The sequence below is a fragment of the Enterococcus sp. AZ101 genome, from assembly GCF_050499005.1.
Classification (GTDB): Bacteria; Bacillota; Bacilli; order Lactobacillales; family Enterococcaceae; genus Enterococcus_L; species Enterococcus_L ureilyticus.
In genome coordinates this window covers 57,672-115,342 of the sequence record NZ_JBMHEZ010000002.1, presented here as the reverse complement: position 1 = coordinate 115,342, position 57,671 = coordinate 57,672, and the positions used below count along the sequence as shown (strand labels likewise).

At 36.2% G+C, this 57,671-nt stretch carries 56 protein-coding genes (1 of these 56 only partly in view); 8 read left to right on the top strand and 48 right to left on the bottom strand.

Annotated features, from left to right (window positions below; genetic code table 11):
- Together IGJ50_RS09870 and IGJ50_RS09865 are read right to left on the bottom strand one after the other, a co-directional pair.
- Nucleotides 1–61: the 5' portion of a hypothetical protein gene (locus IGJ50_RS09870; RefSeq protein WP_429950183.1), read on the bottom strand. 632 nt of this gene lie to the left of the window's left edge; 61 of the gene's 693 nt are visible here — the first part of the coding sequence; its start codon is at nt 59–61; its stop codon lies off the left edge, out of view.
- Nucleotides 62–78: 17 nt separating this feature from the next.
- Entirely contained in the window at nt 79–2,067 is a 1,989-nt protein-coding gene (locus IGJ50_RS09865) for a glycosyltransferase family 2 protein (RefSeq protein WP_429950182.1), read from the bottom strand.
- A gap of 312 nt (nt 2,068–2,379) precedes the next feature.
- On the opposite strand from IGJ50_RS09865, the gene IGJ50_RS09860 reads away from it, so the two are divergent.
- The 4 genes from IGJ50_RS09860 to IGJ50_RS09845 are packed head-to-tail and all read left to right on the top strand — an operon-like array spanning nt 2,380 to nt 5,816.
- A complete protein-coding gene (locus tag IGJ50_RS09860) occupies nt 2,380–3,573 on the top strand; it encodes a betaine/proline/choline family ABC transporter ATP-binding protein (RefSeq protein WP_429950180.1) in 1,194 nt (397 codons plus the stop codon).
- Nucleotides 3,574–3,577: 4 nt separating this feature from the next.
- Nucleotides 3,578–4,213: an ABC transporter permease gene (locus IGJ50_RS09855; RefSeq protein WP_069638933.1), complete on the top strand. Its 636-nt coding sequence runs from the start codon at nt 3,578–3,580 to the stop codon at nt 4,211–4,213.
- Between the two features lie 2 nt (nt 4,214–4,215).
- Nucleotides 4,216–5,148, top strand: coding sequence for an osmoprotectant ABC transporter substrate-binding protein (locus tag IGJ50_RS09850; RefSeq protein WP_429950178.1), 933 nt, complete (start codon nt 4,216–4,218; stop codon nt 5,146–5,148).
- The gene (locus tag IGJ50_RS09845; RefSeq protein ID WP_069638931.1) at nt 5,148–5,816 is read left to right on the top strand and encodes an ABC transporter permease; all 669 of its coding nucleotides are present in this window, start codon (nt 5,148–5,150) and stop codon (nt 5,814–5,816) included. Before IGJ50_RS09850 ends, IGJ50_RS09845 begins: the two co-directional genes overlap by 1 nt.
- Nucleotides 5,817–5,951: 135 nt before the next feature.
- Here the strand turns inward: IGJ50_RS09845 and IGJ50_RS09840 are convergent, their stop codons facing one another.
- The 7 genes from IGJ50_RS09840 to IGJ50_RS09810 form a co-directional block, all read right to left on the bottom strand.
- Complete coding sequence (locus tag IGJ50_RS09840; protein ID WP_429950175.1) at nt 5,952–7,775, bottom strand: APC family permease; 1,824 nt, start codon at nt 7,773–7,775, stop codon at nt 5,952–5,954.
- A gap of 254 nt (nt 7,776–8,029) precedes the next feature.
- Nucleotides 8,030–9,691: a MutS-related protein gene (locus IGJ50_RS09835; protein ID WP_429950173.1), complete on the bottom strand. Its 1,662-nt coding sequence runs from the start codon at nt 9,689–9,691 to the stop codon at nt 8,030–8,032.
- A gap of 125 nt (nt 9,692–9,816) precedes the next feature.
- The gene (locus tag IGJ50_RS09830) at nt 9,817–10,152 is read right to left on the bottom strand and encodes a hypothetical protein (protein WP_429950171.1); all 336 of its coding nucleotides are present in this window, start codon (nt 10,150–10,152) and stop codon (nt 9,817–9,819) included.
- Between the two features lie 148 nt (nt 10,153–10,300).
- On the bottom strand, nt 10,301–11,464 hold the full coding sequence (locus tag IGJ50_RS09825; RefSeq protein WP_069638927.1) for a cation diffusion facilitator family transporter: 1,164 nt from the start codon (nt 11,462–11,464) through the stop codon (nt 10,301–10,303).
- A 239-nt stretch (nt 11,465–11,703) separates the two neighbouring features.
- Complete coding sequence (locus IGJ50_RS09820) at nt 11,704–14,403, bottom strand: YhgE/Pip family protein (protein ID WP_429950169.1); 2,700 nt, start codon at nt 14,401–14,403, stop codon at nt 11,704–11,706.
- Nucleotides 14,404–14,651: 248 nt separating this feature from the next.
- The gene (locus IGJ50_RS09815) at nt 14,652–14,879 is read right to left on the bottom strand and encodes a hypothetical protein (RefSeq protein WP_069638925.1); all 228 of its coding nucleotides are present in this window, start codon (nt 14,877–14,879) and stop codon (nt 14,652–14,654) included.
- 205 nt (nt 14,880–15,084) lie between these two features.
- Nucleotides 15,085–16,428 (bottom strand): FAD-dependent oxidoreductase, encoded by a 1,344-nt coding sequence (locus IGJ50_RS09810; protein ID WP_069638924.1) that lies wholly within the window; start codon nt 16,426–16,428, stop codon nt 15,085–15,087.
- A gap of 190 nt (nt 16,429–16,618) precedes the next feature.
- On the opposite strand from IGJ50_RS09810, the gene IGJ50_RS09805 reads away from it, so the two are divergent.
- Entirely contained in the window at nt 16,619–18,100 is a 1,482-nt protein-coding gene (locus tag IGJ50_RS09805) for a helix-turn-helix domain-containing protein (protein ID WP_069638923.1), read from the top strand.
- 223 nt (nt 18,101–18,323) lie between these two features.
- Here IGJ50_RS09805 and lepB read toward each other — a convergent pair whose 3' ends face one another.
- The 34 genes from lepB to IGJ50_RS09635 form a co-directional block, all read right to left on the bottom strand.
- The gene (gene lepB / locus IGJ50_RS09800) at nt 18,324–19,160 is read right to left on the bottom strand and encodes a signal peptidase I (protein ID WP_429950167.1); all 837 of its coding nucleotides are present in this window, start codon (nt 19,158–19,160) and stop codon (nt 18,324–18,326) included.
- 173 nt (nt 19,161–19,333) lie between these two features.
- Nucleotides 19,334–19,732: a LysM peptidoglycan-binding domain-containing protein gene (locus IGJ50_RS09795; RefSeq protein ID WP_069638922.1), complete on the bottom strand. Its 399-nt coding sequence runs from the start codon at nt 19,730–19,732 to the stop codon at nt 19,334–19,336.
- A gap of 32 nt (nt 19,733–19,764) precedes the next feature.
- Nucleotides 19,765–21,120: a hypothetical protein gene (locus tag IGJ50_RS09790; protein ID WP_207120247.1), complete on the bottom strand. Its 1,356-nt coding sequence runs from the start codon at nt 21,118–21,120 to the stop codon at nt 19,765–19,767.
- Between the two features lie 34 nt (nt 21,121–21,154).
- Nucleotides 21,155–21,856 (bottom strand): hypothetical protein, encoded by a 702-nt coding sequence (locus IGJ50_RS09785; RefSeq protein ID WP_069638920.1) that lies wholly within the window; start codon nt 21,854–21,856, stop codon nt 21,155–21,157.
- Between the two features lie 416 nt (nt 21,857–22,272).
- Nucleotides 22,273–22,653 carry a type II toxin-antitoxin system PemK/MazF family toxin gene (locus IGJ50_RS09780; protein ID WP_069638919.1) on the bottom strand — a complete coding sequence of 127 codons (381 nt, stop codon included), beginning with the start codon at nt 22,651–22,653 and terminating at the stop codon, nt 22,273–22,275.
- 15 nt (nt 22,654–22,668) lie between these two features.
- Complete coding sequence (gene alr / locus IGJ50_RS09775) at nt 22,669–23,787, bottom strand: alanine racemase (protein ID WP_207120248.1); 1,119 nt, start codon at nt 23,785–23,787, stop codon at nt 22,669–22,671.
- 134 nt (nt 23,788–23,921) lie between these two features.
- Complete coding sequence (gene acpS, locus IGJ50_RS09770; protein ID WP_069638917.1) at nt 23,922–24,275, bottom strand: holo-ACP synthase; 354 nt, start codon at nt 24,273–24,275, stop codon at nt 23,922–23,924.
- A 290-nt stretch (nt 24,276–24,565) separates the two neighbouring features.
- Nucleotides 24,566–26,110: a degradosome RNA helicase CshA gene (gene cshA, locus IGJ50_RS09765; protein ID WP_207120249.1), complete on the bottom strand. Its 1,545-nt coding sequence runs from the start codon at nt 26,108–26,110 to the stop codon at nt 24,566–24,568.
- 333 nt (nt 26,111–26,443) lie between these two features.
- The gene (locus IGJ50_RS09760) at nt 26,444–27,811 is read right to left on the bottom strand and encodes a UDP-N-acetylmuramoyl-tripeptide--D-alanyl-D-alanine ligase (RefSeq protein ID WP_429950163.1); all 1,368 of its coding nucleotides are present in this window, start codon (nt 27,809–27,811) and stop codon (nt 26,444–26,446) included.
- A 97-nt stretch (nt 27,812–27,908) separates the two neighbouring features.
- Nucleotides 27,909–28,985, bottom strand: a complete 1,077-nt coding sequence (locus IGJ50_RS09755; protein WP_429950161.1) for a D-alanine--D-alanine ligase — start codon at nt 28,983–28,985, stop codon at nt 27,909–27,911.
- A 291-nt stretch (nt 28,986–29,276) separates the two neighbouring features.
- The gene (locus IGJ50_RS09750) at nt 29,277–29,723 is read right to left on the bottom strand and encodes a YaiI/YqxD family protein (protein ID WP_069638973.1); all 447 of its coding nucleotides are present in this window, start codon (nt 29,721–29,723) and stop codon (nt 29,277–29,279) included.
- 30 nt (nt 29,724–29,753) lie between these two features.
- The gene (locus IGJ50_RS09745; RefSeq protein ID WP_207120252.1) at nt 29,754–30,764 is read right to left on the bottom strand and encodes a hypothetical protein; all 1,011 of its coding nucleotides are present in this window, start codon (nt 30,762–30,764) and stop codon (nt 29,754–29,756) included.
- 196 nt (nt 30,765–30,960) lie between these two features.
- Nucleotides 30,961–31,971: a sugar kinase gene (locus tag IGJ50_RS09740; protein ID WP_207120253.1), complete on the bottom strand. Its 1,011-nt coding sequence runs from the start codon at nt 31,969–31,971 to the stop codon at nt 30,961–30,963.
- Between the two features lie 116 nt (nt 31,972–32,087).
- Complete coding sequence (dagF, locus tag IGJ50_RS09735; protein ID WP_207120254.1) at nt 32,088–32,831, bottom strand: 2-dehydro-3-deoxy-phosphogluconate aldolase; 744 nt, start codon at nt 32,829–32,831, stop codon at nt 32,088–32,090.
- Nucleotides 32,832–32,863: 32 nt separating this feature from the next.
- Nucleotides 32,864–33,958, bottom strand: a complete 1,095-nt coding sequence (locus tag IGJ50_RS09730; protein ID WP_429950158.1) for a DgaE family pyridoxal phosphate-dependent ammonia lyase — start codon at nt 33,956–33,958, stop codon at nt 32,864–32,866.
- The gene (locus tag IGJ50_RS09725; RefSeq protein WP_429950156.1) at nt 33,948–35,057 is read right to left on the bottom strand and encodes an amidohydrolase/deacetylase family metallohydrolase; all 1,110 of its coding nucleotides are present in this window, start codon (nt 35,055–35,057) and stop codon (nt 33,948–33,950) included. Before IGJ50_RS09725 ends, IGJ50_RS09730 begins: the two co-directional genes overlap by 11 nt.
- 8 nt (nt 35,058–35,065) lie before the next feature.
- Nucleotides 35,066–36,154 (bottom strand): DUF871 domain-containing protein, encoded by a 1,089-nt coding sequence (locus IGJ50_RS09720; RefSeq protein WP_429950154.1) that lies wholly within the window; start codon nt 36,152–36,154, stop codon nt 35,066–35,068.
- A gap of 205 nt (nt 36,155–36,359) precedes the next feature.
- A complete protein-coding gene (locus IGJ50_RS09715; RefSeq protein WP_429950152.1) occupies nt 36,360–37,022 on the bottom strand; it encodes a DUF4310 family protein in 663 nt (220 codons plus the stop codon).
- 24 nt (nt 37,023–37,046) lie between these two features.
- The gene (locus tag IGJ50_RS09710) at nt 37,047–37,829 is read right to left on the bottom strand and encodes a DUF4311 domain-containing protein (RefSeq protein ID WP_429950150.1); all 783 of its coding nucleotides are present in this window, start codon (nt 37,827–37,829) and stop codon (nt 37,047–37,049) included.
- Nucleotides 37,830–38,204: a DUF4312 family protein gene (locus tag IGJ50_RS09705; protein ID WP_069638905.1), complete on the bottom strand. Its 375-nt coding sequence runs from the start codon at nt 38,202–38,204 to the stop codon at nt 37,830–37,832. It abuts the gene before it with no gap.
- A gap of 123 nt (nt 38,205–38,327) precedes the next feature.
- A complete protein-coding gene (locus IGJ50_RS09700) occupies nt 38,328–38,681 on the bottom strand; it encodes a glycine-rich SFCGS family protein (protein ID WP_069638904.1) in 354 nt (117 codons plus the stop codon).
- 81 nt (nt 38,682–38,762) lie between these two features.
- Nucleotides 38,763–39,101 (bottom strand): PRD domain-containing protein, encoded by a 339-nt coding sequence (locus IGJ50_RS09695; RefSeq protein WP_429950148.1) that lies wholly within the window; start codon nt 39,099–39,101, stop codon nt 38,763–38,765.
- Between the two features lie 5 nt (nt 39,102–39,106).
- On the bottom strand, nt 39,107–40,975 hold the full coding sequence (locus tag IGJ50_RS09690) for a BglG family transcription antiterminator (protein WP_429950146.1): 1,869 nt from the start codon (nt 40,973–40,975) through the stop codon (nt 39,107–39,109).
- Nucleotides 40,976–41,553: 578 nt separating this feature from the next.
- Nucleotides 41,554–42,525, bottom strand: coding sequence for a Gfo/Idh/MocA family protein (locus IGJ50_RS09685; protein ID WP_429950144.1), 972 nt, complete (start codon nt 42,523–42,525; stop codon nt 41,554–41,556).
- Nucleotides 42,526–42,839: 314 nt separating this feature from the next.
- On the bottom strand, nt 42,840–43,181 hold the full coding sequence (locus IGJ50_RS09680; RefSeq protein WP_069638900.1) for a type II toxin-antitoxin system PemK/MazF family toxin: 342 nt from the start codon (nt 43,179–43,181) through the stop codon (nt 42,840–42,842).
- A 619-nt stretch (nt 43,182–43,800) separates the two neighbouring features.
- Nucleotides 43,801–45,267: a PASTA domain-containing protein gene (locus IGJ50_RS09675; protein ID WP_429950142.1), complete on the bottom strand. Its 1,467-nt coding sequence runs from the start codon at nt 45,265–45,267 to the stop codon at nt 43,801–43,803.
- Nucleotides 45,260–45,934 (bottom strand): ABC transporter ATP-binding protein, encoded by a 675-nt coding sequence (locus IGJ50_RS09670; protein WP_069638898.1) that lies wholly within the window; start codon nt 45,932–45,934, stop codon nt 45,260–45,262. The genes IGJ50_RS09675 and IGJ50_RS09670 overlap by 8 nt, the downstream gene beginning before the upstream one ends.
- Before the next feature lie 12 nt (nt 45,935–45,946).
- A complete protein-coding gene (locus IGJ50_RS09665) occupies nt 45,947–47,428 on the bottom strand; it encodes an ABC transporter permease (protein ID WP_069638897.1) in 1,482 nt (493 codons plus the stop codon).
- A 60-nt stretch (nt 47,429–47,488) separates the two neighbouring features.
- Nucleotides 47,489–48,166, bottom strand: coding sequence for an ATP-binding cassette domain-containing protein (locus tag IGJ50_RS09660; protein WP_429950139.1), 678 nt, complete (start codon nt 48,164–48,166; stop codon nt 47,489–47,491).
- Entirely contained in the window at nt 48,163–49,509 is a 1,347-nt protein-coding gene (locus tag IGJ50_RS09655; protein ID WP_429950137.1) for an ABC transporter permease, read from the bottom strand. Before IGJ50_RS09655 ends, IGJ50_RS09660 begins: the two co-directional genes overlap by 4 nt.
- A gap of 57 nt (nt 49,510–49,566) precedes the next feature.
- Complete coding sequence (locus tag IGJ50_RS09650) at nt 49,567–50,658, bottom strand: sensor histidine kinase (protein WP_207120265.1); 1,092 nt, start codon at nt 50,656–50,658, stop codon at nt 49,567–49,569.
- Nucleotides 50,649–51,317 carry a response regulator transcription factor gene (locus IGJ50_RS09645; RefSeq protein ID WP_069638893.1) on the bottom strand — a complete coding sequence of 223 codons (669 nt, stop codon included), beginning with the start codon at nt 51,315–51,317 and terminating at the stop codon, nt 50,649–50,651. Before IGJ50_RS09645 ends, IGJ50_RS09650 begins: the two co-directional genes overlap by 10 nt.
- Nucleotides 51,318–51,480: 163 nt before the next feature.
- Nucleotides 51,481–52,110, bottom strand: a complete 630-nt coding sequence (udk, locus tag IGJ50_RS09640; RefSeq protein ID WP_069638892.1) for a uridine kinase — start codon at nt 52,108–52,110, stop codon at nt 51,481–51,483.
- Nucleotides 52,111–52,327: 217 nt separating this feature from the next.
- On the bottom strand, nt 52,328–52,807 hold the full coding sequence (locus IGJ50_RS09635; RefSeq protein WP_429950135.1) for a hypothetical protein: 480 nt from the start codon (nt 52,805–52,807) through the stop codon (nt 52,328–52,330).
- Nucleotides 52,808–52,971: 164 nt separating this feature from the next.
- Here IGJ50_RS09635 and IGJ50_RS09630 point away from each other — a divergent pair, with 164 nt between their 5' ends.
- Nucleotides 52,972–53,421: a GNAT family N-acetyltransferase gene (locus IGJ50_RS09630; protein WP_429950960.1), complete on the top strand. Its 450-nt coding sequence runs from the start codon at nt 52,972–52,974 to the stop codon at nt 53,419–53,421.
- A 122-nt stretch (nt 53,422–53,543) separates the two neighbouring features.
- Here IGJ50_RS09630 and IGJ50_RS09625 read toward each other — a convergent pair whose 3' ends face one another.
- A complete protein-coding gene (locus IGJ50_RS09625) occupies nt 53,544–54,227 on the bottom strand; it encodes a YjjG family noncanonical pyrimidine nucleotidase (protein ID WP_429950133.1) in 684 nt (227 codons plus the stop codon).
- Nucleotides 54,217–54,972, bottom strand: a complete 756-nt coding sequence (locus IGJ50_RS09620; RefSeq protein ID WP_429950131.1) for a 16S rRNA pseudouridine(516) synthase — start codon at nt 54,970–54,972, stop codon at nt 54,217–54,219. The genes IGJ50_RS09625 and IGJ50_RS09620 overlap by 11 nt, the downstream gene beginning before the upstream one ends.
- Nucleotides 54,973–55,489: 517 nt before the next feature.
- Here IGJ50_RS09620 and IGJ50_RS09615 point away from each other — a divergent pair.
- Nucleotides 55,490–56,101 carry a 50S ribosomal protein L25/general stress protein Ctc gene (locus IGJ50_RS09615; protein WP_069638888.1) on the top strand — a complete coding sequence of 204 codons (612 nt, stop codon included), beginning with the start codon at nt 55,490–55,492 and terminating at the stop codon, nt 56,099–56,101.
- Between the two features lie 163 nt (nt 56,102–56,264).
- Nucleotides 56,265–56,585 carry a DUF960 domain-containing protein gene (locus IGJ50_RS09610; protein ID WP_069638887.1) on the top strand — a complete coding sequence of 107 codons (321 nt, stop codon included), beginning with the start codon at nt 56,265–56,267 and terminating at the stop codon, nt 56,583–56,585.
- A gap of 66 nt (nt 56,586–56,651) precedes the next feature.
- Here IGJ50_RS09610 and IGJ50_RS09605 read toward each other — a convergent pair whose 3' ends face one another.
- From IGJ50_RS09605 to IGJ50_RS09595, 3 genes are read right to left on the bottom strand one after another with little or no spacing between them, the layout of a single operon-like run.
- Nucleotides 56,652–56,900 carry a GlsB/YeaQ/YmgE family stress response membrane protein gene (locus IGJ50_RS09605; RefSeq protein ID WP_069638886.1) on the bottom strand — a complete coding sequence of 83 codons (249 nt, stop codon included), beginning with the start codon at nt 56,898–56,900 and terminating at the stop codon, nt 56,652–56,654.
- Between the two features lie 36 nt (nt 56,901–56,936).
- Nucleotides 56,937–57,407: an Asp23/Gls24 family envelope stress response protein gene (locus IGJ50_RS09600; RefSeq protein WP_069638885.1), complete on the bottom strand. Its 471-nt coding sequence runs from the start codon at nt 57,405–57,407 to the stop codon at nt 56,937–56,939.
- Between the two features lie 36 nt (nt 57,408–57,443).
- On the bottom strand, nt 57,444–57,659 hold the full coding sequence (locus IGJ50_RS09595) for a DUF2273 domain-containing protein (protein ID WP_069638884.1): 216 nt from the start codon (nt 57,657–57,659) through the stop codon (nt 57,444–57,446).
- Nucleotides 57,660–57,671 lie beyond the last annotated feature (12 nt).

The window sequence follows — 57,671 nt, the reverse complement described above, 5'->3', positions numbered from 1 at the left end:
TGCATCCAGTAAAAACAACAACGATCAAAATTAGCATACTAATTATTCTCTTTTTTTTCATTCGTCTACTTGGCTCCTTTATGACAATAACTGTTGATTTTTTTGTACATCTCTTCTATTTTTGACTATATACTTGAAAATGGTATAAAACTTAACTCTGATTGACTGAACATCCCCTACTCCATAAGTCGGATCAGAATAAATCAAGCCTAGCCAACGATAATGATTTTTACGTGAAAATTTTTGAATCTTGAAGGTCATTTCAACATTTCCCGCTACATTAATAATACTCGAGCGTATCATTTTGACATGTTTGATTTTTTGGAAAGAGAGGTAGCCTTCGTCTTGATTGAGTAAGGCGCTTAAAAACGGCTCATTTTGATCAACACTGATCGTTACACTTTTTTCACCTAAATAATTGATTCGAACTGGGATCACTTGATTGCCCTTGACTATTTCCCCTTCGTAATCGACAGGAATATTCATCGGCATGCGTGGCCGCTCATATGCTACACTAACTGCGACGCTCAAACTAAAAATATTGTAAAACAGCCAGTAAATATTGATGGAAAGAACATCCCACCATTGTAAGTGGTTGAAATCCAAGTGCAGGATATAATAAATCAAGGCAAAATAGTTTGCACCTAATAATAAAATCTGTACTTTACAGTTACGCCAATCAAAATATCCTTTTTCCCCTTGAATCCCCTTGACTGTTACGTGAAATTTCTTATTCTTTTTAGGGCTAAATAACGTTTCTTTCCAAACGGCCCAAGAAACTTGAGGAGCTGTCACTAGCTCGTAAATATTGCTTATGAAGGAATTGTATTTCTTTCTAGCAACAGATTTATACATCAAACTTCCAGATAAAAAAGCTGGCAGCCAAAAAATCACCAGCTGAGCTAATGTGGTTTTTAGGCTAGAAATGTTAAAAACTAAATAAAGAAAGGGGGAAAGTAAAAAAATCAATTTATAGAGCCCTGCATACCAAAACATCACGCCATCAAGATAAAACCACTTTTGCATAAATGATAGGTTTTTCAATGTATTCAATCTATATTTTTTGATAACTTGCACATTGCCACGTCCCCAACGATCTCGTTGTTTCACATAATCGGCTAACGTTTCTGGGGATAGTCCTGAGGCAAGGGCTTCATTAACAAATACACCCTCCCATCCATTGTTTTGTAGCAGCAATCCTGTAGCCATATCTTCTGTGATGACACCTGTTGTAAAACCTCCGATAGAATCTAGCGCAGCTCTTCTAAATAAAGCATTGCTGCCTACATAAAGTACCGCATTGAATCGATCTTTCCCTTCTTCTAAACTACGCATAAAAAAGTCTTGTTCATTATTGATTTCACCATCTAAATATAAATTATGCTGAAAAATATCTGAATTAAAAAAAGTCTGCGGCGTTTGAATAAAACCAACTAGCTCTTTTGAAAAATGTCCTAATGTCCGCTGTAAAAACTCGCGTTTAGGCACCATATCAGCATCTTGAGTCACGATGATTTCCCCACTTGTTTTTGTCAGCGCATAATTCAAATTCCCCGCTTTTGCATGTTCGTGAGTCGGACGAGCGATAAATTCAACACAATGTTTTTCTGCTAATTTTTTCACCATTGCTCGGTCCCCATCATCGCAAAAATAAATTTTCAATAATTCTTTAGGATAATCGATCGATAGACACCCAACCACCGTTCTTTCTAAAATTTCAATGTTTTCGTTATATGTAGCGATCAAAATATCAACTGTTGGCAATTCTTTTAATTCAGCTAATGATTTTTCAGCTCGCTTATAAGGTTTCCAAAATAAGATGACTAACGTAAAGGCTTGAATAAATCCCATAAATTCAGCCAAATATAATAAACTCCCAGCAATTATCTCAACTATACTTCCATTTGGGATCGTATAAAACAAACGCCAAACTAAATAAATAAATTGAATAATAACAAATCCTGATAAAACAAATTTTCTATAGTGTTCATTTTTCTTAGATACAAAATAAAACAAGAATAAATAACTCAAACTAAATACCATGTATCCTAATCCAACCTTCTCCATTACCTTCTCCTTTTCACTCCCTATTATTCATAAAACAGTAGTAGCTAGTCATCAATATACTAAGGTTTCCAGCTATTGTCAATAGAATAATAGCTGGATTTGAAAATCTTATTACACTTTCCCGCATAATTATCGTTAAAAATCCTCATTTTCTACCTACATTTGTTATTTTTTAATCCTAAAATGGCGAAAAAAACATCTGATTTGTCCAAATCGTTGTTTTGTAGCATACTAGTAGTAGATACATTTGTCAGGAAACACTGAAACTAGTTAAGAAACAAGACCAAGAAAAAAGAATTTGGGGTGAGAAAGTTGATCGAATTTCAACATGTTTCAAAAATTTACAAAGGTGGAAAAATCGCTGTAGATGACATCAATTTGTCTTTTGATAAAGGTGAATTTATCTGCTTTATCGGAACTAGTGGTAGCGGAAAAACAACTTCTATGCGGATGATCAATCGGATGACCGATCCATCAAAAGGAAAAATCATGATCAATGGAGAAGATATCCAAACGATCAATCCAGTGGAGTTACGTCGAAAAATCGGCTATGTTATTCAAAATATCGGTTTAATGCCACACATGACGATCCGAGAAAACATCGTACTTGTACCTAAGTTATTAAAAGTCGACTTAGAAGAACGGAATAAAATTGCAGAAAAAATGATCGATCTAGTTGAACTACCTAGAGAAATGCTTGATCGTTATCCAAATGAACTCTCTGGTGGGCAACAACAAAGAATCGGTGTTGTAAGAGCTCTTGCAGCCAACCAGGATATCATTTTAATGGATGAACCTTTTGGTGCTTTAGATCCGATCACAAGAGATTCTCTACAAGATTTAGTGAAAGACTTACAAGAACGTTTAGGAAAAACTATTGTTTTTGTTACTCATGACATGGATGAAGCGTTAAAATTAGCAAATAGAATCGCCATCATGAGTGAAGGAAAAGTTATTCAGTTTGATACACCTGATAATATTTTACGCCATCCAGTCAACGAATTTGTTGAAGAGTTGATTGGCGAAGACCGCTTGATTCAAGCCAAACCAGATATTACCACTGTTGGTGAAGTGATGCTGAACAACGCGATCACGATCACACCAGAAAAATCATTGTCAGAAGCAATCAAACTCATGAGAGAAAAACGTGTTGATACACTCTTAGTGGTGGATGGCGCAGGCGTGTTAAAAGGATTTATCGATGTTGAAACCCTTGACCGCCGTAGAAATACTGCGACTAGCGTTAGTGATATCATGAATCCAAAAGTATTCTTTGTAAAAAAATCGTCACTATTACGCGATACCTTACAACGAATCTTAAAACGTGGTTTAAAATATGTTCCAGTGGTAGATGATAAACAAAAAGTAGTTGGCATTTTAACTAGAGCCTCACTAGTAGATATCGTTTACGATGTTATCTGGGGTGAAGAAGACACAGAAAATGTGACGACTGCTTCAAGAGAAACAGAACCAACTGATGTCAAACAGCCTCAAACGGAGGTGTAAAAAAATGAATCAGTTTTTATTAGAACGAGGAAATGAGCTTGTCACTAAAATCGGTGAACATATTTTTATTTCCGGGATAGCTCTTCTCTTGGGTATTTTATTTGCAGTACCTATTGGAATTTTATTGACACGAACTAAGAGAACAGCGGCCATTGTTATCGGCTTAACCAGTGCTTTACAAACTGTCCCTTCTTTAGCTTTACTTGCATTGATGATCCCAATTTTTGGTGTTGGAAAAATTCCAGCTATCATTGCTTTGTTTATTTACTCTTTATTACCTATTTTAAGAAATACGTATATTGGAATCAAAGAAGTCAGCTCTGATTATAAAGATGCTGCCAAAGGAATGGGCATGACCAATGTCCAATCGATCTTTATGGTCGAATTACCAATAGCGATGCCGACGATCATGGCAGGGATTCGCCTAGCTGCCGTTTATGTGATTGCATGGGCCACATTAGCTTCTTATATCGGTGCTGGTGGTCTTGGAGACTTCATTTTCAGCGGATTAAATAATTATCAACCCGATTTGATTTTTGCCGGAACGATTCCTGTTACTATTTTGGCTTTGGCCGCAGATCTATTACTAGGGCTATTAGAGAAAAAATTAACGCCTAAAGCATTAAGGGAGGCGGAATAATCATGAAACGAAAATTAAAATTATTGTTCATCACTTTTTGTAGTGCTTTACTATTATCTGGCTGCTCCTTACCTGGACTTGCTTCTAACGCCGATGACTCTACGATTTCTATTACTGGCGGAATCACATCAGAAGCACAGATATTAGCAAGCCTAGTCGCTGGTATGATCGAGCATTACACGGATGAAAAAACCACGATCATCAATAATTTAGCAACGACTACAATCAATCACCAAGCAATGATGAATGGTGACGCACAAATTTCAGCTGCCCGTTACACAGGGACTGATTTGACTACAACACTTAATCTAGAACCAATCAAAGAACCTAAAAAAGCTTTTGAGGTAGTCCAATCAGAGTTTCAAAAAAGATTCCAGCAAAAATGGTTTAATTCCTACGGATTTGCCAATACCTACGCTTTTATGGTTACACAAGAAACGGCCGAGAAATATAATTTAAAAACAATCAGTGACCTTAAAAAAGTTGGCGACCAGCTAACTGCTGGTGTTGATACATCTTGGATCGACCGTAAAGGGGACGGTTATAAAGGGTTTACTGAAACCTATGGCTTTGATTTTAAACGAGTGTTTCCAATGCAGATTGGTTTAGTTTACGACGCAGTGGCTGCGAATAAAATGGATGTCGTTTTAGGCTATTCAACAGATGGCCGAATCGGCAGTTATGATTTGGTTATTTTAGAAGATGATCTCCATTTCTTCCCGCCTTATGATGCCTGTGCAGTCGCAACAGATGAAATCTTGAAAAAACATCCTGAATTAAGTGATGTCCTTAGTAAATTATCAGGAAAAATTTCAACCGAAACGATGCAAAAGCTTAACTATCAAGCAGACAATGATCTAATGGAACCTGAAACCGTTGCGGATAATTTCTTAAAAGAACACCATTTCTTTGAGTCTGAAGGAGGTGGAAAATAATGCAGAATTTACAAGATATGAATTTACTGCAGCAGTTTTTCTATTACTTTGAGCAAAATGGCAGTTATGTTTTGAGTCAATTCGTTCGGCATTTCTTAATTTCCATCTACGGTGTATTATTTGCCGCTATCGTTGGTATACCTATCGGGATTTTCATTGCCCGTAGAAGAAAAATGGCTGGTTGGGTCGTCAGTATTGCAAACTTGATTCAGACGGTTCCTTCTCTCGCGATGCTTTCAATCTTGATGTTAGGTCTTGGTCTGGGTGTCAACACAGTTATCGTCACGGTCTTTCTCTATTCGCTTTTACCGATCATCAAAAATACCTATACTGGGATGATCCAAGTCGACCGAAATATATTAGATGTGGGCAAAGGAATGGGCATGACAAAATGGCAAAGGCTTTACATGGTAGAATTGCCGCTTTCTGTCTCTGTGATCATGGCAGGAATTAGAAATGCTCTTGTCGTAGCAATCGGGATCACCGCAATTGGTGCTTTTGTCGGTGCCGGTGGGTTAGGAGATATCATCATTCGCGGTACTAATGCAACTGATGGGACAGCGATTATTCTTGTTGGTGCCTTACCAACGGCCTTAATGGCGATCATTACAGACTGGGTGTTAGGCATGATCGAACGCCGCTTAGATCCAGCTAGTAAACATTCATAGAAAAGTGGAACAAAACGCTTATCTATTTTCTTCAAAGGCTGTTTTGTGCCGCTAGATCTAGTAAAGCGGTATGAGCCTTTTTAGCTTTAACAAAAAAAGCAAGTAAGAATCTCTTCTGATTCTTACTTGCTTTTTTTATTTCTTCAAACGATAACTATATGTTGCAACGACAATATTCTCGCGCCAAGATAAGCGCAGGCGCAAACGTAAGCTCGTCTGATTATGCAAAATATTTTGCCAACGACGATTAGGGACGAATTGAGGAATCAGGACCGTCGTTGTATAATGCCGCTTAGCTGAATTTTTACTAACCAAATCGACATAACGAAGAATTGGATTTGTGATCGAACGATACGAAGAATGGACGACAGAAAAACGAATATCAGGAAATTGTTTTTTGAACTCCGTCTCGATTTCTTTTTCCTTTTCCACATTCTCATCAAGCGATACATGCATCGCAACGACATAATCACCGATTGAACGGGCATAATTTACCGCCCCCACATTGGCTTGCGTCGCATTTCCAACTAACACAATCACTGTGTTGCCGAAAAATTCTTGTTGTTCCACAGTTTCCTCTAAGCGCAGCTGTTCGGCTACATTTTTGTAATGAGCATGAATACTATAAAAAATAAAAATCAGTACTGGCATAATAATAAAAAATGGCCAAATATCTCCCAAACGATACATGAATAAAATAACGATAATTCCATAAGAAATGAATGCTCCAATCATATTTGCAATTGATTTTGACAACCATTTTTTTGTCTCTTTACGCCATTTTACTACCATCCCAGTCTGAGATAAGGCAAACGGTATAAACACACCGATTGAATATAATGGAATCAATCGTTCTGTTGAGCCTTGAAAAATTAATAGCAAAACCACTGAACCTGCAGCTAAAGTCAAGATACCATTTGAATACCCCAAACGATCCCCACGATCCATATACATATGCGGCATAAATTTATCTTTCGCTAAATTAAAGGCCAACACTGGAAACGCTGAAAAGCCAGTATTAGCTGCAACAGCTAAAATCAAAGCTGTTGCAAACTGCAAGAGATAATAAAGAATATTTTGACCAAATACTGCTTTACCGATTTGAGCTAAGACAGTCACTTCCGTCTGTGGAACAATCCCATACCAATAGTTGATAAACGTGATTCCTACAAAGAAAAAGCCTAAAATCCCAGCCATCAAAGTTAACGTACCAGCCGCATTTTTTGCTCGCGGCTTTTTAAAAAAAGGAACAGCATTACTAATTGCTTCAACCCCAGTCAATGATGAGGAGCCAGAAGAGAAGGCCCTCAAAATCAACGCAATTGTAATCCCAGGAACCACCGCCCCCGGCACCGCTGTTGCATGAATCGGCACTACACCTGTGATAATTTTAAATAGCCCGGTAGCAATCAATAAAGTAATAATCGCAATAAAGCTATAGACCGGCAGCATCAAAAAGCCAGCTGATTCCCTTAAGCCTCGTAAATTCATCAACATGATCAATAAAACAATGATGATGGAAATCACAACTTGGTGCCCGTATAGAGCTGGTACTGCTGAAATGATCGCCTCAGCGCCTGCCGACACCGAAACTGCTACAGTCAACATGTAGTCGACCAATAAAGAACCGCCTGCTATTAGTCCAGCATTTTTCCCTAAATTTTCACTGCTGACGACATAAGCTCCGCCACCCTGAGGATATGCATGAATGATTTGCCGATAAGATAGTGTTAATGAAATAAGTAAAATAATGACAAAAGCGGCAATGGGCAGTGAATACCAGATAGCCGCAGCAGATAACGTAACTAACACGACAACGATTTGTTCAGTACCATAAGCAATAGAGGATAATGCATCTGATGACAATAAAGCCAATGCGGCAAAACGACTCAACTTATGTTCATCATTTTCAGTCGATTTTAACGGCTTACCGATAAATAATCGCTTTAAATAATCCACTTGATCAACCTCTCCTTTTCCTATTTTTTTCCGAAACAATCACATATGCTACGCTTCTAAAGTAAGATTGTCAATTATTTCCCTGCTAAATAATTGAAATGTTTAGGCTCTTCTTTCCATCGTTTAAACAAATTCTTAGAGCACTGTTTTTTTCATTTTAACAAGCTTATCTTTTCAAGGAAACGATTCTGCCTTTGCGCTGTCGTCACAAGAAAAAGACATGAACATCCAAAACGATTTTCATGTCTTGATTGCTATTCTACTGTTTGCCAAGTACGATATTCATCAAAATAATCTGCTTCTTTTTTTGCCTGTGCCACGATCCGTTGCGGATAATTCAACACCTGCAAAAGCTGAATGGCATTTCTCGTAGTTGATGGTCCTTGTCTTAGACGGTAATCAAATGATACACCTTGTTCTTTTGTCACCTGCTCTTGAAAATGGACATTATCACAAGATTCTTTTAAGATTTCTGTCAGTTCAATGTCATGGGTAGCAACAAAAGCCAACGACGGATAATCTGCTAACCAATGAACCATACTAGATGATGCGGCGATTCGTTCGATCGTATTCGTACCCTTTAGTATTTCATCAATAAAACATAAACACGGAACTCTTGTTTCAGCTAAATCAAGGACTCGTTTAACTGATTTGATTTCTGCAACAAAATAGCTATCGCCTTCAAAAATGTCATCTTCAACTGCCATTGATGTCAAAATATGTGCAAACGGCAATTGAAACTTGGTCGCTAACGCGGTGTGGATCGTCGCAGAAAGAATACAGCTGATCGCTACACTTTTAACATAGGTAGACTTGCCAGAAGCATTCGAACCAGTTACTAGGGTATTTTTTGTCCAGTTCACTTCATTTGGCACAGGAGAGGCTAATAATGGATGATAAACTTCTTCCCCCTTTACTTGAATGCCTTTTGAAAATACAGGTTGGCTTGTATCTGGCATGACTTTACGAAAATTCAAAACTGCTGCTGCAACTTCCAATTCTCCAAGTAAACGCCACATTTCTTTTGCTTGAGTTTCATAATTGGTTAATTTTTCCAGAACAAAGTTATATGAAATAAAGGGCAGCATGAAGATCATCGCAAAATAATCAAACATCATTTCAGCCTCACTGTTAGACTTCATTCGAAAGGAAATACCAAATTTAGTCATTGATGCCAACGGCTTAAGGTTGTTTGCCAACTCTTCTTGAAAAGGTGTTTTCACTTTAGCTAATTTCTTTGCACATACAACCGTTTGGACTAAATACCCCATACAGATCAGCTCACGTTGTAATTTTTCCTTTTTTATTTGGTAATAAATCACATTGAATAAAATCGAGCCTAACAATAGGACAATTGATACGGTATTCGGAAATAACAGTATTAAAGCGACGGCGGCAATCGGTAGACTCCCACAAAACAAGTAGAGTTTTGTATTTGGCAGCACTTGGTTTCTAGTTTCACTTAAATAGCTTTCAACATTATTCTTATCTTGTTTCCCTAAACAGGCAAACTGAAATTGAATCGCTTCTCTAATCTGAGGATTTTGCTCATAATACTCAATCAATGTTTCCAAACGGTCATGACTATCTTCTGAGAAGTTAAAATTGCGTAAACGCTGATACAGTGCTTCTGAGCCTACACTTGAATAGGTTGCATTGATTCTTTCAAACAGAGTAAATCCGTCTAGGTCATACCAAGTGATCTCATCGACTTCACTATCATACTTTCGATATTTTTTAGCTGTATACCACGCATCCCTCAAGCTTTCCTCTTTATCAAAAAAACGTGTATTAGGAAATGTTCCCCACTTACTTTTGACCATTGCTCGTAATTTTAAGCGATTATAAATTTCCATTACACTGATAATCAATATAATCAGCCCCACAAAACCAAGTACGATCCATTGAGCATTCATTCAATAACCTCCTTTTTAAGGCTAGTATATGTTTTTATCGATTCATATACAAGGACAAATGGATAGCAACTAAAAGAAGTTGAACCGGAAACTCTAAGAGTTATAGTTCAACTTCTTCTATTTACTTATAATTCGTGGTACTCTCGATTCATACTGGTATATTCATCCAAATGCCATTCTGTCTCTTGATTTGCTTCGTTTGGTTCTATTTTCGGATACTCCATTTTCATCGGTTTAATATACTGAGTTGAGCTCAGCATATGAGAAATCGTCTCATCCTGCATTTTTATAATATGTTTCAAACGAATCTTCTCTAATTTCAAATCCGTGATTTCTTCTTGCTGTACTTCTTTTTTTCCTAATAAACTCCGTAAAAATTGTTTATCTCTGACAATCACTAATGTTAAAACAACAATCACAACAACAAAAAAATAGAGAACGATTAATAAGTTACGATCCATCCTTTTTATTCCTCCTAACATTTCATCCCTATGTTACCATGTTAGAGAACAATATTTTCTCATTTTTTTAGCTAAAACAATCATTTTTATGTATATTTTTGAGAAAAACAACTATATAGCTATTATTTTTTTATCATTAAAGAGAAATTTAAAGTAAATAATTGTGATCAAATGTTACTTCAACTAAATAATCCCCAATATTTCGATATACTTGTTCTTGAATGCGAATCTTTAGTTCCTGGTCTGTTGCTTTAAAATGGTTTGGAACAACCAAATCAAATAAAATACGAGGCTGACTGCCATGATCTACTAAGCGTATATCGTGGGCTTTTAATTCACTATTGATCCCTTTGATGATTCTTTTCAGCTCTTGGTGAATAAACTGTTGTCTTTGATCATGTAAGTTCACAGGATCGATGTGACAAACAAGATCAACCCCCAACGCTTCTTTAAATTTCTTTTCGATATCATCCGTCTTTTCATGGGCTTGAGTCAGATTCCAGCGGTCATCGATTTCAATATGAACAGAGGCAAATGTTTTATTGGGTCCATATTGATGGATCAGTAAATCATGATACCCTACGATTTCTGGTACTAAGGATAGATATCGTTTCATTTCATCTATCGCTGCTTGATCAGGTCTAAGCCCCATCAACTCGTTGACAAACTCTCGAATCAATTGTAAACCACTAAAAATAATGTAACACGCTATCAATAGCCCTACAAAGCCATCAATTTTCAAGCCAGTCAAGCCCTCTACTGTCGCTGAAACGAGTACAGCCATCGTCGTAAATACGTCATTTAAACTATCTTTAGCCGTTGCAACTAATGTATTAGAATCAATTTTTTTGGCTACTCGTTGATAAAAAATACTTTGCCAAACTTTGATGAGAATCGACAATACTAACACAATCAGAATTACTGGTGTTACTTTGATACTTTGAGGATCTCGGATTCGTTCAATCGATGTCATAAAAAATTGAAACCCAACAAAGGTAATCAATAACGAAACTAACATACCGCTGATATATTCAAAACGTTCATGACCGTATGGATGTTCTTTATCTGCTGGTTTCCCTGAAATATAAAAACCGACGAGCGTTAGCACAGAAGAAACCGTATCCGACAAATTATTCATTGCATCAGCCATAATCGACACACTGCCAGAAATTAGTCCAATCAACAATTTTCCAACAAAAAGCAGCAAGTTAGATAGTAACCCTACGATCCCCGCAAAAATCCCAAAAGCTGTTCGAGTATCTGAATTTTTTGGTTGGCTTTTTTCAAAGCGCTCTATTAAAAATTTTATCATCGTGATCCCTACCTCATTTTTAGCATATCTTAAGACTATAAAATGATTTCAGCCATTTGTATAGTTAAATGCTGTTTTTTTTAGTGAGTTTTTATTGTTTAGAATCCCCCTAATTGATCAATTGGATGTCTTTGTTTTTTTATTAGGGACACCTTGAAAGATAACAAATAAGGAAAAAAACTTGAATCACTCCCATTATAGGCTTGATTCAAGCTTTCACCAGCATTTATTTCTTATTTTTAATGGAAAATATGACTTTCATGCGAAACGTTCTCTAACTTCTTCGTTTTTTCTTCAACATAAGGATATAAGAGAATGCCCAACACACAAAACACAATTGAAATTCCTAGTAAAATGAGAATCGCCTTCCAAGCATTCGGCCAATAAATACCTCCTGCTGATTCCCTTAATAGATTTACCGCATGGGTAAATGGTAAAAATGGATTAATAAACTGGAAGAATTTGCCAGAAACTTGAATTGGATAGTTTCCGCCACCTCCCGAGATTGAAAGCACCAGGATAATGATCGCAGCCCCTTTTCCGACATTGCCAAATAGTGCCACTAGTACATAGACCATCATCATAAACGCAAAGGCGATCAACAAAGCAAATAATACACTATATACTGGTTGTCTAACATCTACTCCTAACAAGAAATAATTTCCTAACGTCACAATCAACGCTTGCGCTAGTCCCATTACTAAAAAGGTTAACATCCTCGCAGAAAATTGTTCCCGTTTTGAATAGTTGCCGCGGTCTTTTTCATCTAAATAAAAATCAGTTGTTGCCACACTTGAAAATAACACGGCACCAACCCATAAACAAAGAGCTGTGTAAAATGGTGTACTAGCTGAGCCATTATTAGCAATTGGGTAAATTTTATTTTCTTTCACTTCAACTGGTTTAGCAAAGAAGTCACTTTCAGCGTTAGCATCCAGTTTAAGCAACTTTATCACTTGTCCAAGGTCAACATCCTTCTCCCCATTTCGGATCGCTTCTGCGGCTTTATGGAGACCTGTCTTGATATTTGGCCAGTCATTTTGAACTAAGTCATTTGCTTTGTTCAAGGCAGACTCTAAATCCGGCATTTTGTCATTGACTGTTTTTAAAGTACCAGTGATATTTTCTTTGATCCCTGGGTAATCATTTTGAATAAAATCAGCAGCTAAGCCAAGTTTTTCTTCAATGACAGGCAATTCATTGTTGTAAAGTTCTGCACCTTTGTTAATGCCATTTACGATCGTGTCCATATGACCATTCAGTAAAACATTGGCATCATGCACTTCTTGTTTGATTGCAGGTAATTCTGCTTGGTATTTTTCTAAGATGCTGATTGCATTAGAAACAGTTGCTTGTGTTGAATTTAATAATGTAGCAAAATCGATTTGTTTAGCTTTGTCGAGCAAGCCTTGAGCGCTGGAAATCGTAGTGATGAGCTTTGTTAAAATGTTATTTACATCTGTTGCAACTGCATCTACATTGATACTGCCAGCAATCCCAGCGATATTGTTGGCCATGTTTTCAATTTCTCCTAATACAGCTTTCAACTGATCCACTGAAATCCCATCAGCATCAATACTATCCACTCGATTTTTTAGCCCTGCAATCAACGTACTAAGATTATTTAAATTATCAATGATTGGTTGAAGTTCTTGATTACCAGAAGAATTTTGAATACTTGTCAGCATTTCAGCCAATTGATCAATTGCTGCTTGCTGCTTCCCTAAGCTGTCGCTAAATTGTTGCAACATTTGCTTCAGCGTTTCACGTTCTTCTGGTGTCAATTCATTGTCAGTCAATAATTGCTCGATTTGACCAGCAATTGCGGATACATTTGATCCAATTGTTTGAACTGACTCTAGCGTTACTTTGATACTGCTTGTAATGCTTGGTAACGCCTCTTGTAATTTTACTGCTCCTTCACTGGTTGCAGTCGCTAATTGATCTGCTTGCTCTCCAAGTTTTTCAATATCTGGCAAAGCCGTTTGAACTTGTTGGATAATGGTCAAACCTTGTTTAGCTTCTTCGATTCCTTCCGTCATTGTTTGTTCAACTGAAGCAAAATCTTCGTCAATCATCGCTAATTGTTTCCCAGCATTTTGAATTTCTGGGATTTTCTCCTGTAAGGTCAAAATAACTTTAGCTTGTTCTTTGATTGTTGGCATCTTGTCGTTTAAATCAACTAGCTTTGTTCCTAAAGCATCAACTTGAGGCAAATACTCCGCAAATTCATTGGCTTTCGCTAGCTTTGTTTTCAACTCAGGCATTTTCCCATGAAGCGCAACAACTTCTTGCATATATTTATCGATTTGACCAATATTTTCATCTGTCGAAAGGATCATATCCTTCACTTTCGTTATACTAACCAGATTAGAATCTAAATTATAGCCAATATCATTAAATACATGAACCAAAGTACCACTTGCTGTTTTAGTGAACTCATCTGTGATTTGCGCTTGTAATGAGGTTGCACCTTTTTCAGCGATTTTTGGTGCGATCGCATTGATCTTTTCATTGATTGAATAGTCAATTTTAGGCTTTTTAATATCCCCTGTAGTAAAGCTTAATAGGTCTTTTGAGAAATCTTTTGGCAGATAGATACCGGCATAATACTTTCCTGATTTTACCCCTTTGTCTAATTCTTGTTTTGAATCAACAAAACGCCAACCTAATTGTTTATTTTTATGAAGATTTTTTAATACTTCTTTTCCAATATCGACTTCTTTATCCTTGAATGTCACAGCTTGGTCGTCACTGTAGACTGCAATCGGCAATTCTCCTGTATTTGCATAAGGATCCCACAAGGCTTTGATATTGAACCATGCATAAAGTGATGGAATAATCATCAGTGCAATAATCAAAAATGTAGCGATCGGGTTTTTAAAAATACGTTGCCAATCTAATTTAAATAACTTTAATGTGTTCTTTATATGTTTCATCCTGCTCACCCACTCTTTTTAATGACTGATTTACTTTAGCATAATTTTTTTATCAATAACAAATGAAAAAAACTATTTTTGTCCATTTCTACGACAGGTTTCTTGAATTGTCGTAGAGAATTCAAGTCTATTGTTATTTATGAACCATTCATATCCATTTTCTTCACGTTCAATGGGACATTTCTTATTTTATGACACCTAAAAAAGACAAACTCATCCAAATGAATCAGCTTGCCTTTATTTTTTTGCTATAGTTTTGCTGAGAACTCTGATACTACTTTTTTCACTTCATTTACTGAATCAGGCTCTAGATAAGAAAGTGCTCTGGGAACCACACCCATAAGATACATCTTATCGAGCTTATCCGTTGATTTTCTTTCCAGCAATTCTGCTAGTAAATGTTTCATGTCTTCTTGATGATCTGCTTTTGTACGATCTAAGATGAAGTCATAAAAATTTTTTTCTGCTGCTTTCATCGGCTATGCCCCTCCTATATTTTTATTTTATTATACGCTTAAATAACAATTAGTAGTAGCAATTCGCTTTTATTACAAAAAACAATAATTATACAAAAAAACAGCATAAACATGTTTGTCTTGCTGCTCTTGCTATTAGAAAAAGTTTAATAACTATTAAAGGGCCAAAGAAATGCTTCACCCCTCTTATACAAAGACAAGATTTTTATACCCTATACTTCTCAATCAAAAATTCATATGCAGCACGGCTAATAATTCCCATTGGTTGGTTGATTCCAGGGTTAAAATAAAAGTCCATAGTGACTAACTCTTCTAGTGTGGTTTCTTTGTCAATTGCTAAAGATAACGTGTTGATCGATTGCGTAATATCCTTTTCAGACATCAATTGTCCGCCAATCAAGTTATGCGTACCTTTTTCGAAAACCAGTTTGATATGCACCTCTTCCTGCAATTTAAGATAAGGCAACTGACTTGGTAATGTTAAAAAGATACTTTCAACTTCGATTCCTTCAAACTTTGCTTCTACTTCGGTTAACCCTGTAGTAGCAATATAGTTGTTGAAAATTTTAGTGGCCGTTGTCTTTTGCGTCATATTGTACTTCATCGGATGCCCTAAAACGTTCATAGCAGCAACGGTCGCACTTCGAACAACATTATTCACTAAAGGGATGAACGACTTACGATAGCTATTGCGGACAGGATAAGAAATCACATCTCCTAAAGCGAAAATATTTGGATCACTTGTCTGCATATGTTCATTGACTCGAATTGTTCCATTAGCATTTAAGTCTAAAAATTCTTTCACTAATGTCGTATCAGGACGAGCATTTACGGCCACAATAACATAATCGTTTCTGATTTCTTCATTCGTGGTTTGGGTGATAAAACTCTCTTCTTCTATATCTGAAAAACCAATAACACTTTCGTTTAAATGAAGTTTTACACCTGAATCAACGATTTTTTGTTCAATGAGTGATGACAGTTCCTTATCCAAATAACGGAAAAGAACAGATCCTGCACTTTCTATCAGGTGGATTTCTTTGCCTTTTTCTTTCAAAGCATCACACAATTCCACTCCGATATATCCGCCACCAATAATCGAGATTGATCTTGCCTGTTCCAATTTTCTCAATACTTCCACTGAACTGGAGTAACTTTTGAAAACGGTCACTTTATCTTTACTTGGTAGTGTCAGATTAGTTGAAAATTGGTTTGAACCTGTTGCGAGAATTAGCTTGTCATAACTTACTTTACAAGTTTTTTTAGCATCATCCTCATAGATAATAGTGCTTTTTTCCGGCTGTATCGTAGTAACCATTGTATTAAGTAAAACAACTATGCCTTTTTTACTCAATTCTTCTGCTGTAAGATATCTCACATTATCCAGCTCATCAACCATTTGATTCATTCTCAATATGATCCCGCTTGAAACGAAGCTAAGCTCACTTCTTTTTTCAATTAGAACAACCTCAGTTTGAGGATCTAATTTCTTTAACGTTAATGCCGCTTGAAGTCCACCGTGTGAGGCTCCGATAATTACTACTTTCACTAAGGTTCTTCTCCCTTCAATCAAATAAGTCATTTTTATAACTATATAAATATAATTTAAAAGTAACAATCTAGTTCATTATATATAAAAAAATGATTTTTTTAAATAATTATAGAGACTAATTTCTTTTTATAAGTTGCGTATTGCCATTTTCTCATGAATCAAGTATCCTTTAAGTGAGGTGTCTATTATGCTAAAACGAGATTTTTTAGAAAAGCCCTTCGATTATATGAATGATATCTTATTATTTTTATACAACAATCAAGGCAAGGCGACAAAAAATGAGCTAGTTAGTGAATTTCAAATTAGCTTACCGACTTTAAATGAATATTTGTCTTTCCTGCAAAGTTTTCTTGAAGAGAATCAAGTAAATGAGCAAGTTGAACTAACGTTAAAAGGTGAAAATATTACTTTAAAAAAGCAACCGACTTTTCCCTTGAAGAACGTTGTTGTACTTTTTCTCGAAAAGTCGATAAAATTTCAAATGGTGAACCAGTTATTCTCTAAAGGTGAACTGACTTGCGACTATTTTCAATTGAATTATGCGATCAGCTCTGCGACTTATTATCGAAAGATCACCGAATTAAACGATCTTTTAAAAGAATTTCGCCTACAAATCAAACGTGGAAAGTTGATCGGAGAAGAAAAACAGATTCGCTATTTCTTTTTTAGTTTCTTTTGGTTTCTATTTGAGGATAAAACCAGTTTAGAAAAAGAAACCGCTAATCAATATCTTGGCTTTGTAGATATCTTAAGGGAGTCTCTCAATGTAGTCTTTGATCCTACTGAAGTCTTGCAAATAAAATTGTGGATGAAAATATCATTTAGACGACTGGCTACTGAATATAATCCTGTTATCAGTCCTAACTATGATTATCCTGATCGACCGCTCTTTGAAGAAATTAATTTGTCCTTACATACATATATGAAAAAGATCGACCGTCCATATACTATTTATGAAGCATACATGTTTTATGACTTCTTTTGTTCCATGCATAATTTTTCGCCTAATTCATCTTTTGCCTTTAGGTTGGCAGAAAAGCAGCGCAGAGAAAGCTCTTATTTAAACTATATGAATAAAGTAATATTAAAATATTTAAAACAGCAAGGCTACTTGTCCAATTACGCTTCATCTGCACGCTTACTGTATATTGAAAATTTATTGTTTCAGCTACATTCTCAGCTTTATTATTTTGATGGATTTATCTTGCCCTTTGATAGTTGGACCATCAAATCGATCGTCAATGCTCACCGTCATCCATTTTCTGGTAATGAAGTTTTTGAACTGATGGACATTGCGACCAAAAAATTTGATCAAGATGGTGAAAAAGGAAGCTATAAAAATAAATTCACTGAAATCCACTACACTATCATCCTAAATCATATTGCTGAATTAAATGAAGAAAAAATTGCGATCGGTGTCTATCATTCACTGAATCCTTTTATTGGTGAATTAGTTATTCAGCATTTGACCAATGTTTTAGGTCACAAATACCCAATCAAAGCTGAAGCTTTTAAAGAAGACAGTCATTATGACATACTTCTTTCTAACATATACAATGAAGTGATTTCTGAAAAACAAGAATTAGTTTATATATTCTCAGATATTGGTAATAGTTATGACATGACTGAAATCGAAAAACAGATTATTCAGTTAATCGATACAAGATAGTGCCAAACTTGTTGGTTACATCACTAATTGAAATTATAACAGAGAACGCTCTCTTTATGTTCTCTGTTTTCTTTGTATACATTAAATTTAGTGAGAATAACCATAATTATAGATTAACATAGATTCCGCTATAATTTGTTTTTATTTTTTAAAATATAATAAAAAATAATGATCAGTGAATCGATTTATAAAAAATAAAAAAACGATAAATTTATCGTTTTTTTTATTTTATCCATCCAATATTATTAAACGGTGCAAACCGGAAGGATACAACACCCTCAATAGCTTGACCATCAACTAAACCAAATGCTCTACTATCACTGGAATTATTTCGATTATCCCCCAATACAAAATAATGACCTTTAGGGATTTTTTTCAGCTGTGACATTTGAGCTAGACTGTCTTCTGATATATTCACTTTGATTGTCCCATCTGGTAATTCATTTGCATCAGATAATTCAGATGCTTTTGGTAAAGAGTCTGCTTGATGATTGATAAATAAATCATTACCCTCTGTCCATACTAAATCCCCAGGCATCCCTATGATTCGTTTCACATATTGAAACTCGCTTTTTACAGGTGGGCTAAATGTTATGACCTCATATCTTTTAGGCTCTTTTGTCCGACGAACAATCACTCGATCCCCATCTAATAAAGTAGGTTTCATTGAATCCCCATCAACCATGTGAGGGGAAGTATTCAGAATAAAGAAAAATACAAAAACTGCAAATAATACGATAGGTAGCATGAATTTGATGATTTCAGTGATATTCTCTTTTCTTTTTTTCTTTTTTCTTTTCTCAAATTCTTCTTTCGTTAATTTTTTCTTTTTGCGCTTTTTATTGGTTGAAGCAGCTTTTTGAATTCGTTCTTCTTTAGGTCTCGATTTAACTCTCGGCTCTTCTCTTATTATTTCAGCTCGTTCTCTAGGTTTTGGACGCTTCTTTTTAGTGCCAGCGTGCGGGCGCTTTCGATTCTTATTTTTTGACTTTCTATTTTTATTAAACTTACGGTTTAATTGTCTTTTTAGTCGTTCAAAACGTATTCTTAGTTCATCCATGATACACCTCAATCATACCAATTAATACTCTTAATTAAGGATAACAGAGTGTTGCTGTTTTTTCCATATATAAAACCCCGCTAATTAAGAGAAATACTGCAATAGGTCTCCCTATGTAAAAAAATAAGTGGAGCAAAACTCTAAAAGTTTTGCTCCACCCCCTAAACTCATAATCAATCGAATACTAATTCCTGTCCCTCAACAATAACACTACTACTAAGCTGATTTTTATTCATTAATGTTTGAATTGATAACCCTGAATCTTGAGCAATTTCCCATAATGTCTGACCAGCCTTTATCACATAAACTTCTTTAGGCACTTCGTTATTCTTATCTTCAGAAGCAACATCACTGCTTAAATTGCTTTCTTGTTGTGTTTGAGCTGCCTGTGGTATTGAAGCAGATGTAGGGGCTTCGCTATCATCTGTTGTTACAGGTGCAGATACTGTACCCCCACCACCAGCTGATGCGCCTAAAATCAATGAATCAGACATAAAGTAAACAACAGTACTAAACAATATTGCAGAAGAAATCAACAGTATGCGGTATTTTTTATTGATTTGTTTTTTCATATTGTTCTTCCCTTCATTCGTTTTCTAATGGTTTAGTTTCCAGTTTTATCTAAACGCGATAATTTGCTTAAACGTTCTTCCAATTCACGGTAAATCGTCATTACTTCATTTTTAGATTCTTCTACTTCATTTGAAATATTTTTCGCACGGTTTCCTATGTTCAACATTTCAAGTTCTGCTGAGTTGATCATGTGTTTTGATTCAACTTGCGCTTCACTAATAATACGATTTGCTTCCTTCTTAGCAGAAACCATTACTTCACCGATCTCTTGTTGTGATTTCAACGCTTCTTCTTGTAAGGATTGGTTTTTCAACAACAAGTCATTGATTTGTTGTTTTGCTTGTAATAATTCAGCTAGCTGATTCCCTGTTGCTTCTCCTGTAGTAGACAAGCTACGCATTGTTTCTAATTCAGCATTTAAGTTTTCTAGCTCTTCTTCTTTTTCTTTGTAGCTATTTCTTAATCCTGCTAATTCAGATTCGAAAACATTTTTTTGAATAGAATATTTATCATTTAGACCTTGGATGCGACCAAGACTTGCTTCTAGTTCACTCTTATCTTTAAGAACTGTTTCTAATTCTTTTTTCAATTCTTCAACACGACTGTTATCAACAGACACATCACTATTTGTTGATAAAGTGGTCTCTTTGTCTTTTAATTCTTGGTTTTCTTGTTGTAAGCGGTGCATTTGTTCTTGAAGATCAGCAAGTTTTTGTGTTAACTCTTGATTTTCTTTATTAGTAGTTTGAAGTTTTTCATTCAATGATTCTAATTCCATCTTCACCGTCTCCAATGCTTCTTGTTTTTCTCCGATTGTTCCTCGGGCAGCTAACTCTGTTTGTAATTGTTGGATTTCTTTTTCTTTTTCAGAAATTTGGATTTCTAAGGCTTTATCTTTTTCAACAAGTGCAGTTTCTAAGTAGGCAATTTGTTCTTGTCCACTAGTATTTTCTTTTTTCAGTACTTCGATTTCCGCTTTCAAACGATTGATTTCTTCAGCAGAATCGTCTGACTCAAGCCCATCTTCTAATTCAAAGATCTCAGATTCTTTTTGGTTGAGCTGTGTTGCTAGTTCATCATTCTTTTCTTTCATCTGTTCAAGTTCATTTTGGTTACTCTCAACTTTGATCACTAATTGTTTATTTTGTTGAGATAAACGAAAGTTCTCTTCTTTGTTTTTCTCAAATTCAGATTCTTGTAATCTATATTCTTCGATCAATTCTCTTAAACGAGTGATCTCTTGTTCTTGTTCAGCTAATAAATTACTATTGTTCGTAGTTGTTACAGTAGCTGGTCGTTGTGGTTCTTCCGAATTAAAATCTACATCCTGCGTTAATTCTTCCTCGGAAACTTCGTTAATTTTCTTAATTAACCGCCTCTTTGCCATGTGTTTACACCCCGTCTTTTATTTCTATCTTCCATTATTTATCTAGTTTTACTTTTTCTAAGTTACTGTCTTTCGCCTCTCTTGTGAAAACGAACGACTGTTTAGAGAGTTTGTTGGTTTTATCTCGATATGTAAAGTTAAAATCGATCATTGTGATTTCTTTTACTGGCTGTAACTCTTTGATAAATGCCTCAATGTTTTTTTCAGCAGTCTGGAAATCATTAAAGCTTAAAGCCGTAGGAAAAACTGATACTGTCAACGTTCCCGTTTTTTGACTGATCATGATCGCGACATTCGCTTCTCCAAAAAAGGGCTGCCAATCTCTTATCAGTAGAAGTTCGTAGTTGTCTAGCGCTTGGGCATCTCGACTTTCTACAATTTTCTTCCAAGGAAATTCAGCTAACTTTAGCGTGTTTTCTTTATAGCTCTCAATTTCAGCACCAGAAGCTGTTCCTCTGGCGTCCTTGATCTCTTCTATCTTGAATTCTAACTCTTTATTATCTTTTCTTAAAGTATCTTGATTATACAGTATCCCAAAAAGGATTAAACAAAAAATAATTGCTGCAATCATCAAAAATAATAATGATCGATTATTCTCTTGATACTTATAAAAATTGATCTTGCGTTTCATTTTTGGACTATCAGAATCTAAGCTCTCCAGTTGGAATCGAACATACAACTGATAACTGAAAAAAAGAAACAGTATTACTACTAATACAAACATGAAAATCGTCATCAAATATAAACTCCTTTATCCCTTAATAAAAAAACACTAAATATATCTACTTTTTTGAAAGTTATTCACTTTCTACCCAATTATACATAGTTTATTGTAACATTACGTTGCGCTATTGCCAACTTTTTTTTATAAACGCAACTAAAAGTCAATAAAAACAGCAGGGTACGTGATAAATTTTAGTGTTTTTTTACTAATTCAGTGAACGAATGTTGTTTCTATAGGTCTAATTTTCAGTTTTATTCTATTGATAAGAGTGGTTTTATTATTAAGTGTTAAATAATTAATAATAACAAGATCTAAGTAATTAACACAGTGTTCCTGTTTCCATTTCGTATTACGTCGTCTCAAACAATTATCCTAATAGGAATACAACTGGATATGTCTTATGTTTTCCAGCCAAATGTCCGATACTTTTAACGATATGTACCAAGATTCTCTTCTTCTAGTTCTGCTTCCAAAATTCCTACGCTGACACCTAACGCACGATCGACCGCTTCCATGATATCTATTCCCAAATGACAAACCTTTTCTTTCAAACGGATCTTATCAATGGTGCGGATTTGTTCTAGTAAAATGACTGAATCTCGTTCGATTCCAGTTTCTTCAGAATTGATGCCGATATGTGTAGGTAATTTGGGTTTAGCCATTTTTGCTGTGATTGCGGCTACAATAATGGTTGGACTAAAATGATTTCCTAAATTATTTTGTATGACGAGTACTGGTCGCACTCCCCCTTGTTCTGATCCTACAACAGGGGATAAGTCTGCAAAATATATGTCACCCCTTTTGACCATTTGAAGCCTCCTATTCTATTTATACTCCCTTGGCATACGTTCAGAAAATGTACATGCCACTTCATAGTGGATTGTTTCTAGTTTGTCTGCCACCATTTGCAATGTGATATTTGCTCCATGGTCGTGTCCTATCAATGTGACAGTTGTCCCTACATTCGTTTTTCTCGGCAAGCGAATCATACATTGATCCATGCAGATTCTGCCAACAATTTCACATTTTTCACCATTAACTAATACTGAAAACCCTTGTAGATGACGGAGCCAGCCGTCTGCATACCCGATTGGGACAGTACCGATCCATTCATTTTTTGTAGTCGTATACGTATTTCCATAACCAATTCCTTCATTCACTGCTAGTTCTTTCACTTGAATCAACTTTGACACTAAACTCAAGGCTGGTTTTAATGGATAAATTTCGGGTAATGCATGTCCCGATGGATTCAGTCCATACATTGCTATACCAAATCGAATCATATTTCCCGCATTATTAGGATGCCAAAGTGCAGTTGCACTATTACTTACATGTACATATTGGGGTAACTCTGAAAGAACAGATAAAATTTCTTGGAAACGCTCTGATTGTTTTTTAAAGTAACTCGTATTTTTTTCATCTGCTGTAGAAAAGTGCGTGAACAAGCCTTCCCAAGCGATTACTTGCGTTGACTGAATTAATTCAACTGTTTGTTTTACAACAATTGGTGTAGTAAAACCAATACGCCCCATACCTGTATCGACTTTTATATGTATTTTTAATGGTGCTTGTGTTTTTATCTGATTCAATTGATCAATTGCTTGTACTAACCATTCTTGGGTTGCTACCGTGACGGATAGATCATATTTTAGCAACAGGTCTATGTAAGAAACATCTACAACACTTAAAATCAGTATTGGCTCTGTAATGCCAGCTTCTCTTAGTTCGATGGCCTCATCTAGGATTGCGACACAAAAGCCCGTAGCACCTCCTTCAATCGCTGCTTGAGCCGTTTGTACAGCTCCGTGTCCATATCCGTTTGCTTTGACTACAGCAAATAGCTCTGTACCTTGCGGCATTCGTTTGACTTCATTTGAAACATTTTCTTTGATCGCTTGTGTATCGATCACTAACTTTGTGGGACGATGCCATCCTACAGCCATATATGTCCTTCTTTCTTTTACGGTCGGATCAGAAACAGCCGAATCATTTGCTTATACAGTTCCTCGTGGGAATACAGCCCATGATCGTTGATCAATCGCTTTTATCTCGACCGGTATTCAAATTTAGTAGCTAATCAACCAACTTCCAAGATGATTTGAGCAACCGCAGAGGTTTCTGTGTGGGAAATAGATACAAATACATTTCCTTTATGAGGTGATTTTGTGACTTTCGGCGCTCCACTTTGTTCTTTTAAGATTTCAATATCGTGTAATCCGACACTTCCAATCCCTGTCCCCCAGGCTTTTGAGAAAGCTTCTTTACAAGCAAAACGGCCTGCTAAAAACTCGACCTGACGTTTGTGAGGTAATCTTTGAAAAAGTTCATATTCATTACTCGTCAGAACTCGCTGAACAAAAGAAGATTTATTTTCGATGATTTTTTCGATTCTTGAAAGCTCAACCATATCTATACCAATTCCTTTTATCATTCTTTCAAGCCCTCTTTTTTTATTTTATAAATTACTCTTATTCTATCAAATTTTAGCAATTTTTCCACATAATAATTGAAAAAATTAATAAAAAGCTTTATGTGTTGATAACACTCGGTTTTAAGGAGCGAAAAAAGGGGTAGAAATACAGTTTATCTCTTCTTTATTGCATCCTTTTACTAAAAAGGAAAAAGAGTGGAACAAAGTCTAAGCTTTGTTCCACTCTTTTAAAATCCAATAAGTCATACATTGGAAATAGTTATTTCTTATTTCCAACTGTTATTGATTTATTAATTTGAGTTATCTCTAATAACAAAGCTACGTTTTTTGTCGTTATGACGTTTGGCCGAACGATTATCTTTGCTCTTATTGTAGCCGCCGCCATTTCCACTGCTGCTACCACCTGTGCTTTTGTTATTTTTATTGCCACGATAGCCACCGCCACCATTTTTATTACGGTTACGGCTGTTACCGCCACCACCACGATTATTTTTGTTGAAGCCTTTTTTCGTAGATGGTAATGGACGTTCTGGTGTAATTTTTACTGGTACAGCATCTGATGGGTCTTTAGAAATAGTTTTTAGTAGTAATGCTGCTAAATCTTCAGCAGAATATTTTTCCAAAAGATTTTTAGCAGATGGCAAGTAATTTTCTAGACCATTTTCAGCTAATTTTTCTTCGACTGTTTCAATTGCTGCACCCAATTGTCCTTTAAATGCTTCTTGTTCATTTGGTGGACGTAGTGGGGTCATACGTTTTTTCGTTAATTCCTCAATGACATGTAGGTAACCCATTTCATTTGGTGTAACGAATGTCACTGACATTCCGCCTTTTCCGGCACGACCAGTACGGCCGATACGGTGAACATAGCTTTCTGGATCTTGCGGGATATCGTAGTTGTAAACGTGTGTGACACCAGAAATGTCTAATCCACGAGCTGCAACGTCTGTTGCTACTAAGATGTCCAAATTACCACTCTTAAATGAACGTAATACGCTCATACGTTTTTGTTGTGACAAGTCTCCATGAATACCTTCTGCTTTGTAGCCACGTGCTTCTAATCCACGTGCTAATTCATCTACACGACGTTTTGTACGACCAAAGACAATTGTTAGCTCTGGTGTTTGAACATCTAGTAAGCGTGTCATTACATCGAATTTTTCGAAGTCTTTTGAACGCACATAATATTGATCGATCAAATCAGCAGTCATTTCTTTTGCTTTGATTTTTACGTGTTCTGGTTCTTTCATGAATTTCACGCCGATATTTTTGATTGCTGGCGGCATTGTTGCTGAAAATAGTAATGTTTGACGTTTTGCTGGAATTTTAGAGATGATTTTTTCGATATCCTCTAAGAATCCCATGTTCAACATTTCATCTGCTTCATCCAAAACCAATGTTTCGATCGTATCTAACTTCAAGGTGCGACGATTGATATGATCCAATAAACGACCTGGTGTTCCGACAACCACATGTGGATTTTCTTTTAGTCCGCGAATTTGACGGCCAATATCTGCGCCACCATAGACTGCTTGAACACGGATTTTTTTGTCACGACCTAAACGGTACAATTCTTCTTGTGTTTGGATCGCTAATTCACGAGTTGGTGCAATAACGATTCCTTGTACAACACGGTTTGATGTATCGATTTTTTGCAACATCGGTAAGCCAAAAGCAGCTGTTTTACCAGTACCTGTTTGTGCTTGTCCGATAACGTCTTTTCCTTCTAATGCTAGAGGGATCGTTTCCTCTTGGATTGGTGTTGCTTCTTCAAATCCTGAGCGTTCGATTGCTGCCAATAAGTCTGTTTCTAAGCCTAGTTCTTTAAATTTCAAATGATATCCTCCTAATAATGTTTGTTGCAGAAGAAATTTTTTCTTCTAAAATTGGTGTTACAGGTGATTTGACTTTCACTAATTTTGAAAATGTTCACGGAGTCTGTAAACCTTCAACATAGGTCTAGTTTATTTTCTCATTAGTGTTACCGAAAAATCCACCTTATGAAGCTACAGGCACTAGAAAAGCCAAACGAGTTCGTTCAGCTTTTTTAATCTTTATATGATAGAAAAGTATCTTCAATAGGTACTTTCGTTTTATCTACTTCGATCTTTCGGCAATAGGTTATTTTAGCATATATTTATATTTTCAGCAAGTTTTATGAAAGCTTGCTAACTTTCTAGAAGGGAATTAACGACCTCACTTAAACCCATTCCGTTGCTGGCTTTTAAAACAACCGTATCTTTTGGTTCTAAAATTGATTTTAATGTGCTTGTTAATTGATCCTTTTCTTCTTTGTGGAAATAGTGGATTTTGTTTTCTTGATACTTTTTCACTAATTCTTCGTACAGGACCTTCATTTGCTCACCATAGAGGACAACTTCTGTTATTTCAGCCGGATTTAGATGTTCCTCCACAGATGCATGCATTGCAGCTGAGTCTGGCCCTAATTCAAGCATATCTCCTAGAACCGCTATTCGTTTTCCCTTTGTTGGCATTTGACTAAAGCTATCTAAGACCAAATTCATAGCAGTTGGATTCGCATTGTAAACATCACTTAGAATTTCGATTCCCGTCTTGCTTTTTAGCCACTGTGTTCGGTTTTTAGTTAACTGAAACTTGGCTAAGCCCGCTTGGATTTTTTCTTCTGATAGCTGAAACCATTGACCAATGCTAATCGCAATCAAAGCGTTCCCCACATTATACTTTCCAGGAACAGGAATGGTATATAAAATAGGTGAGCCATTGATTTTAAAAGAAGTATATTCTTTTTGCGCTTCAATGATCTCTGCTTGACAATCAGCTTTCCCAAACCCAAATGTTTTAATTGTTTGCGTTAATCCTTTTGTCAGAGGAGATAGCAGTGGTTCCTCTGCCGGAATAATCAATAATCCCTTAGCAGCCAGCCCAGACGTAATTTCCATTTTTGCTTTGGCAATCCCTTCTCTCGATCCAAGATTTTCAATGTGCGCCTCACCGATCATGGTAATCGCAGCTACATCAGGTTGAGCTAATCTTGATAAAAAATCGATCTCATCAGCATGATCCATCCCCATTTCTAAAATCAATTGCTCCGTTTTATCAGGCATCTGTAAAATAGTGTACGGCAAGCCGATATCATTATTATAATTTCCTTGGGTTTTATAAGTTTGAAATTGTTGCGCTAAGACCGCTTCTGTCATATCTTTCGTTGTTGTTTTGCCATTGCTTCCTGTGATGGCAACGACTGTCGGCGCCATTTTTTTTAAATAATAAATAGCTAAATCTTGCATTGCTCTTAGAGTATCTGCTACCTGTAAAACTGGCAATTGATCTGGGGCAGATTCTGAAGTACTCCAAAATGATGCACCTGCACCTTTATCTATAGCATTCTTTATAAATGAATGCCCATCATTTTCACCTTTTAGCGGAACAAAAAGATTGCCTTTGGTAATTAATCTGCTATCAAATTCCAGACCTGTCAAATCAAAATCGTTCCACTTCTTCCAGTCATTTGTGGCGTTGACTGCTTTTGCCGCTTCCCAGAAAGTTAATTGCATCGTTTTCTCTCCTTTTTAATCAGAAATGATTTGTCTAGTTCACTATAAAAGGGCTGAAACAAAACTCACTGCGTTTTGCTTCCTCCCTTTTTGTGGTTTATCTTTCGTAAAAACTTTGTCTTTGTTTGAAGCGATTTAATGCTAACTGAATTAATTCTTCGATCAAATCACTATACTTTAAGCCCATATTTTCCCATAGTAATGGGTACATACTAAATTCTGTGAAACCAGGCATCGTGTTCAGTTCATTTAAGAATAACTCATTTTTACTAGTCAAAAAGAAATCGCAGCGACTTAGTCCACTGCCGTCTAAAATAGTGTACGCTTTTTTTGCAAATTCTCGCGCTTTTTGATGAACTTCATCAGGCACTTCAGCTGGAATTTTCATCGTGATTTGATTATCGATATATTTTGAATTGTAATCATAGAATTCAACATCTTTGACGATTTCACCCGGTAATGTTGTCCGAACATCCTCATTACCTAAAATTGCCACTTCGATTTCGCGTGCTTCGATTCCTTGTTCTACAATTGCTCTTGAATCGTAACGATACGCTTCTTCCAATGCATTTTGCAACTCTTCACGATTTTCAGCTTTACTGATCCCCACACTTGAGCCCATGTTAGCAGGTTTAACAAATACCGGATAAATCAATGAACCCTCACATTGTTCAAAGACTTTTCTAGGATTTTCTTTCCAGTCACTTCTCAATACAGGTACAAATGGCACTTGCGGGATGCCAGCTGTTTGCAATAAATACTTGGTCATGATTTTATCCATCGCATTGGCACTTGCAAGCACACCAGCTCCAACATAAGGTAATCCTAATGTTTCTAGGAACCCTTGGATCGTCCCGTCTTCCCCATTAGGTCCATGTAATACAGGAAAAACAATCGTATCTTCTTCTTTGATTTCACAAGGCATGATTACGCGACCTGTGAACTCACCCCACTTATCTGTCTCACCATCTTCTGACCAAGTTAGCTTGAGGATCTCTTTACTTGTAGGTTTTTCTGATAAAAGAGGTCCTTTAACCCACTGCCCATCTTTACTAATAAAAACTAACTGAACTTGATAGTAATTATAATAAATCGCATTTAAAACGGAATAGGCAGACAATATCGAGACATCATGCTCCTCACTTCTTCCACCATATAACAAAGTTATCTTCAAATGCTTTTCCTCCTAATTTTTAAAGCTAAACGAAAGGTTTAGTTCCTAAGCCACTCACGCTGATCTCTTGTTTCTAATTGCTAGGAGAACTTATCGTCAAGCTAAATCATTTTCTTGTATTTATGGTTCTATCTAAAAAAAGATTTCAAAATTGCTCTTTCATATTTTAGCATAAAACCATTCCTCGGAATAGAAACAAATAGCGAATTCAATCAAAAAGTTTTTTGCTTGTCATACAAATAAAAGGCGCTCTTATTCCCATATAGAGCTAGAATGAAAATGAAACTGTTCTTACTTCTTCTGTTCAATCAGCTCAACAAGCGTCTTTTTGAATTTATCGCGATCGGCTTGTGTAAAAGCTTTTGGTCCTTTCGTATGTCCGCCACTTTTACGAACTTTCGCACTAAAATACCGTTGTTCCAGCAATCCATCAATATTTCCGCCTGTATACTCATACCCTAACTGATGTAACACGCGCACACCCTTTGGCAACACCAATGAAGCCAAGCCATAATCTTGCGTCACCAAAATATCACCTTGTCTAATCAATTGAACAATTTTATAATCTGCTGCATCTGCGCCTTTATCAACATAAACAAAAGAAACATTCTCAGGATATTCTTTCAGAGAGTAATGGTCAATACTTGTCACAATCACAACTGCGATCGAATAACTTAATGCTATTTCGATCGTAGTTTCTTTCACTGGTGAACCATCACCATCAATAAAAATTTTCATAGTCGCACCTTTCAATGATTATCGCTCATTTTAATTTAAATACCACGCAGGATGGCGTTTTAAAAAGAATGATACTTCCGAAAAAACCGCTTCTCTCACGATTTTATATAGCTCGGGATTTCTGATTTTCTTTTTAATTGCCCCAGTGTATCTTGGTCGTTTGACTTTGATTGAAAGAACCATATCAAAACGTTCAGAAAAATTATCTACTGTGAGGTATTTCAAACGATTCGTTTCTTCCAAAAATTGATTAATTCCATCCACCGTTCCTTGAATAAATCCATCCAGATGCGTACCGCCATCAGCTGGTAGGTGTCCATTAACAAAGCTATCTTTAATACTCGTAGAGCCATTTTTTGAAATAACTGCTTGAATTGTGACACCTTCACTGATCGTATTAATGATCAACGGCTGCCCGCTACGCGTGATGCTATCATCTTTTTGAAAAATATAGTCAACAAGTCCTTGCTTGTAATGAAAATAATTTTTTTGTTTTTTTCCATCAGTCAACGAAATCGTCAATCCGCTGTGTAGCATCGCCAATTCCTGACAACGATTCAGTAAAACAAAATAAGATAACGGTGCGTGACCAAATAAACTTGCATCAGGCGTGAATGCCAATTCGATTCTTTGCCCTTCATCTTCTGAAGGAATCAACGCTTTTTTATTTAACAGTCCATGTTGATAAATTTGGATCGTTCGTTTTCCTGATTTTTCTACACCAAAGCCCAATTGCTCCGATAGTGCATTAACAACAGAAAGAAAAAGATACGGTGGTGTATACTGTTCTTTTGGAATTTCATCTAGAAGTAAGCCTTTTTTACTGAAAAAAGAAAAAATAAATTGTTGATCTGATAGTTCGATTGAAAGCTCTGCCTGCTTTAGATCAACTGCTAATTGCAGTAAATGATCCAGCACTTGTAAGACCATACTTTCTAAGCCAGTGGGACCAATTCCACCAATGTACATACCTGGTCGTTTGCGAATACTATCTTTCAAAACATTATCGTCTAGTGCTTTCCAAATATTTTCATCGGTCATGTCGATCTCCTCCTGTAAACAGACTGTTCTATATAAATGCAACGAATAATAATAGCCACTGACCCTTAGCATACCAATTTATCTTAACTACGTAAATGGTTTCGCTAAATTCATTGTTTATCCTCATTATAATGAAAAAAAGACTAGAACGAAAGTAGTATAAACGCATTTACACTAATTCATTCTACTCTTTTTCTTATCTAATCAAATCAACAGTGGGTTGTTCCATTAAATGTTTTACCTGTTTCCGTGTCGTTAACGGTACGTCCCCTTGGATCGTATGGGCTAAGACTCCATTAGCCGTAGCAAATTCTACTGTTTCCACTAATGACCACGATTCACTATAACCCAATAAAATTCCTGCGGCATAACCATCTCCTGCACCGATTCGATCTAAATTGATAATTTGACGTGGAGCGGCTTGAACATAGTTTTCCGCATCAAATAGGAAGCCAGTCAAATATCGTCTGTCACCTTCACCTTGGCGAATGGTTCCAGCAAAATGTTCAATCTGATATTTTGCCATAAACTGGCGGACAACTCTTTCAAATTGTTCAGAGACATCCAATGTTTGATCTAACTCCATGCCCAGTAAATCTGTTAAATCACGTTGGCTACCAAAAACCACATCACAATAAGGTAGCATCTTTTCATATTGTTCTTGCATAAGCGAAACACCATGGGCTTCGTTCAAACTAGGACGAAAATTAAAATCAAAACAAACTTTTTTCCCTTTCTTATGCGCCTTTTCAGCTAATACAAGGGCTGCTTCTCGCGTTTTCTCCGTCAAACTTAACGAGATCCCACAAATATGAATTAAATCTATTTCCTCCAAAAAAGCGTCAAGATCATAATCAGAAGCACCACTGATCCCAAACGAACTATTTCGACGATTTTGATACGTCACCTGCGTTGGTCTTGGACCAAACCCCATTTCTGCAAAATAGGAACCAATATGATCCCCCAAACTGCCGATCCAGCAATCTTGAATACCTAATTGGCGAACACTGGCTTTGGCTGCTTCACCTAACCGATTATCTGGAAGGTTCGTCAGCAGGCTTGTCTGAGTGCCGAAATGAGCAAGATTGCTTAAAATATTGACTCCTGTACCTGTAAAATCTAACCGTAATTCCTTCGTTTGCTCCAACATCAAATATTCTGGTGGTGTCAAACGCATCATTATTTCACCAAAGGCCGCAATTCTCATCTCGATCCCTGCCTACTTCCTAGCTTTACAAGCTAAGACTTCGGAAAAAAGATAAAAATTGCCTGAGGCTCAGTTTTTCTATTTTTTCCGAAGTCCTGAACGAGCATGTTCAGCTTTTATTTTTTCAACGTATTTTTGATCATACCTAGTAACGATTTAACATCTTCTGGTCTTGTGTCTCCTGTTTCTGAGTCAATGATCGAGCTATAAACATGGGGAATGATTTTTTTCACGCCAGCATCTACTGCGATCTGTACGATTTCTTCAAAGTTTTCTAAATCGATTCCACCAGTTGGCTCTAGGTAAAAATCATATTTTGCGCAAGCTTCAGCTACAGCTTTGTATTCTTCGATGTGCGCTAAACCTTTCATCGGGAAAAATTTGATTGAGCTACCACCCATATCTTGCAATAAACGAATCGCGGTTTCGATCGTTACTTCACCAACTGGTGCTTGCGAACTTAATGGTCCTGTAGCAATATTGACGATCCCAACTTTACCTGTCGGCGACACCAAGCCGTTGACAACCGTTTCGTTTTGACCTAGTAAAGCACGTGAAGTGCCCACGCCTGTAAAGACTTGGTTAACATGTTGAGGTTGTAGTTCTTTGGACAGTCTTGAGACCATCTGGCTTTGATTCGGGTCCCCTGCACCTAGTCCAACAGATAAAGCATTATTCGTTTCATCAGCATATTTTTTCATCTCTTCGATTGCAGCTTCATCAGTCGCATAGTTTTTTGATAGTACCCCTAAAACAATATGCCCTTCTGCGGCTTCATAACAGTCTTTAGCATTCTCTACGGAATTCGCTAAAACATTTAAACAAATACGGTTTTCTAGATAGTTCGGTGTTAATGGCATAATGTTTCACTCCTAATTTAGTATGATAGTTTTTAATGCATGATCGTTGTTAAACGGGTTACGATTTTATTCATTTCTTCTTCATTTACTGAACGAATATCAAATTCAATAATTCCATTATTTGCTTGGTACTCACGCGTATAGACTGCTGGACTTTCAGCTCTTAATTCTTGAATGACTTCTTTCGCTGATTTTGCACCCTTGACTTTAATACTGGCACGATAAATATCTCGCCCTGCACCATCTTGGACAATTTTAGCTTCAATATTTTGGATTGCGTTCAAAGCTGTAATAAAAGGTGCTAAACGAGCTTGCATCAGGGCCCCTGATTCACTCCCATTGTTCACATAATCTTCCACTGCTTGTGTAAATCCTAAAATATTATCTTTACCAATCTTCATAGCACGCCCAATCCCTTTACCTTGCAGACGGATCCATTCAATGTATTGTTTTTTGCCAATCACTAAACCAGCGCTCGGGCCTTCAATTGCTTTGGCACCGCTATAGATTACCAAATCAGCACCTGCTTCGCTGTATTTAACTAAGTCTTCTTCCGCTGCGGCATCAACAATCAATGGTATGTTGTGAGCTTTTGCTACAATTGCAGCCTCTACCACACTTAACATACTCTTTTGAACTGTGTGGTGACTTTTGATATACAAAAGGGCTGCAGTCTGATCTGTGATCATCATTTCAATATGTTCCGGTGTACACATATTTGCGTAACCAGCTTCAATCACTTGTCCGCCACCTTGTTCCACCATAACTTCAACCGGTGTCCCATAATCTACATTATGGCCCTTTGGCAAAATAACTTCACGTTTTGCGATTTTATCAGTATAAGGATGATAGGCATGATAAACAGATCCTTCACCAATCAAAGCGGCAACACTTTGAGCGATTCCCGCTGATGCACAAGAAACGATTTGGGCATCTTCAACCTTTAATAATTGTGCTAGATACGCACCAGTTTGAATACTTAATTCGCTCATTTCAAAAAAATGTTCTCCACCAAATTTTTGTGCAGCTAAAACAGTTTCAGAAACTTTTGACACACCTAAAATCGTCATTCTACCCGATGCATTGATCACTTCTTTTAAATTGAATTTTTCATAATTAATTGTCATAAACTGTTCCTCCAATAATGGTTTTTACAGGTTTGATCAATTCTGTTGCTTCTCTTTTAAATCCATTCGAATCAGTCAAAGTCTTTTGACCTGTTTCAATCGTAAAAATTGTAATATCAGCATCATAGCCTTCTTTTAAGTGACCTTTCGTCTCAAAATGGAAATTTCCAGCTGGAACTGATGTAACTTTTTCAATAATCTCAGGCCAATCATAGCCTACCACGCGTAATTTTTCCATCGTAGTTGCCAAATCATGAACTGGACCTTTTTCTCGATTGCGGATATAAATATCTGTGCTGATCGAGGTTGCTTTCATGCCTTCTTTTAAAGCCGTTTCAGCAACCTCAAAATTGAAGCTGTCCGTTCCATGACCAATATCAAATACAATCTCTTTATCGTAAGCAGCCCAAGCAAAGTCTTTGATTTGACTAGTTGCTTGGTTTAAGATGCCATTTGGTTTGCCATTGAAACAATGAGTTAAAATATCGCCTTTTGACATATGGGCTAAAATTTCATCTAGCTTTGGCGGAGCTGAACCAATATGTATCATTAATGGTAATCCATTATTGGCTTTTTGAATTTTTTTCGCCATTTCTAACGGCCTGATCCCGTTGTCCCCAATCACCGTTTTACTCATACGAGCTTTGAACCCTACAACAAAATCTGGCAGCTCAGTTAATGCCTTATGAACTAGTTCCTCTTTAACCTTACTCAGATCAGCCAATTCATCTTGTTCAACAATGCCCCATTTTGAGATATTCACTAGGGCATATACATTTGTTTTCGCTTTTTTCACTAAATCATAAAATTCATGGATATTCTCGGCCCCTGTAGTACCAGCATCTATGACGGTTGTTACACCTTTTTTAACACCAATTTCATCTGGAAAATCATAGTAAAGAGTCATTTTTTCAAAACAATGAACATGATCATCAATCCAGCCAGCGGATACATACGCATCACCGTTTAACTCGATCAATTCCTCACCCTTTTCATTGATTTCATCTGCAACTTTCACGATTTCCCCAGCGTTGATTGCTATTTCTATGGGCTGACCAGTAATGGTTTTCCCATTTTTAATGATCAAATCATAACTCATTTTATCCCCTACTTTTCTTTAAATCTAAATTTTGTCCAGGGCTTTACAAAATCCAACAACAACAATTCTTCTTCTGTGATTTGACCTACTTTATTTTTACGGTCATCTGAATGCGGTTGTAGAACAATTTGCAATTCATTTTTGTATTTCCCAAATGCATCATTTCCGATTACAATATCTCCGATTTGAAACTCTTTGGTATTATCATGAGCAGGATTAGCGTCATCGTTATATTTTTTACGAACTTCTGTTGAACGTACGACTTGATCTGTGATATCGCCGCGACGGAAGTGTTGCTCCTTTAATGTGATTATTTTTTCAACATCACTGGCTTCTTTGGTAAACTCAACTGTTAATTCCAATTGATAACGATTTAAACTGCCTAGTAACTCTAATTCTTCATCTGATGCGTAAGCATTCCCAATAATCACATCATCAATCAGACCTGTTGCAAATAAGTGTTTTGTTTGAATATCTACAGGTAAATGCCGATGCATCTCTAACGTAGGTAAGCCATCGTTGACATCCCAAGGGCCAATTTTACCTGCCTGGGAATTGATGAATGCTGCTGTGCGAATCCCATGTTTTTTAAAACGAACGCTACAACGCTCAAAGAAATCATACGGTAATGCTGTTCCTTCCTGAGGATAAAAATTGTGACAACCATAAAGAAATGGAACATTTGCTTCATAGGTCAAAATAGTATCAAGATAAGCAACATCATTACTCATGTTCAATTCAATCGCTAAATCAAATGGATTAAACGTCAATCTAGCTTCTTTATTTCCATCAAATCCAACATCTAACCGAATCCCATCAGCACCCATCTCATAAAAGAATGTTAGATCATCGTATGAAATCTGTAGTTCATCAAAAATAGTTGGTGCAACATCTAAAATCGTCTCATAGCCTAAACTTTTTGCATAAGAAATCAACGACTTGAACTTTTCCTTAACAACTTCTTTCCCTTGCGTTACTTCCAACATACTCACGAAGATTCGCGAAAAGCCACATTCACTAGCCTTTTTCAAATAGGCTTTATCTTTTTCTATCTCACTGTGATCCGGATACACGGATACGCCTAATGCTCGTTTCATTCACTTTTCCCCCGCTCTAGATAGTCGAATTTATGTCTATACTTCCATAAAATGACTGAACTGCAAAAAATAGTGACCGATCCCACTAGGAATAATGGTTGTCCAATTAGAATGCCAACAATCAAATTATTTCCTCTTCACAATAACATGGTAATATTATAATGTAAACGATTTTCAAAAGAAAAAGTGCAATTTTGCCCTTTTTTTAACTAGGTAAATCTACTGGAAATAGTGCACCAAAGATCATCGCTCCTAAAATCGCACCACCAGCAATTGGTTTTTTCCAAACATAGAAAATTACAGCACCAATAATTGAGCCAATGCCTATTGGCGCAGACGCGCCACATGCACTAATAATAATCAATGGCCCTAAGAAACGACCAGAAGCATTCCCTGCCCCCATCATCACATCTGCACCAAACGTTGAATTTGACTGATTAATGGTAAATTTACGAATCATGATAATAATACCACCAATGATTAAGCCAAGTAGCATACCTGTTAATAATGAAAGACTAAAATTTTCAACTGGAGCTGTAATATCCATACTTAACAAAATCGCAGGAACACCAATTCCAACACCCGTTAAAATCGCACCACCAATATCCAATATTCCAACTAGTGACCCCTCCAAAATACGAGCAAACAAGAAACTAGCACCAAAGGCAGCGGCAGCACCATATGAACCGCCATCCATTCCTGCTTTCAACATCGCTACGATGGCTACTTCATTAAAGGCCCCTACACCATGTTCAATATACATATGCGTTCCAGCGAATACACCAGCTGACAATAACCCAACTAAAATAGGAAATGACCAATCAGCAAACCAAAAATTCTTTTTTTCCAACTCTACTATTTCATCCATCCTGCTTCCTCACTTTCCATTTACTTATTTACCGATACTAAAAACATCATGCATATTTTGTAACCAACCTGGAATCTGTAAACGGAAACTTTCGATCATTTGTAAATCGAAGCCACGGAAAAATGCACTAAATACAAATAATAAAATAACAGCTGCCATCATACTTTTTGCTACTTTATTCCAGCCGATTTCATCGACACCTTTTCCAATCAAAATTCCTAAAACAACTCCTGGTACTGCGTTGCCCATGATCATCGTCGCAAGACCGCCGAATATTGTTGCCCAAAGACCAGAACGCTTACCAGCATCGATTGCTGCTAGCCAGAATAAAACAGGCATGACAGTGTTGATCAAAAGATTTGCTGCTGGCACTAAAACAGCTACCGCTGTTACCTGTAGTGATCCTGGAATTGCTGATGCTGTCGTATTCAAGAAAGCAACCACTACCATTCCGACAATTGCACCGGAGATCCCCATTTTTTTAGGGTTATGCATTGTTTCAGCAACATTTTTATTTTTGACTAATAAAGCCGCAGCAGCCCAGTTTGGAATCACACGATGATCTACATCTTGTGTAAATGCACCCGCACCAACAGTTGAAGCCCACGCATTAAAGAAGAAGCCTAATCCAAAAGAAAAATGACTGGCTGCATCTCCTTCACAAGCGTTCATTTCCCCTAAAGTTCTAAAAGCACCTAAACCTTGCGTACTTGGTGCATGAAACATTCTCGCGGCTCCTGCTCCTGCTGCAAACCCGACTAATCCTCCAATCAATAACGATTTGAGTAAAACGACTACAACATCCATTTAATTTGCCTCCTTCTGTATTCTTTTTTTCTGCCCAAAAGGAATAGAAAGACCATTTGGATCAGCAACTTTTTTTTCTACAAATGAAATCGTCTCCATTTCAATCAAGGTAATCTCTACCTCAACATTCAGTAATACACGATAATCCGCTCGCTTTCGAGGTAAAAAGAAAAAGAAAAAACGTTCTGTATAGGTTTCTTGTTCTGCTTTGATAATTTGAATAGCTACAGGTTCGATCCGAACAATCACATCATCTTTTTCCTTCAATACACGATTATGGATTTGGTTCAATGCATTAGCAAAGGCTAGATTCTGTTCTTTGCCTGTACCTTCAACCTGAATAACTTGACGCTTTTTAGCCGTTACGTTTCCCATTGGTTTTCCTCCTCTTGTTTTAAAACTGAATCGTTTCTCTTCACGGTTTTAACAAATGAAAACAATGACTGCACTACTCCTTATTCAGTTCCCCCTCTTTTTCTGTGCGCTATGCTTTAATGATTAGCCATTCTTTTTTATATAGGCTTCAACAATTCGTTTCCCCAATTCTTCTTGATCCATAAAACCAAAACCTAAAACTGTTTTACCATCATTGATTGCCGTTACTCCTTCGTCGATTGAGCGCATTCCATGCCGCTCTTTATAGCCATACTTGGTCGCTGCTGTTAAAGCACCTGCACCACCACTACCACAAAATGAAATGCCTAAATCAGCATTTTCTAGTTGCATGACATCCCCTAAACGCATATCTGCTCCCATTCCTGGAACAACAATAGCTTTACCTCCAGCTGACTCTACCCCTTTTGCAACATTTTGCCCTTTACCTAAACGATCTGCGATTACTACTGTTATCATCTTAATTCCTCCTGATTTTTAAAAGTATAAGCTTGAAAAGCTAGATAATTTAATTTAGTTCTTTTGTTCACTGTCTATTCTCTATTCTTCATTTTGTCTAGCGGCTTCAAAATGAATCGATAATACATACATTTCATCTTGAGGTAAATTGCCAATTAGTTGAACCACTTTATCAGCCATCCTCAGCGCTTCTTTCGATACTTCTTCAAACATTGCTGGATCAACAACAGCCATTTTTTCACCTGCTTTAGACCTTTTAATCATTTCATTTATATGATTGATCAAAATCGTCCATTGTAATTCAGTTGGTTGAATCTTTTGCGCCCTCAATAACCCATTAATTTTTTCTAGTGCCGCTTCTAATTCGACTTTATTAGGACTTTCATCAATTATTATTTGTGCCTCGTCACTTATTTTCATACATACTACTCCTCTCTTATATAATTCAATAAAGCAGTAATTTCTGCTTGATTAACCATTAAATCGTTTTTGGCAAAAATCTGCTCGATTTCTCCCACTAAGACTTGCTGCGCCAACAACGTTTCTTTTACAATGTTTCCTTCGTTTTCATACTGACCATCGAATGTGATTCGATGGACCATCAACATGACATGTAATAAAAACGCTTCTTTGTACTCTTGCGTCAGTTTGTCAGCAAATGCTTTCAATAACTCTTCATAGATCACATATGTTCGAACCAGAATATCGCGACTTTCTGCTTCGATTCCTTGTTTTTCTTTCACCTGCTGACGAGGTATCAGCCGAGGAACTTTACCGCTTTTCGTGTGTATTAAAATTTTGTTGACCTCTTCTTGAATACTATGAAGATCTGCTTCTGTAGGTAGTGGGTTAACTTTAACAAACGGGCGATTCAAGATTTCGATTGGGAAAATACTCAGAACTAAGTCTGGATTCTTTTCTTCTATTACATCTACTGCATTCAAAACTGAAGCAAATCCTGCGATGTCAACATTAGAGACTTCTTCAAGAATTTTTTGTTCAATCAAACTAGTCACACCTAAGCCTGTGGAACATACATAAACGATTCTTACTACATTGACCTCATGCAGATTTTTTTCATATGCCACTAAAAAGTGCAGTGCAATATAGGCGATAAATGAATCATTGATTAATAAGGCAGAACCTACGATATCACTTTGACTGGCAAGCTGGATCGCTGAAAATAACTGTGGATACTTCGCTTTGATGTCATCAACAAACGGATTATATTCATTTATAAATAGATGTTTCTTAGTCAAACGCAGAGATAGATGGGCAAACAGATTCGTAAATAATTGGCGGTCTCGATAAAAAGGAAAATCAATCTCTTGTGATACATCTTTAATTAACTCTTCTGTTAGTCCCACAATATCCTGCTGATTATTCGCAACAAATACATCACTATAAATATAAAAATACTCATCTGCTAAAAGCGGTAGGTCATAATGATCAAAAACTTGTTTCATCAATAAAAAGGGTAATTCCTGTTTTTGCTCCAATACTTTTTGATTGGTCAACATCTTATAGCCACCAACAGTATGATGGAGCTGCATTCTTGCCGCTGCGATGGCGACTCGTAATGTGATCGAAAGAATTTCAGCATAGTTGAATTGATCAAACAAAGATGGATCTAAAAGACGGGTCATTTCTTTCAAGGCAATTTGATAAATTTTTTGAAAAATCGTGTTGACTCCAACATGAACTTCTTGCATTTTCTTCTGCTGACCAGACTGGACAAAATAGCTCATGATTTGATAGATATCATATTCAGTTATTTCTTTTTGCGTGATATACTCCATCAACAAGCGAATTTTGCTTTCATTCCCTGTAATCAAAAATCCCTGACGACTCTGACGTTTTAACGCCAAGTTGTAGAGCTGAATTTGTTCTTCGACTCGATCTAAGTCACTGATGATCGTATTTCTACTGACTTGCAGCTCATCTGCCAACTCTAGTGAGGTCAAACACTTCGATGCTAATAATAGGCGAAAAATCAATTGATTGACTCGCAATTCCTGATCGGGATAGGTTTCGAATCGTTCAACTTCGATAATTTCATTTTTCAAGGTCAAACGTTCTGAATCTGGTATCTCCAACCATATGCCTTTATTACGGCGGGACTGCAGTAAAACATTTTGCTCTTTGAACCAAACACGTACATTATCTAAATCATATTTGATCGTCCGTACACTAACTTTGAATGTTTCAGCTAATTCCTTTGTCGTTACACTTTCTTCTAAATCCAAAAGCAGCAACAAGATTTTTATTTCCCGTTTTGATAAGTGCAGTGACATTTACTCACCAACTCTCTTTCCTTACACTTGAACTATAGCTTGATTTTTATAACACAACAACACAAAAAAGTTGCACTTACAAAAGTGCAACTTTCTTAGTATACTATTCTTCTTCGCTGATTTAAATTCTCTTATCCGTTATTTTATTTTTCGTTCTATCAGTTTTTTTGTTAGGAAACACAAGTTTTATTGTACTTTCTTCTTAGTGCAATTAAAGTTATCTATTATTAAATTTTTTTGCACCAACACAAGATTTTTTTATAACTAGATCTCGCATGAACGTAAGCAAGAGTTACAGGCATTAAACATCGCTAGTCGTTCTGTTTCTCTTCACAGCAAAAAAGAAGACCGAAGTCTTCTTTTCGCCACAGTACTTATAAAAATAAATAGATAAAATCTTCTCCACAAAAATATTTATCCGACACGCCTACATCCGGTAGGTATGATTAAACATATGTGCCTCTGTTGTTTTGTCAATCACTAGCCGTCAAAACGGAACAGCCGAAACTGTCTGATTGAGTCAACTCGTCGCATGAGGATTACTTTAACACAGATAGCTCTTGATTGCAATGGCTTTTTCACTTTTCATCTTCTGTCAACCAAGTAGTATACAATTGATCTACTAAACGAACTGTATCCAGAGTCATTTTTTTAGTCATTACAGGACTTTCTAACAACTGTTTTTGTAAGCATTCATTCACATGCTCCACTTCAAATACAAATTCACTGTCAAACTCGCCAACTAGTTTTTCTTGACTGCCATCTTCATAATAAATAGTCGCATGTTGGCCTTTCCAAAAGTAAGGGATTTCTATACGGCCTTTTTCACCGTAGATCGTCATAACACTCGGGATGTCTATTTTTACTGAAATGAAAATAGTGGCTAACACTTGATTTTGAAACCTTAATCCCACATTTACTTGATCATCCGTCAATCCTTTTTTTCTGGTCACACTGCCATTGTACTCTTCAATTGATTGATCCAATAAAAACTGCATATATTGAATAGGATAACTTCCCGATCCGTGAAGTGCTCCCCCGCCAGCATCTAATGAGTGAAACCAGCTGATATGCTCTACATTAGGATACGTCGTCACTGATTGGAGCCAACGGATGGCACCAATTTTATTATCTTTAATGTTTTTTTTCACTTGTAAACTGATTGGTAAAAAGACTGACTTTTGGGCTTCCATCAAAAAGCACCCATTTTGTTCTGCTAATGCAAACAGTTCCTCTGCCTGAACTATTGAAAGCGTAAAAGGTTTTTCAACCAAAACATGTTTATGATGGCTCAAGGCCATTTTTGCTGCTTCGTAATGCCCTTTGTTATAGGTCGCAACATAAACGATTTCGATTTCATGATCCTGACATAATTCTTCATAGCTACCATACGCTTTGGGAATAGCCAACGCTTCCGCCATTTTCTCCGCTTTATCCAAAGTTCTTGAAGCGATGGCAACAGCCTTTCCAGCTTTACTTTTTTTGATTCCTTCAACAAATCGGGGCACGATTTGTGCGGTACTTAAAATACCATAACGAATTTCCCTCATCCTGATCGACTCCTTTTGTTCCTACTATAGCTGTATATCTTGAAAAAGACAAAAGGATACTTTTATCACAATAGATCTCTACAGAAAAATAGTGACTAGATCCTCTCTACGAGTGACAACCTAATCACTTAGATTCTTGATAAACAGTGTGAAAAGCCGATATTTTCAGTAAGTTCCTAAACGACTTTTCCCACAATCACTTACTCATGTTCCTTAAAAAAGCATATTCGCGAATTACTTGATCTGTTATCGTAATACGTGCAATCCATTGTCTGCGAATATTTATGTATATCTTACCTATGTACTACTCCGGATTAACGAATCCCAATGCTTATTTTCAGTGCTTGGTTAACCTTTAGCATATCATCTTCCTGTAAGTGACATATCTTGTGAAGAATTCGCTCTTTATCTAATGTTCGGATTTGTTCAAGTAATACCAATGATGGCGTCATACGATCTTCATGTGGTATATCCACCTTAACCTGTGTCGGTTGCATTTTTTTATTCACGTTCCTAGTGATTGGCGCCACAATCAATGTTGGACTAAATAAGTTGCCCTTATTATTTTGAATAATCAAGACCGGTCTAATCCCCCCTTGTTCTGAACCAACAACTGGTGAAAGATTTGCATAAAAGATTTCTCCCCTTCTCATCATAATAGTTTATCACCCCTACCTAACAAAAAACTGTTTGTGTAAATTATATCATGCTTTTATAGTAATATTTTTCAATATTTTGTACCAACCCCTTAAAACTTTGATAAACTCTAGTAAAAAGAGACCTTTATGAGAAAAAAGAAGGTTCATTTTAGGCAAAATCAAACCATTTATTCGACATTAACTTAACTGTTATAAAACATTATATTTTCATTTTTTAAAATATAATTTATAAAAAATACAACAAAAACAGGAACTTATGCCGTAAAACACCTACACGATAAACTTCGCTAAAAACGAATTAATAAATTTTTATTATAAAAAAACATTTTCTTATTTCAATATTTCTATCAAAATTAATTTTTTAACAAAGAAATTACTTCAATCGACGTATTCATTTTTTTCTATAAAAGAAAATTTTTATTCTCATCAAATTATTACTTTGAGCTATAATTTTTCTTGCAAACCAAAAAAGAGCATGGATATAACTCGAAGAGTTATATCCATGCTCTTTATAATCCAATAAACAGTGATAAAAATCGGTCCCTTTAGAAATATACTGAAATTTTCAGAGCTAGGAGCATTCCCGTCAAGTGCTCCCTACTTTTGGATGCTTTTTTTACTGAAGTTGTTCTTGCTTCTCATCAGACTCTTTTTCAGGAGACTTAGGCGTATAATTTGAAGCTCCCTCTAAGTTACCTAAGCTAATATCTAAAGTTACCGTATAATCCAACGGTACATAAAGATTATACGCACTCATTCCAACCACGGTCCCTTTGGGTTCAGCTGAATCAACATATTTTATTGTGTACTGAATATTCGCTCCTTTTGATTGGAAGTCATCATAGAATTGCTTTTGAAGATCCCCTTCCAACGTACTTCCCCTGAGATCCTTTAAATATGGCTGCCCAGCAGAATAATATACTTTTAATTTCAACTCATCTTTACTCGTCAGTTGAGTACCCGCCTCAACACTTTGAGAAATCAATTGTCCATATGGTACATTGTTGGTAAAAACACTTTTGGCTTGAACTGTTAAACCTTCTACAGCTGTCGCTGCTTCTTCTTGCGTATACTCAGCAAAATTTGGAACAACATAACCTTTACCTAATGACACGGTCACAGTCATACTGTCTTTTTTAGCCACTTTTTGATCCTTAGCAATGCTTTGAGAAATAATACTTTCTGCTGGAACCTCCGCTGAACTTGCTTCCTCATAAGTTACTTTGATATCATTCGTTTTTGCCCAGCTTTCAACTTCACTCTTCATTTTTTTGGTGAAGTCAGGAACAGAAATATTTTTTTCAAAGGTTTCTTTGCCTTTAGAATAATACATATTTGCTTTATCTTTTCGTTTATAATTGTCCTTATTCACTTCTTTGTTCACAATTTCAAAGCGGATTGCTTTCCCTTTTTCTATCGAATCACTGTATTCATCGATTAAGGATACATTATCTGCTTGATTGTCTTTTATCCATTTTTCTGCTTCTGATTTTTTCATCGTCATAAAATCAGGCAATGCCACTTTTTCTTCTGGATCTGCGCCTAAGCTTGATTTGACAGTCAATTCAGCACCTTTTTTGAGTTTACTGCCTTGTTTTGAATTTTGTGAAATGACTTTGTTTATGTCTATTTCTTTATTGTACGTTTGCTCGACAGTTAATTTCAGTTTGTTTTCGGTTGCCCAAGCTCGTGCTTCAGCCAAATCTTTTCCTGTAAAATCAGGTAGCTTAACGTGAGTCATTTGATAGTAAGCAAAATATACTAAACAAAGTACAAGCACACTTAGTATGCCACTTAATATCATTTTTTGTTTTCTTTTCTTATGATACGTTGGATCTATTTCTGTCCCATCATCTAACTGAGTGCTTCGTGATTGAATCGGAATTTCTTGCTCTGTTTCAATGTCCGTTTTTTTAGATTCAGTCCGATTGTTTGGTCCGATTTTAGTGGTTCTTTCGTTGACTGGCTCTTTTGACGGTTGTACCTCTGATTCCTGTTTTGGTAATTCTGCTTTATCACGAAGTTTTTTTTCTTTCGTATCTTCGTAATTCGATTTATTGAAGTTAGATAAAAAGTCACTCATTGACTATCAACTCACCTTGCTTAAGAAAATAAGTTTTGTCTGATTGCTTCGCTATCTCGTTTGAGTGCGTTACAACAATTACACATTTATTATGTGTTTCAGCTAAGTCTTTGAAAATATCAACGATTTCTTGTTCCATTCCTTCGTCTAAGTTTCCTGTCGGTTCATCTGCAAGGATGATATCCACATTCGTTGCCAGAGCTCTCGCAATTGCTACCCGCTGCTGTTCCCCACCTGATAATTGACCGACTAACCGATCCGCTTTGGTTTTATTGATGCCAATATAATCTAATAAATTATAGGCTACTTCACGATGGTCTTTGGGCATATCATTGTCTGTAATCGACATCGCAACTAAAACATTTTCCAAAGCAGTCAGATACGGGACCAAATTGTAACTTTGAAAAATAATACTGATATCATCTCTACGATACTTTTCCAACCCGATACTTTTGATATTTTGACCTTTATACATGACTTCACCAGATTTGGGTTCATCCAATGCACTGATCAACGAAAGAAAGGTTGTTTTTCCTGAACCAGATTGTCCTAAAATCGTGTAAAATTGTCCTTGTTCAAAATTAATGGACGTATCTTGTAAAATCATCCGCCGTTTGTCGCCATCTTGATAAAAATAGCTCACGTTTTTTGTTTGTAAAATTGTCATATTGGTTTCCTCCTACATCATGATTTTTTTTGGATTCAACCGTAAGACATATGTCAAAGGTAAAATCGCAGATAATAAAACTGTACTTAATCCTGCAATCAAGAAGGTCATGATATAGCTCATTGAAAATTTCACTTCATAAGCACTAGCGACATCTTCTGTAGTCAAGGTTGGCAAACTAGAACCGCCACCGATCATCATTGCGCCACCAGAACTTGCTGCATCACCTGTTTGTGAAAATGCATCGCTAGCAATCAAAGATTCTGAAACCATTTTCCCAAGAACATTTCCTGTAATTAGTGAGACACACATTGCAACTAGACTAATCAGCAACAATTCTATGACGATTTGCTGCATGACTTTCGCTCTTGTTTCCCCTAATGAAAGATAGATACCTAATTCATGTTTACGATCACGTAAAAAGAGAATGACCACTAAAGAAATAATCAATAATGTGGCACCAATCGCCAAAAGAACAACATAACCAGAAATTTGCGACATTTTTTTGAATGTCCCTCCAACTTGATCGTATTGATCGGTCGAAGCTGTTAACTTGTAGCCTTCTGGAATCAATGGCTTGGCTTCTTCTTTAAAAGCTTCGACATCTTCTGGTGTTTTAAGGACATAGACAGGTACGATTTGATTCATATCGTCCACTGTTGCTTCAGTTCCATCCGTATTTTTATACCGATCTGGTAGTAATTCTTTCCCTTTATCAAATTCAGCTTGATTGATATTGATCACAGCGTCATTTGGCATATAGAGCGTATTGAATTGTTCAGTTTCCATAAACTGCTCATTCATTCCTTGTTGCTCTTTTCCATCTGACTTTTTCTTTTCAACACTAATCGGATCAAACAGACCAATAATTTCAACAGGATGGTCTTGGCTCGCTAGTTCTTCTTGTGAACCATCCTGTTTGTAATCCACAACTAAACTATCTAAAACGACTTTGTCCCCAACATTAAACCCATTTTCTTCTGCCACCTTTTTTGACATGATAGCGACATCTTTCCCATTGTTGATTTCCTCTTGCTTAAAGGTCCGCCCTTCCACAAGTTTGACTTTCTTGTCTTTAAAATCTAACGGCTCTAGTAGGTTATTTCCCTTAAGATTTAATACTTTAGGCATTCCGCCAAAGTCAGCTGTATTTTTCATCTCATAAGTTTTGATTTTTTTGACGATTAAGCTGGATTTCACATTATAATCAAATTCCTTCACATAGGTAGACTCACCTAGTTTTTTCATATCCTCTACTTTTAAAGAGGTTGGCGATACTGTTTCCCCTTCATCCATCATTTTTTGATAGTCAAAATCAACACTTACAGTCGCACCTAGATCATGCTTGATTTTCTTTTCTACATTCGCAGTGGATTGCTGAATAGCAATCGATCCTGCTATAACGTTTCCTAATATAAAAATAACGGCAAATAAGATTACTGATTTTCCTTTTCTTCTTGTCACGCTGCATATTGCCCGATTCCAATAGTTCATACATTATTCCTTTCCACTTCAAAACGATCAAGAACCCTTGAGCCACAACATTAATGCGGCTTAGTTTTCTAAAACGTCTTTGATAAATGATAGTTTTCTACCATTCAACCCCCATAATTCATCCACATAGTCAGCGATCTCTTTCGATTCTGAACTGACAATGATGCACTTCTTTTCATTTTTTGCGTATATACGTAAATAACTCATAACCATCGCTAATGATAATTCGCTTAGTGACTTTGTAGGGTCATCCAGTAAAATAATCTGCGGATCATTCACAACTGCTTTGGCTAAATAGACACGCTGCTGATTAGAAACAGACAATTTTTGGATTGGTTGGTTAGCCAGTTTTTTATCTAGTCCAACTTTTTTCAATAGTTCGTAGAAATAACAATCGTCATAACTTTGTTTAGCAGAGGAAATCGCACATAACTTAAGAAATCTTAAAGCACTTACTTGCGATAATACATTGTATTGTTGAAAGATTGTTCCGATTTCCTTTTGACGATACTGATTTCGATCAATTAATCCAAGGTTTTGCTCCTTAAAAAGAATGCTACCAGAATCAACTGTGCTAATCCCTGCAAGTAACGCTAGTAATGTTGTTTTCCCTACTCCGCTTTTTCCTAGAATACCGTAAACCTTCCCCATTGAAAAATTGATTGTGACATCCTCTAGCACAGTCACTTGTTTTTTCTTATGCGTATATACTATATTTTTAAGAGAGAGAATCGTCATTCGTCTAGATTCCTTTCTAACAAAAATTCAATTGTCTCAAATTTGAAAAGCTTATAACTATAGACAGTGATGATCGTAATGAAATATAAGCTAATGATTCCAATCATAGAAATGAACGATACATGATTGAATTTCATAGGAATCGATGTGATTGTTTCATTTGTTCCATTAGAAACAACACTAAATAGCTGATCGACATTTCCCATCACTACTCTTTGATTCATTAATTGCCAATCTGCAATTGGTTGTACGATCCAGCTTGCTGTCAAAAAAGCGAAAGCAAAACTAACCATGGTCACAATTAATAATTCAATTATCCTACTTTTGATAAGTTGTGCCTTAGTTATCCCAATATTACGCAACACACAAATTTCAGCTTGCTTTTTTTTGAACATATGAATTGAAAATAATATCAAACCAAAGTTTCCAAAAATTAAAAAGCCTAATAAAACCGTCCCAGCTAGGGTTACTACTCCATTAACAGGACTTAAAAGCATGTTCATATTGCCTTCGTTGGTGACAACTTGATATTCACTAGGTAATCCCTTTGCTTTTACTTCTTTTAAAAAATTGTCAAAAGCAGCCCTAGTTGTTAATTCATAGGATACACTGTTATCTCCTAGAGAATCAAACTCGTTCATAGTACGTATCGTTTCCCAATTCGTAAAGATATCATTTCCGAGAATCTTCATCACCATAGATGCCTCATTTGATTGCGTTGTTTTTTGGGGTTGATAGATTCCCGCAACAATTAGCTTTTTCCCCTCATTCTTTTCATTGACAGGGACTATGACCTGAATTGAATCACCAATTTTAAGCTTATTTAACTGCGCAAACTCATTACTGATCAAACACTCATCCATTTTTAGATTGGGACTTCCAGAACGAATTTCCATATTACTTTCAGCAAGCTCACTCATCAGATCTTTTGGATCAACACCAAACCATGTAGTAGCTGTTTGATAAGAGTAGAGCGTACTCTCGTCATCTTCTAATTTTTGAAATTGAGCAGGTATAGGCAGGGCGCTTGTGTTTAATTTTGGAAATGAAACGGGCAGACTGCCGACCATTTTTATTCCTTTTACATAGTCAGATGCTCCAAATTTGAGATATTGTTCTTTTGTTAGTTTTTTTTCATGCGTTGAATTACTTAAATCTGGTTCTAGAATCGTCACTAAGGTCATAAACTGTTTACTATAATTTTTAGTGAATAATTTAGCCGAAGTGTACATAGTGTTTGTGATCATGGTGACCAAAATCAAAAGAAATAAAATGATACCGACTAGTATATGACTCCAGATGTGTCTTCTAAGATTTAAGCAAGCATGTTTAAAGACGAACATGATCTAGCTCTCCTCCTTTCTTGGTACTACAATACCAAATCAATTGTTAACTGAATGTTAACTTTCAGCAATTTGCGGAAATGATAAATAAAATGTGGATCCTTGATTCTCTTTACTTTCGACATAGACAAAGCCTTGACATAAATCACAAACATGAGAAACCACTGATAAACCAATCCCGTAACCATCTTGTTTTAGTCCATTGATTCGATAATTATGATTAAAAATATTCGTATGCACTTGTGGTTCGATCCCTTTGCCATGGTCTTTTATTTCAACTATAATGCTGCCTTTTCGGTTATTGACAGAAACTTCAATAGGTTTGTTCTCACCATATTTGATGGCATTGTCTACTAAATTCGATACTGCCCGATAAATCCAACGGTTTTTGCCTAAGATCAAGGTCGATTCAATTTCATTAAAAGAAAACGTGAGATTGGGATAGCTTTTTCGATAGGTATCGCAAACTTCCGCACAAATTAATGAAACATCGACCTGTTCACTCATCGCCTCTTCAGTGCTGTTGGACAAGGTTAAGATATCATCAATACTGTCTGTCAAACGATCTAAAATCTGGAGATTCCCACTTTCATTTTGTTCTAATTCCAAATTAGCTCTTAAAATGGCGATTGCATTCTTCTGTTCATGAGTAAGGTAGCTACTGAGCCGTTTATAATCATCCAGGTTTCCATCAAATTTATCTCTAAGTTGTTTAAAGGCTGTAGCAACCGCTTTATCTTCAACTTTTTCTTCAGAAAATTTTTCTAAAAACTGTAAATCATGAATGATCGACACCATTTGTTTGGTATAGATTCGTCTCAAAACATACCATAAGCTCATGGTTAACACTAACAAAGCTGAGCATACAACTAAAATGATCATTGGCAAATATTTTAATAGACTATTCAAATAAATGTCATCTAACGCTTCGGTACTGACTAACTCCGAGGCTTTTAGTTCAACTGTTGCAGTCGCTGGTGAGATTGGTTCACTAGCATCATTCACGACATAAATAGCTGAACCAATCGACTGACCGATATTTTGTGCACGCCAATTACTTTTTACAGCAAAAAAACCGCCACCGATGATTAAGATGACAAAAAAAGCAAAGGTTAAAACGGTTAAACTGATTTTAAAATTTATTCGCATAATTGATATCCTTTCGCTCGAATCGTTTTAAGTAATTCTTTTCCGGAAGCTTGAGCAAGCTGTTTCTTTAATCGAGCCAAATGGACCCGCAAAACAGAAGAAAATGGATCGAAATTTTCATCATAAACATGTTCAGCTATTTTTTCCGTTGAAACAACTGCTGGATGCTGCTGAGCAATACATAACAAAATATCAAATTCTTTTGGTTTTAAAAACACTTCCGTATCGCCATAGCTGACAAACCGTTTTACTGGATCGATCATCAATTGATCGATCTTGATAAAAGGCGTTGTCCGTCCATGAAAACGTCGAATAACCGCGCGAATACGGGCCACTAATTCTAGCAATTCAAATGGTTTGACTAAATAATCATCCGCACCAAAATCAAGTCCTTTCGCACGCTCTTCGATTTCATCTCTAGCGGTAGTAATAATGATCGGCGTGTCAATGGTTGATTCTCTTAAAAAATTTAAGATCGATAAACCATCTCTATCCGGTAAATTCAAATCTAATAAAATAGCATCATACGCATTCACATAGGCTTTTTCTTCACCAACTAGACCGGAAAAAGCGAGATCAACTGAAAAATTTTCTCGTTCCAATCCTTTTTGTACAGACATTGCCAATTCACGATTATCTTCAATAATTAAAATTCTCATCTGATCGTTCCTCTCAAAATCACTGTCATTGTGAACAATAGTTATCTCACTAAGATACTATAACTATGCTTGATTTGTCCATGTTTCATTTTTTTAATACAAAAAAACAGCCCACATTGCTACTCACAAATAGGGCTGTTGTTCTTTTTATTCTTGACTATTTTTAAAGTTCACGTAAAATACTCGCTACTTTAGTAGTGATCAAATCAATCGCCACATGATTTTCGCCACCTTCTGGAACAATCACATCGGCATAGCGTTTCGTTGGCTCAATAAATTGATGATACATGGGTTTAACCACCGTTAAATATTGTTCAATAACAGAATCTAGCGTTCTGCCACGTTCTTCCATATCTCGCTTGATTCTACGAATGATACGGATATCATCATCTGTATCCACATAAAGCTTGATATCCATCAGCTCTCTTAGGCGGCTATCTTCCAAAATCAAGATACCTTCTAAAATGATAACTTCTTTTGGCTCTTGAATCAAAACATCCGAGCTTCTCGTATGAGCCACATAATCATACACTGGTTTTTCGATTGTCTGATAGTTTATCAGTTGTTGTAAATGAGCAATCAACAAGTCCGTATCAAAAGCGAACGGATGATCATAATTTGTCTTCAAGCGCTCTTCAAAACTCAGGTTGCTTTGATCTTTATAATAAGAATCTTGTTCCAGCATCATGATCGAATGATTTGGAAAGTGATTGAAAATCGCCCGACTAACACTGGTTTTTCCACTGCCGGAACCGCCAGTAACACCAATCACGATTGGTTGAGTATTTTTCATTCAAGGTAACCTCTCTCTTATAAGTCTAAAAGTCTTAATAACCTTTTTCTATTATAATAGAAACTCGAAAGAAAGCTACAATTTTTTCTATTTTTTTAAAATTATGAGTTTCGTTATGGTTTTAGGCAACTCTATAGCCTAATTCTCTGTAGAGATTGCAGACTCTCACGATTGATTGCTTTAATTCATTTCAAAGCAGTCTCAACCACATTCTGATCTATTGACTATTTTTTTTAAGAGCTAAATACTCTTCACGAGCCTCTTTTGACGCTTGTTTCATCGTTGGGTAGGCTTTTTTTATATCATTTGCCGTAATGAAAAAGAAAATAATAGCTATAATCTCAAGCGGAAAAACAATCAACCCCATTAAGCCCAACGCTACATCACCGGTTCCCCCATTTGAAATTTCAGAAATCATTAGAATTCCCATTATAAGACCAATTAGATCTGCAACATACATTAATATCGGGGCAACATACTTTCTTTTAGAGACCAATTCTAACTTACTTGCGCCAATATGTGCAAAAATTATAAAAACAAAAATAATCGTCCCTATGGATCTTACATTTATACCTAAAAAAGGCAATATAAACACAGCAATAATAATGATTGGTATTGAAAAATAATACCCATAAGTTTGATACGGCCTAACCTTATCTTTCATTTCTTGTTTTGCACCCTTTAAATTTTCTCTCACTGTTAATTTCCTCCTTAATTTTGAACCTATTTATTTAATCATATATTTTCAGATTCTGTCAACACACTCTGAAAAGACCTCTTTCCTTTATTGCTCTAAACTGTCATTTTTGATAAACTATTCTTTCATTCATTCACTTCACCTAGAGAGGACAAATCCAGATGATGATTAGAAAAATTCAAGAAATCCAGTCACTTCACTATGACTTATTGCAATCAGCTGATCCAGATCATCGTTTAGTCACGGAGTATGTAAAACGCGGAGTATGTTTTGAGGTTATTTTAAATGAGCAGATTGTAGGTATCTTAGTCTTATTGCCGACACGCCCAGAAACTCTGGAAATCATTAATATCGCCGTCTCTGATCACTACCAGGGGCAAGGAATTGGTGAAACAATGATACATTTTGCACTAGATCATGCCAAACAAAATCACTATAAAACAGTAGAAATCGGAACTGGCAGCACTAGCTTAGGCCAATTGTATCTCTATCAAAAATGTGGATTTCGTATGAGTGGTATTGATCGCGATTTTTTTGTTCGTCACTACAAAGAGGAAATTGTTGAAAACAAGCTAATTTTGAAAGATATGGTTCGTTTAAGCCAAGACGTATAAAACATACTAAGATTAGAGGGTAAACTCATCTGTCGATAAGTTTACCCTCTAATCTTAGTATGGAGTGGAAAGTAACTCCTTCTTATTTCTCAGTGCTACACAATTTTGCCTCTACCTCTTTTTTAATCTAATATATCAAAAATATCATCTAACCGGCTGATTTCATAATTAGGTTGAATTGTTGCTAATGCTGCTTGTTTTGTTGGATTAAGCCAAAGCGTTTGAATTCCAGCTAACTGCCCGCCTTGAATGTCCGAGGCTAACGAATCCCCAATGATCATTGTTTTTTCCCTTTCAAAATTAGGAATTCGTTCGAACACATAATCAAAATATTCTTTCATCGGTTTTTGATAACCAACTTCTTCTGAAACAAAGATATCATTAAAAAATTTCGTCATTTGAGAATCATTTAAGCGTTGATACTGGGTTTTTGCCACCCCATTTGTGACAATATACAACTCGTAATCGAAATTAAGTTTTTCGATGACAGCTTTGCTATTCCCTAACAAGTCATGTCCTTGGCTTAAATGGTAGCGATATTGCTCTCCCATCTTTTTGCCATCGACTTTTTTGTTCAATTGTTGAAACAATAAACTAAAACGGGTATCTGTCACAGTGGCTTTGTCTGTTTTTCCTTGCTCAAACTCTCGCCATAATCGGCTATTAATTTTCTTGTAAATCGCTTCTATCTCATCTGTCAACGTCAATTCTTCTTCTTGAAATAGCACTTGTAACGCCTTTCTCTCCGTTAATTGAAAATCCAATAATGTATCATCAACATCAAATAGTAGTGTTTTAAATTTCATGCTTCACACTCGTTTCTTTTTTATGTATAGTGAAATAAGGCAACAATGCCTGTAATTCTTCTGGATTTAAAGAACGATACTCACCTGAGCTAAGCATTGGATCCAATACGACTGGTCCCATTGATAACCGTTTCAAGTAAATCACCTTTTTGCCCACAGCTAAAAACATTTTTTTCACTTGATGGAATTTTCCTTCTGTAATATCAAGATAAGCCTGACTTTGATGTTCTTCAGCGGACAAAATCTGAAGTTTAGCTGCTAGGCACTTTTTGCCATCCGAAAACACAATTCCTTGTGCAAATGCTAAGCAATCTTCCTTCGTCAGTCGTTCATTAACGATCACTTCGTAGCGTTTTAGTACTTTTTTTTGTGGTTGCAAAAGCTGGTAACCCAGTTGACCATTATCTGTGAGCAGTAATAGTCCTTCTGTATCTCTGTCTAGTCTGCCAATAGGATATAATCCTGCTCTTTGATCTTTTTTCTCGATTAAATCGATAACCGTTTGGTGTTTGACATCCCTGACGGCGGTCACAACACCTTGAGGCTTATTCAGCATATAATAGACATGTGTTTTTTGCAGTATTTGCCGCTCCCCAACAAAAATTTCATGCAAAGCTGCATCTACATTTAAACTTTCATCCATAATGATATGTCCGTCAACTCTCACTTGCTTACTACGAATCAGGGCTTTGACTTTCCTTCGAGAACCAAAATTTTCCTGTTCCATTAATTTATCTAAACGCATGTACTTTCCTCATTTCACTTAATAGTTTAGTATAAAGTGCAACGAATGGAAAGAAAACACGACTAATTTTATTTTACAAGTAACAAAACAATCTTTAAGTAAAAATTAAAAGACACCCGCTATTCGCTCTCTTCCCTTGACTTAAATTTGAATTCGCGTTATGGTTGATGTAGAAAGTGAATAAGGTTTCTCAAAAACAGCGTAATGACCTGGGAGAGAATAAGATATCATATGGAATTTTCCCCTGGATAATTGTGCACAATTATTCGGGATTTTTTTGTCTTTGCTGTCCTCTTGATAGAAGTTGCTTGTTCGTTTCATAAATGAACCGAAGAGCTTTAGCTAAGTTCCAACTTTTATCCATTTACACGAAGCGTCAGTAAAACTCCTTTTTTACATTATTTTGCTTTTTGCAGATAACCAAATATAAATTCATTTTGATTTATCAAGCTATTGGGCTAGTTCTTTAGAACTCAATGAGCCCCATTACGCTTTAAATTTAAGGAGGATTTTGGTTATGTCAGTATCATTAGAAGTTAAAGAAAGAGCTGTCCGTCCACGTTCCCTAAGAAATCAACTACGTCACACTGGTCAAGTTCCCGCCGTTGTTTATGGATTTGAAATTGAAAGTACGCCTATTTCAGTTGATCAAAAAGAATTAACAAAAATTTTACGAGATAATGGCGCCAACGCTGTAATCACAATGACTATTGGTGGAAAAAAAATCAATACATTGATGTTTAAAGCACAATTAGATACATTCACCAGCCAAATGAAGCACGTCGAGTTTCTTGCTGTAAACATGAAAGAAACAACTGAAGTTGAAGCTGAAATCGTTCTTGTTGGTGAATCTGCTGGAGTCAAAGTTGGTGGAGAATTAAACCAAAACTTATATAATGTGCTTGTTTCCGCTACACCAGATAAATTACCAGAGCGTGTAGAAGTTGACATTACTAAACTTGCTATTGGCGATGCCATCACTGTGGCTGATCTACCCAAAAATAAAGATTACGATATTATTACTGATGGTGAAGAACAAATTGCAGCCGTTGTAGAAGCTAAAGCAGCTGAAGAAGAATCTACTGGCGAAGCAGCTGAGCCTACTGTGATTGGTGAAAAACCAGAATAAAGCATTGATTGAATAGAACTTAAAAGAGATAAAGTCTTTGACTTTATCTCTTTTTTGCTCTTTTATTGAGCTTATTTACTTGCAGTTATTCTCAAACACAACAGAAGCGAGTTTTATACAAATAAGGTATACTATTAGTAGGTAAACAAAGGAGGTCAAATTGATGGTTGAAAGTTTTGATAGCGCACGTAATCGTTATGCTTCTTTAGGTGTAGTTGAGAGCTTGCCTGCAGCCTTGATCGACAGTATCTGGCTGATTATTGATTTGGATTTAAAAGGTGTGATTCCGCTGACGAATATGTTGTATTTTGATTTAATCGACAATGGTGGGAAAGTAACTGTTCATTTTTCACAAGAAATCAGTGATGTCCAAATGGCCATTGATTTACCATTCCCTTATTCTGATGCTTATCCATCTCAAGTCTTTGCTTTTGATGATGGCAATAAAGAAACAATTTTACTACCCGCGGAAATGTATGAATAAATAATTAGAAAAACCAGTTTCGATAGCCTATGATCGCTAATCGGAACTGGTTTTATTATTTTGCACTTAAGCCATGCGTTTGGCAATGAAAGAATAAATTGCGATACAAATCACTGCCCCAATCAACGCTGAGATGATGGGAAATCCACCGATAATTGGACCAAAGTTTCCTAATAACATAGTACCGACCCAGCTACCAATAAATCCAACAATGATATTCCCAATCACACCACCTGGAACATCTCTACCTAAAATTGCTCCAGCGATGGCACCTAGCACCCCGCCGACAATCAATGACCAAATAAAACTTAGCATAATGCTTCTCCTCCTCTAATCGAAATCAGTCATACCCTATTGCAATACCCGGGTATTATCATCTGATTTTTTATCGTTGTCACTATCATCTTTTTTCTTATTTTCAAATTTTTCTTCGTATTGTTCTTTTGACATAACATCGTCGACATTCATGTTAAATTCAATAACATCTAAGCCTGTCATATTTTTTACTTCTTCAGAAACTTTTTTCGTTGCGGCATCAAAGACTTGCGCAATATTTTTTCCATATTCTCCAATGACATCTAAATCAATCGCCACTTGTTTCGTTCCTACTTCGGCACTGATTCCTTTGGTTGGATTATTTCCGTTCGTAAATTTATCAGTCAAGTTGGTGATTGCATTTCCACTCAACCCTAAAATTCCAGGAATTTCTGATACGGCGATACCAGCAATTTTTTTCACGACTTGATCGTCAAATGTTAATTTTGTTTTGACGCCATTTGTGTTTTTTCCTTCAGTTGTGTTTACATTTGTTTTGTTATCCATTTTCTCTCAACCTTTCTGATTTTGATTCAATTTATTTTATCTTTCAAAAAAAGCTTGTATAGAAGCTAAAATTGAAGAGATAGAGCGTTTTTCATCTTGCATTTTCCCAATAAGATAACCGATCCCGATTAAAAGAACCAATAAAATTGTTTTCCAAAAGCCAATTGTCATCAAAAGAATAGCGATTAGAACAGCTAGACTCGTGTATAGAATTTGATTGCGGTAAGGTTCGAGTTTTTTTAGTTTTTTCACTGTTCCGCCTCC

Excerpts from the sequence above, each read along its gene's own strand:
- IGJ50_RS09865 (WP_429950182.1), bottom strand. The coding sequence starts at position 2,067 with ATGGAGAAGGTTGGATTAGGATACATGGTATTTAGTTTGAGTTATTTA.
- IGJ50_RS09855 (WP_069638933.1), top strand. The coding sequence starts at position 3,578 with ATGAATCAGTTTTTATTAGAACGAGGAAATGAGCTTGTCACTAAAATC.
- IGJ50_RS09850 (WP_429950178.1), top strand. The coding sequence starts at position 4,216 with ATGAAACGAAAATTAAAATTATTGTTCATCACTTTTTGTAGTGCTTTA.
- IGJ50_RS09845 (WP_069638931.1), top strand. The coding sequence starts at position 5,148 with ATGCAGAATTTACAAGATATGAATTTACTGCAGCAGTTTTTCTATTAC.
- IGJ50_RS09835 (WP_429950173.1), bottom strand. The coding sequence starts at position 9,691 with ATGAATGCTCAATGGATCGTACTTGGTTTTGTGGGGCTGATTATATTG.
- IGJ50_RS09830 (WP_429950171.1), bottom strand. The coding sequence starts at position 10,152 with ATGGATCGTAACTTATTAATCGTTCTCTATTTTTTTGTTGTTGTGATT.
- IGJ50_RS09825 (WP_069638927.1), bottom strand. The coding sequence starts at position 11,464 with ATGATAAAATTTTTAATAGAGCGCTTTGAAAAAAGCCAACCAAAAAAT.
- IGJ50_RS09820 (WP_429950169.1), bottom strand. The coding sequence starts at position 14,403 with ATGAAACATATAAAGAACACATTAAAGTTATTTAAATTAGATTGGCAA.
- IGJ50_RS09815 (WP_069638925.1), bottom strand. The coding sequence starts at position 14,879 with ATGAAAGCAGCAGAAAAAAATTTTTATGACTTCATCTTAGATCGTACA.
- IGJ50_RS09805 (WP_069638923.1), top strand. The coding sequence starts at position 16,619 with ATGCTAAAACGAGATTTTTTAGAAAAGCCCTTCGATTATATGAATGAT.
- lepB (WP_429950167.1), bottom strand. The coding sequence starts at position 19,160 with ATGGATGAACTAAGAATACGTTTTGAACGACTAAAAAGACAATTAAAC.
- IGJ50_RS09795 (WP_069638922.1), bottom strand. The coding sequence starts at position 19,732 with ATGAAAAAACAAATCAATAAAAAATACCGCATACTGTTGATTTCTTCT.
- IGJ50_RS09790 (WP_207120247.1), bottom strand. The coding sequence starts at position 21,120 with ATGGCAAAGAGGCGGTTAATTAAGAAAATTAACGAAGTTTCCGAGGAA.
- IGJ50_RS09785 (WP_069638920.1), bottom strand. The coding sequence starts at position 21,856 with ATGACGATTTTCATGTTTGTATTAGTAGTAATACTGTTTCTTTTTTTC.
- IGJ50_RS09780 (WP_069638919.1), bottom strand. The coding sequence starts at position 22,653 with ATGGTCAAAAGGGGTGACATATATTTTGCAGACTTATCCCCTGTTGTA.
- alr (WP_207120248.1), bottom strand. The coding sequence starts at position 23,787 with ATGGCTGTAGGATGGCATCGTCCCACAAAGTTAGTGATCGATACACAA.
- acpS (WP_069638917.1), bottom strand. The coding sequence starts at position 24,275 with ATGATAAAAGGAATTGGTATAGATATGGTTGAGCTTTCAAGAATCGAA.
- IGJ50_RS09760 (WP_429950163.1), bottom strand. The coding sequence starts at position 27,811 with ATGCAATTAACTTTCTGGGAAGCGGCAAAAGCAGTCAACGCCACAAAT.
- IGJ50_RS09750 (WP_069638973.1), bottom strand. The coding sequence starts at position 29,723 with ATGAAAATTTTTATTGATGGTGATGGTTCACCAGTGAAAGAAACTACG.
- IGJ50_RS09745 (WP_207120252.1), bottom strand. The coding sequence starts at position 30,764 with ATGACCGATGAAAATATTTGGAAAGCACTAGACGATAATGTTTTGAAA.
- IGJ50_RS09740 (WP_207120253.1), bottom strand. The coding sequence starts at position 31,971 with ATGAGAATTGCGGCCTTTGGTGAAATAATGATGCGTTTGACACCACCA.
- dagF (WP_207120254.1), bottom strand. The coding sequence starts at position 32,831 with ATGCCATTAACACCGAACTATCTAGAAAACCGTATTTGTTTAAATGTT.
- IGJ50_RS09730 (WP_429950158.1), bottom strand. The coding sequence starts at position 33,958 with ATGACAATTAATTATGAAAAATTCAATTTAAAAGAAGTGATCAATGCA.
- IGJ50_RS09725 (WP_429950156.1), bottom strand. The coding sequence starts at position 35,057 with ATGAGTTATGATTTGATCATTAAAAATGGGAAAACCATTACTGGTCAG.
- IGJ50_RS09720 (WP_429950154.1), bottom strand. The coding sequence starts at position 36,154 with ATGAAACGAGCATTAGGCGTATCCGTGTATCCGGATCACAGTGAGATA.
- IGJ50_RS09715 (WP_429950152.1), bottom strand. The coding sequence starts at position 37,022 with ATGGATGAAATAGTAGAGTTGGAAAAAAAGAATTTTTGGTTTGCTGAT.
- IGJ50_RS09710 (WP_429950150.1), bottom strand. The coding sequence starts at position 37,829 with ATGGATGTTGTAGTCGTTTTACTCAAATCGTTATTGATTGGAGGATTA.
- IGJ50_RS09705 (WP_069638905.1), bottom strand. The coding sequence starts at position 38,204 with ATGGGAAACGTAACGGCTAAAAAGCGTCAAGTTATTCAGGTTGAAGGT.
- IGJ50_RS09700 (WP_069638904.1), bottom strand. The coding sequence starts at position 38,681 with ATGATAACAGTAGTAATCGCAGATCGTTTAGGTAAAGGGCAAAATGTT.
- IGJ50_RS09695 (WP_429950148.1), bottom strand. The coding sequence starts at position 39,101 with ATGAAAATAAGTGACGAGGCACAAATAATAATTGATGAAAGTCCTAAT.
- IGJ50_RS09690 (WP_429950146.1), bottom strand. The coding sequence starts at position 40,975 with ATGTCACTGCACTTATCAAAACGGGAAATAAAAATCTTGTTGCTGCTT.
- IGJ50_RS09685 (WP_429950144.1), bottom strand. The coding sequence starts at position 42,525 with ATGAGGGAAATTCGTTATGGTATTTTAAGTACCGCACAAATCGTGCCC.
- IGJ50_RS09680 (WP_069638900.1), bottom strand. The coding sequence starts at position 43,181 with ATGATGAGAAGGGGAGAAATCTTTTATGCAAATCTTTCACCAGTTGTT.
- IGJ50_RS09675 (WP_429950142.1), bottom strand. The coding sequence starts at position 45,267 with ATGAGTGACTTTTTATCTAACTTCAATAAATCGAATTACGAAGATACG.
- IGJ50_RS09670 (WP_069638898.1), bottom strand. The coding sequence starts at position 45,934 with ATGACAATTTTACAAACAAAAAACGTGAGCTATTTTTATCAAGATGGC.
- IGJ50_RS09665 (WP_069638897.1), bottom strand. The coding sequence starts at position 47,428 with ATGAACTATTGGAATCGGGCAATATGCAGCGTGACAAGAAGAAAAGGA.
- IGJ50_RS09660 (WP_429950139.1), bottom strand. The coding sequence starts at position 48,166 with ATGACGATTCTCTCTCTTAAAAATATAGTATATACGCATAAGAAAAAA.
- IGJ50_RS09655 (WP_429950137.1), bottom strand. The coding sequence starts at position 49,509 with ATGTTCGTCTTTAAACATGCTTGCTTAAATCTTAGAAGACACATCTGG.
- IGJ50_RS09650 (WP_207120265.1), bottom strand. The coding sequence starts at position 50,658 with ATGCGAATAAATTTTAAAATCAGTTTAACCGTTTTAACCTTTGCTTTT.
- IGJ50_RS09645 (WP_069638893.1), bottom strand. The coding sequence starts at position 51,317 with ATGAGAATTTTAATTATTGAAGATAATCGTGAATTGGCAATGTCTGTA.
- udk (WP_069638892.1), bottom strand. The coding sequence starts at position 52,110 with ATGAAAAATACTCAACCAATCGTGATTGGTGTTACTGGCGGTTCCGGC.
- IGJ50_RS09630 (WP_429950960.1), top strand. The coding sequence starts at position 52,972 with ATGATTAGAAAAATTCAAGAAATCCAGTCACTTCACTATGACTTATTG.
- IGJ50_RS09625 (WP_429950133.1), bottom strand. The coding sequence starts at position 54,227 with ATGAAATTTAAAACACTACTATTTGATGTTGATGATACATTATTGGAT.
- IGJ50_RS09620 (WP_429950131.1), bottom strand. The coding sequence starts at position 54,972 with ATGCGTTTAGATAAATTAATGGAACAGGAAAATTTTGGTTCTCGAAGG.
- IGJ50_RS09615 (WP_069638888.1), top strand. The coding sequence starts at position 55,490 with ATGTCAGTATCATTAGAAGTTAAAGAAAGAGCTGTCCGTCCACGTTCC.
- IGJ50_RS09610 (WP_069638887.1), top strand. The coding sequence starts at position 56,265 with ATGGTTGAAAGTTTTGATAGCGCACGTAATCGTTATGCTTCTTTAGGT.
- IGJ50_RS09605 (WP_069638886.1), bottom strand. The coding sequence starts at position 56,900 with ATGCTAAGTTTTATTTGGTCATTGATTGTCGGCGGGGTGCTAGGTGCC.
- IGJ50_RS09600 (WP_069638885.1), bottom strand. The coding sequence starts at position 57,407 with ATGGATAACAAAACAAATGTAAACACAACTGAAGGAAAAAACACAAAT.